General features: G+C 67.1%; 53 protein-coding genes, 1 tRNA gene and 1 pseudogene (1 of these 55 only partly in view). 42 read left to right on the top strand and 13 right to left on the bottom strand.

The window, feature by feature from the left end:
* The 10 genes in view from ASC95_RS25795 to ASC95_RS25750 are tightly spaced (at most 51 nt apart) and all read left to right on the top strand, a layout consistent with a single transcriptional unit that may run on beyond the window.
* On the top strand, positions 1-746 hold the 3' portion of the coding sequence (locus ASC95_RS25795) for a LacI family DNA-binding transcriptional regulator (protein ID WP_057300770.1). The gene continues 259 nt to the left of window position 1, outside the view; only the last 746 of its 1,005 coding nucleotides appear in the window; its start codon lies off the left edge, out of view; the stop codon is at positions 744-746.
* Positions 747-787: 41 nt separating this feature from the next.
* Positions 788-3,721 carry a TonB-dependent receptor gene (locus ASC95_RS25790; protein WP_057300570.1) on the top strand — a complete coding sequence of 978 codons (2,934 nt, stop codon included), beginning with the start codon at positions 788-790 and terminating at the stop codon, positions 3,719-3,721.
* Positions 3,722-3,772: 51 nt separating this feature from the next.
* A complete protein-coding gene (locus ASC95_RS25785; protein WP_200960206.1) occupies positions 3,773-5,194 on the top strand; it encodes a glucoamylase family protein in 1,422 nt (473 codons plus the stop codon).
* Position 5,195: 1 nt separating this feature from the next.
* Positions 5,196-6,467, top strand: coding sequence for a sugar ABC transporter substrate-binding protein (locus ASC95_RS25780; protein ID WP_057300569.1), 1,272 nt, complete (start codon positions 5,196-5,198; stop codon positions 6,465-6,467).
* Complete coding sequence (locus tag ASC95_RS25775) at positions 6,464-7,360, top strand: carbohydrate ABC transporter permease (RefSeq protein WP_057300568.1); 897 nt, start codon at positions 6,464-6,466, stop codon at positions 7,358-7,360. Before ASC95_RS25780 ends, ASC95_RS25775 begins: the two co-directional genes overlap by 4 nt.
* Positions 7,357-8,169, top strand: a complete 813-nt coding sequence (locus ASC95_RS25770) for a carbohydrate ABC transporter permease (protein WP_057300567.1) — start codon at positions 7,357-7,359, stop codon at positions 8,167-8,169. Before ASC95_RS25775 ends, ASC95_RS25770 begins: the two co-directional genes overlap by 4 nt.
* Positions 8,169-11,123: a hypothetical protein gene (locus ASC95_RS25765; RefSeq protein WP_057300566.1), complete on the top strand. Its 2,955-nt coding sequence runs from the start codon at positions 8,169-8,171 to the stop codon at positions 11,121-11,123. Before ASC95_RS25770 ends, ASC95_RS25765 begins: the two co-directional genes overlap by 1 nt.
* Positions 11,120-11,842, top strand: coding sequence for a dienelactone hydrolase family protein (locus tag ASC95_RS25760; RefSeq protein WP_082568125.1), 723 nt, complete (start codon positions 11,120-11,122; stop codon positions 11,840-11,842). The genes ASC95_RS25765 and ASC95_RS25760 overlap by 4 nt, the downstream gene beginning before the upstream one ends.
* Positions 11,839-15,120, top strand: a complete 3,282-nt coding sequence (locus ASC95_RS25755) for a GH36-type glycosyl hydrolase domain-containing protein (protein ID WP_057300565.1) — start codon at positions 11,839-11,841, stop codon at positions 15,118-15,120. Before ASC95_RS25760 ends, ASC95_RS25755 begins: the two co-directional genes overlap by 4 nt.
* 9 nt (positions 15,121-15,129) lie before the next feature.
* Positions 15,130-15,351, top strand: coding sequence for a hypothetical protein (locus ASC95_RS25750; RefSeq protein ID WP_057300564.1), 222 nt, complete (start codon positions 15,130-15,132; stop codon positions 15,349-15,351).
* Here ASC95_RS25750 and dtd read toward each other — a convergent pair.
* Positions 15,348-15,788 carry a D-aminoacyl-tRNA deacylase gene (dtd, locus tag ASC95_RS25745; protein ID WP_057300563.1) on the bottom strand — a complete coding sequence of 147 codons (441 nt, stop codon included), beginning with the start codon at positions 15,786-15,788 and terminating at the stop codon, positions 15,348-15,350. The genes ASC95_RS25750 and dtd overlap by 4 nt on opposite strands.
* Positions 15,785-16,678, bottom strand: a complete 894-nt coding sequence (locus ASC95_RS25740; RefSeq protein ID WP_057300562.1) for a cation diffusion facilitator family transporter — start codon at positions 16,676-16,678, stop codon at positions 15,785-15,787. Before ASC95_RS25740 ends, dtd begins: the two co-directional genes overlap by 4 nt.
* A gap of 100 nt (positions 16,679-16,778) precedes the next feature.
* Between ASC95_RS25740 and ASC95_RS25735 the strand changes: the two genes are divergently transcribed.
* From ASC95_RS25735 to tatC, 14 genes are all read left to right on the top strand, one after another.
* Complete coding sequence (locus ASC95_RS25735; RefSeq protein ID WP_057300561.1) at positions 16,779-17,543, top strand: hypothetical protein; 765 nt, start codon at positions 16,779-16,781, stop codon at positions 17,541-17,543.
* Between the two features lie 94 nt (positions 17,544-17,637).
* Positions 17,638-18,543, top strand: a complete 906-nt coding sequence (argB, locus tag ASC95_RS25730) for an acetylglutamate kinase (protein ID WP_057300560.1) — start codon at positions 17,638-17,640, stop codon at positions 18,541-18,543.
* A 56-nt stretch (positions 18,544-18,599) separates the two neighbouring features.
* Positions 18,600-19,283: a pyrimidine 5'-nucleotidase gene (locus tag ASC95_RS25725; protein WP_057300559.1), complete on the top strand. Its 684-nt coding sequence runs from the start codon at positions 18,600-18,602 to the stop codon at positions 19,281-19,283.
* Between the two features lie 80 nt (positions 19,284-19,363).
* Positions 19,364-20,050 (top strand): response regulator transcription factor, encoded by a 687-nt coding sequence (locus ASC95_RS25720; RefSeq protein WP_057300558.1) that lies wholly within the window; start codon positions 19,364-19,366, stop codon positions 20,048-20,050.
* A gap of 10 nt (positions 20,051-20,060) precedes the next feature.
* The gene (slmA, locus tag ASC95_RS25715; protein WP_082568155.1) at positions 20,061-20,690 is read left to right on the top strand and encodes a nucleoid occlusion factor SlmA; all 630 of its coding nucleotides are present in this window, start codon (positions 20,061-20,063) and stop codon (positions 20,688-20,690) included.
* A gap of 23 nt (positions 20,691-20,713) precedes the next feature.
* Entirely contained in the window at positions 20,714-21,580 is an 867-nt protein-coding gene (locus ASC95_RS25710) for an ATP-binding protein (protein WP_057300556.1), read from the top strand.
* 82 nt (positions 21,581-21,662) lie between these two features.
* Entirely contained in the window at positions 21,663-22,088 is a 426-nt protein-coding gene (locus ASC95_RS25705) for an NUDIX domain-containing protein (RefSeq protein ID WP_057300555.1), read from the top strand.
* Positions 22,089-22,092: 4 nt separating this feature from the next.
* Positions 22,093-22,491, top strand: coding sequence for a phosphoribosyl-AMP cyclohydrolase (gene hisI, locus ASC95_RS25700; protein WP_057300554.1), 399 nt, complete (start codon positions 22,093-22,095; stop codon positions 22,489-22,491).
* Positions 22,484-22,831 (top strand): phosphoribosyl-ATP diphosphatase, encoded by a 348-nt coding sequence (locus ASC95_RS25695; RefSeq protein WP_057300553.1) that lies wholly within the window; start codon positions 22,484-22,486, stop codon positions 22,829-22,831. Before hisI ends, ASC95_RS25695 begins: the two co-directional genes overlap by 8 nt.
* On the top strand, positions 22,828-23,196 hold the full coding sequence (locus ASC95_RS25690; protein WP_200960205.1) for a hypothetical protein: 369 nt from the start codon (positions 22,828-22,830) through the stop codon (positions 23,194-23,196). Before ASC95_RS25695 ends, ASC95_RS25690 begins: the two co-directional genes overlap by 4 nt.
* A gap of 12 nt (positions 23,197-23,208) precedes the next feature.
* Complete coding sequence (locus ASC95_RS25685) at positions 23,209-23,556, top strand: histidine triad nucleotide-binding protein (RefSeq protein ID WP_057300552.1); 348 nt, start codon at positions 23,209-23,211, stop codon at positions 23,554-23,556.
* Between the two features lie 122 nt (positions 23,557-23,678).
* A complete protein-coding gene (tatA, locus tag ASC95_RS25680; protein ID WP_057300551.1) occupies positions 23,679-23,918 on the top strand; it encodes a Sec-independent protein translocase subunit TatA in 240 nt (79 codons plus the stop codon).
* Positions 23,919-23,933: 15 nt separating this feature from the next.
* Positions 23,934-24,413: a Sec-independent protein translocase protein TatB gene (gene tatB / locus ASC95_RS25675; protein WP_057300550.1), complete on the top strand. Its 480-nt coding sequence runs from the start codon at positions 23,934-23,936 to the stop codon at positions 24,411-24,413.
* A complete protein-coding gene (gene tatC / locus ASC95_RS25670; protein WP_057300549.1) occupies positions 24,410-25,216 on the top strand; it encodes a twin-arginine translocase subunit TatC in 807 nt (268 codons plus the stop codon). Before tatB ends, tatC begins: the two co-directional genes overlap by 4 nt.
* Here the strand turns inward: tatC and ASC95_RS25665 are convergent.
* Positions 25,204-26,379 (bottom strand): S1C family serine protease, encoded by a 1,176-nt coding sequence (locus ASC95_RS25665; protein ID WP_057300548.1) that lies wholly within the window; start codon positions 26,377-26,379, stop codon positions 25,204-25,206. The two genes, tatC and ASC95_RS25665, sit on opposite strands and share 13 nt — an antisense overlap.
* Positions 26,380-26,400: 21 nt before the next feature.
* On the opposite strand from ASC95_RS25665, the gene ASC95_RS25660 reads away from it, so the two are divergent.
* Positions 26,401-27,147 carry a Nif3-like dinuclear metal center hexameric protein gene (locus ASC95_RS25660; RefSeq protein WP_057300547.1) on the top strand — a complete coding sequence of 249 codons (747 nt, stop codon included), beginning with the start codon at positions 26,401-26,403 and terminating at the stop codon, positions 27,145-27,147.
* Here ASC95_RS25660 and ASC95_RS25655 read toward each other — a convergent pair.
* Positions 27,144-28,052, bottom strand: a complete 909-nt coding sequence (locus ASC95_RS25655; RefSeq protein WP_057300546.1) for a M14 family metallocarboxypeptidase — start codon at positions 28,050-28,052, stop codon at positions 27,144-27,146. The genes ASC95_RS25660 and ASC95_RS25655 overlap by 4 nt on opposite strands.
* Positions 28,049-29,851, bottom strand: a complete 1,803-nt coding sequence (locus ASC95_RS25650; RefSeq protein ID WP_162250854.1) for a DUF885 family protein — start codon at positions 29,849-29,851, stop codon at positions 28,049-28,051. Before ASC95_RS25650 ends, ASC95_RS25655 begins: the two co-directional genes overlap by 4 nt.
* Before the next feature lie 72 nt (positions 29,852-29,923).
* Here ASC95_RS25650 and pdxA point away from each other — a divergent pair, with 72 nt between their 5' ends.
* On the top strand, positions 29,924-30,946 hold the full coding sequence (pdxA, locus tag ASC95_RS25645) for a 4-hydroxythreonine-4-phosphate dehydrogenase PdxA (protein ID WP_057300545.1): 1,023 nt from the start codon (positions 29,924-29,926) through the stop codon (positions 30,944-30,946).
* On the opposite strand, the gene ASC95_RS25640 is transcribed toward pdxA, so the two are convergent.
* Positions 30,927-33,347 carry a DUF1631 family protein gene (locus ASC95_RS25640; RefSeq protein WP_057300544.1) on the bottom strand — a complete coding sequence of 807 codons (2,421 nt, stop codon included), beginning with the start codon at positions 33,345-33,347 and terminating at the stop codon, positions 30,927-30,929. The genes pdxA and ASC95_RS25640 overlap by 20 nt on opposite strands.
* A gap of 131 nt (positions 33,348-33,478) precedes the next feature.
* A complete protein-coding gene (mscL, locus tag ASC95_RS25635) occupies positions 33,479-33,901 on the bottom strand; it encodes a large conductance mechanosensitive channel protein MscL (protein WP_056192848.1) in 423 nt (140 codons plus the stop codon).
* 176 nt (positions 33,902-34,077) lie between these two features.
* On the opposite strand from mscL, the gene petA reads away from it, so the two are divergent.
* The 6 genes from petA (at position 34,078) to ASC95_RS25605 (ending at position 38,380) form a co-directional block, all read left to right on the top strand.
* Positions 34,078-34,674 carry a ubiquinol-cytochrome c reductase iron-sulfur subunit gene (petA, locus tag ASC95_RS25630; RefSeq protein ID WP_057300543.1) on the top strand — a complete coding sequence of 199 codons (597 nt, stop codon included), beginning with the start codon at positions 34,078-34,080 and terminating at the stop codon, positions 34,672-34,674.
* A gap of 9 nt (positions 34,675-34,683) precedes the next feature.
* Positions 34,684-36,090: a cytochrome bc complex cytochrome b subunit gene (locus ASC95_RS25625; RefSeq protein WP_057300542.1), complete on the top strand. Its 1,407-nt coding sequence runs from the start codon at positions 34,684-34,686 to the stop codon at positions 36,088-36,090.
* 20 nt (positions 36,091-36,110) lie between these two features.
* Positions 36,111-36,881 (top strand): cytochrome c1, encoded by a 771-nt coding sequence (locus ASC95_RS25620; protein WP_057300541.1) that lies wholly within the window; start codon positions 36,111-36,113, stop codon positions 36,879-36,881.
* A gap of 142 nt (positions 36,882-37,023) precedes the next feature.
* The gene (locus ASC95_RS25615) at positions 37,024-37,641 is read left to right on the top strand and encodes a glutathione S-transferase N-terminal domain-containing protein (protein WP_056192820.1); all 618 of its coding nucleotides are present in this window, start codon (positions 37,024-37,026) and stop codon (positions 37,639-37,641) included.
* A gap of 128 nt (positions 37,642-37,769) precedes the next feature.
* Positions 37,770-38,279: a ClpXP protease specificity-enhancing factor gene (locus ASC95_RS25610; protein ID WP_057300540.1), complete on the top strand. Its 510-nt coding sequence runs from the start codon at positions 37,770-37,772 to the stop codon at positions 38,277-38,279.
* 25 nt (positions 38,280-38,304) lie between these two features.
* Positions 38,305-38,380, top strand: a tRNA-Thr gene (locus ASC95_RS25605).
* 713 nt (positions 38,381-39,093) lie between these two features.
* On the opposite strand, the gene ASC95_RS25600 is transcribed toward ASC95_RS25605, so the two are convergent.
* Positions 39,094-39,432 carry a hypothetical protein gene (locus ASC95_RS25600; protein WP_157256508.1) on the bottom strand — a complete coding sequence of 113 codons (339 nt, stop codon included), beginning with the start codon at positions 39,430-39,432 and terminating at the stop codon, positions 39,094-39,096.
* Between the two features lie 169 nt (positions 39,433-39,601).
* Here ASC95_RS25600 and secA point away from each other — a divergent pair, with 169 nt between their 5' ends.
* The 6 genes from secA (at position 39,602) to ASC95_RS25570 (ending at position 47,942) form a co-directional block, all read left to right on the top strand.
* Complete coding sequence (gene secA, locus ASC95_RS25595) at positions 39,602-42,346, top strand: preprotein translocase subunit SecA (protein WP_057300539.1); 2,745 nt, start codon at positions 39,602-39,604, stop codon at positions 42,344-42,346.
* 228 nt (positions 42,347-42,574) lie between these two features.
* A complete protein-coding gene (locus ASC95_RS25590) occupies positions 42,575-43,090 on the top strand; it encodes a PEP-CTERM sorting domain-containing protein (protein WP_057300538.1) in 516 nt (171 codons plus the stop codon).
* Positions 43,091-43,122: 32 nt separating this feature from the next.
* Entirely contained in the window at positions 43,123-43,791 is a 669-nt protein-coding gene (locus ASC95_RS25585; RefSeq protein WP_057300537.1) for a PEP-CTERM sorting domain-containing protein, read from the top strand.
* Positions 43,792-43,889: 98 nt separating this feature from the next.
* Entirely contained in the window at positions 43,890-45,119 is a 1,230-nt protein-coding gene (gene argJ / locus ASC95_RS25580; RefSeq protein WP_057300536.1) for a bifunctional glutamate N-acetyltransferase/amino-acid acetyltransferase ArgJ, read from the top strand.
* A gap of 104 nt (positions 45,120-45,223) precedes the next feature.
* On the top strand, positions 45,224-47,353 hold the full coding sequence (locus ASC95_RS25575; protein WP_057300535.1) for a prolyl oligopeptidase family protein: 2,130 nt from the start codon (positions 45,224-45,226) through the stop codon (positions 47,351-47,353).
* A 148-nt stretch (positions 47,354-47,501) separates the two neighbouring features.
* Entirely contained in the window at positions 47,502-47,942 is a 441-nt protein-coding gene (locus ASC95_RS25570) for a GNAT family N-acetyltransferase (RefSeq protein WP_057300534.1), read from the top strand.
* Here ASC95_RS25570 and ASC95_RS25565 read toward each other — a convergent pair.
* The 3 genes from ASC95_RS25565 to ASC95_RS25555 are packed head-to-tail and all read right to left on the bottom strand — an operon-like array spanning position 47,939 to position 50,313.
* Positions 47,939-49,156, bottom strand: coding sequence for a hypothetical protein (locus ASC95_RS25565; protein WP_057300533.1), 1,218 nt, complete (start codon positions 49,154-49,156; stop codon positions 47,939-47,941). The genes ASC95_RS25570 and ASC95_RS25565 overlap by 4 nt on opposite strands.
* A 58-nt stretch (positions 49,157-49,214) precedes the next feature.
* Positions 49,215-49,874: an alpha/beta hydrolase gene (locus ASC95_RS25560; protein ID WP_057300532.1), complete on the bottom strand. Its 660-nt coding sequence runs from the start codon at positions 49,872-49,874 to the stop codon at positions 49,215-49,217.
* The gene (locus ASC95_RS25555; RefSeq protein ID WP_162250853.1) at positions 49,867-50,313 is read right to left on the bottom strand and encodes a GNAT family N-acetyltransferase; all 447 of its coding nucleotides are present in this window, start codon (positions 50,311-50,313) and stop codon (positions 49,867-49,869) included. The genes ASC95_RS25560 and ASC95_RS25555 overlap by 8 nt, the downstream gene beginning before the upstream one ends.
* A gap of 52 nt (positions 50,314-50,365) precedes the next feature.
* On the opposite strand from ASC95_RS25555, the gene ASC95_RS25550 reads away from it, so the two are divergent.
* The 4 genes from ASC95_RS25550 to ASC95_RS25535 all read left to right on the top strand — a co-directional run bounded on the left by ASC95_RS25550 (position 50,366) and on the right by ASC95_RS25535 (position 55,601).
* Complete coding sequence (locus ASC95_RS25550) at positions 50,366-51,037, top strand: histidine phosphatase family protein (protein ID WP_057300530.1); 672 nt, start codon at positions 50,366-50,368, stop codon at positions 51,035-51,037.
* A gap of 121 nt (positions 51,038-51,158) precedes the next feature.
* Positions 51,159-51,923 carry an ABC transporter ATP-binding protein gene (locus ASC95_RS25545; protein ID WP_057300529.1) on the top strand — a complete coding sequence of 255 codons (765 nt, stop codon included), beginning with the start codon at positions 51,159-51,161 and terminating at the stop codon, positions 51,921-51,923.
* Positions 51,920-54,328: a type II CAAX endopeptidase family protein gene (locus ASC95_RS25540; RefSeq protein ID WP_082568123.1), complete on the top strand. Its 2,409-nt coding sequence runs from the start codon at positions 51,920-51,922 to the stop codon at positions 54,326-54,328. The genes ASC95_RS25545 and ASC95_RS25540 overlap by 4 nt, the downstream gene beginning before the upstream one ends.
* A gap of 34 nt (positions 54,329-54,362) precedes the next feature.
* Entirely contained in the window at positions 54,363-55,601 is a 1,239-nt protein-coding gene (locus ASC95_RS25535) for an SAM-dependent methyltransferase (protein ID WP_057300527.1), read from the top strand.
* Between the two features lie 41 nt (positions 55,602-55,642).
* On the opposite strand, the gene ASC95_RS25530 is transcribed toward ASC95_RS25535, so the two are convergent.
* On the bottom strand, positions 55,643-55,873 hold the full coding sequence (locus ASC95_RS25530) for a DUF6429 family protein (protein WP_057300526.1): 231 nt from the start codon (positions 55,871-55,873) through the stop codon (positions 55,643-55,645).
* Positions 55,874-55,884: 11 nt separating this feature from the next.
* Positions 55,885-56,049, bottom strand: a pseudogene (locus ASC95_RS30195) (tyrosine-type recombinase/integrase); the annotation flags it as partial.
* Positions 56,050-56,145: the final 96 nt, after the last annotated feature.

Raw genomic sequence — 56,145 nt, 5'->3', positions numbered from 1 at the left:
CCGCCCGGGCACGCGGCCTGCACCTGCTGCTGTCGAGCTCCCACGACGATGCCAACGAGGCCGCGGCCGCGCTGCGCGCGATGAACGGCCGCGTCGACGGCCTCATCGTCATGTCGCCGCACGCCGACGACGATTTCCTGTCGCAGAACCTGCCACCGGCCCTGCCGGCCGTGCTGCTGAACTCCGGCGTGCGCGGCGCGCGCCAGCGGGTCTTCGCTGTCGACAACTTCGGTGGTGCGCGCGCGATGACCGAGCACCTGGTGCGCAGCGGCCGGCGACGCATCGCCTTTCTCGGTGGCCCACAGGCCAACTTCGAGGCGCGCGAGCGCGAGCGCGGCTACCGCGCCGGCTTGGCCACGGGTGCCGAGGCATGGCTGCTGGAGGGCGACTTCTCCGAAGCGGGCGGCCAGCGCGCCGCGGCCGCGTTGCTGGCCCTGCCTGCGGGCCAGCGGCCCGATGCCGTCTTCGCCGCCAACGACATCATGGCCATCGGCCTACTGGGTGCGCTGCAGGCCGGCGGTGTGCGCCTGCCCGAAGACATCGCGCTTGCCGGCTTCGACGACATCCCCATCGCCCGCTACGTCAGCCCGGCGCTGACGACCATGCACGTGCCCATTGCCGCGCTGGGCGGCCAGGCGCTCGACGCGCTGGCCGACACCCTCGAGCGCAACGCCACTGACGCCGGCGCCACCGTGATGCCGGTGCAGCTCGTCGTGCGGCAGTCGTGCGGCAGCGCCCAGACCTGATCCCGTCCAGACCACAGTACACAACCAGGAGACAAGGACCTATGAGCAAGCCATCCACACGCACGCCCTGGCGCCGCCAGGCGCTGGCCACGGCCGTCTGTTTCGCGCTGGCCGGCGCGGCCTCGGCACAGTCGTCCAATGCCACCGTACGCGGCACCATCAGCGCTGCGGGCACCACCGCGCCCGCCGGCACCGATGTCATCGCCGTCAACAAGAGCACCGGCGGCATTTATCGCGCCAAGACCCTGCCGGATGGCAGCTACGTGCTGCTGGGCCTGAACCCGGGCACCTACGAGATCCGCGTCGGCGGTGCCAGCAGCGGCAGCGAGGTGACGCTGTCGGTCGGCCAGAACGCGACGCTGGACCTCGGCAGCACCGACGCCAAGCTCGGCACCGTCGTCATCCAGGGCAGCGCGCAGCGCCAGGGCGTCATCGACTCGCAGGTTGGCACCACGGTATCCAACCGGATGATCGAGGCCATCCCGCAGGCCACCCGCAACTTCCTGTCCGCCGCCGACTTCGCGCCCGGTGTGCGCTTCGACACCGATGCCAGCGGCAACACGCGGCTGCGCGGGGGTTCCCAAAACATTGACGCTGTAAACGTTTTCATCGACGGCGTCGGCCACAAGAACAACATCCTGCGCGGCGGCCTGACCGGCCAGGACACCAGCCAGGGCAACCCCTTCCCGCAGACGGCCATCGCCGAGTACCGCGTGCTGACGCAGAACTACAAGGCCGAGTTCGACCAGGTCTCCAGCGTCGCCATCGCCGCCGTCACCAAGTCCGGCGGCAACGAGACCCATGGCAGCGTCTACTTCAACCGTACCGGTAGCAACTGGACGGCCTTGAGCCCGATCCAGGAGCAGGACAAGGCCAATCACATCGATCCCCCCTCGTACAAGCAGATCGAAGGCGGCTTCAGCATCGGCGGTGCGATCAAGCCCGACGCACTGCACTACTTCGTCGCCTACGACGGCAAGTCCATCGACAAGCCGCGCCAGCTGACCGCGTCCAACCTGGACAAGTACCCGACCAATCCCGGCATCGTGCCGTCCATCGCCGCGCAGCAGGGCTCGTTCAAGGGCCAGTTCAAGGAGCATCTGCTGTTCAGCAAGCTCTCGGCCGAGATCGACGACCGCCAGCGCCTTGACCTGTCGATGACGCTGCGCAAGGAGACCAGCTACTCGGTCGACGGTGACCGCTTCGCACCCAGCACGGCCATCAACAACAACAACAACGAGTACCGCGTCGACCTCGCCCACGAGTACTCCGGCGATAGCTGGCTCAACGAGGCGCGCGTGGGCTGGGAAAGCTCGAAATGGAACCCGCAGTCGGACTCCACCGACCCGCTGGTACGCTACAAGTACTCGCCCACCAACGAGATCAAGAACGTCCAGGACGTCTTCTTCACCGGCGGCTCGCCCAACGCGCAGGACCGGCGCCAGAGTGGTGTCTACCTGAAGGATGACCTCAGCTACACGGGCCTCACGGGCCACGTCATCAAGGGCGGCGTCCAGTTCAAGGCAATGAAGTACGACCTCAGCGGCACCGCCTTCCGCGTGGCGGCCATCGACACCGTGCTGAACACGACGACCGGCCAGCCCTACTTCAACGGCCTCGCCTGCACGGGCACCAACGTCAGTAGCAGCGGCCTGTCCAGCGACCAGTGCAACATCCGCCTGCCCATCCCGACCGCCTCGGCGAGCTTCAAGAACAACCAGTACGGCATCTACCTGCAGGACGACTGGAAGCTCAGCAAGCAGCTCGAACTGAACATTGGTGCGCGCTGGGACTACGAAGACAACATGCTGAACAACAGCTACGTGACGCCGGCCGACCGCATCGCCACGCTGAACGCGCTGGACGGACGCACCGTCGCCGGCATCACCGCGCCGGCCGGCCAGACCTATGTGCAGACGCTGGCCAAGGGCGGCATCAACATCGCCGACTACATCTCCACCGGCAGCTCGCGCAAGCCCTACAAGAGCGCGCTGGCGCCGCGCGTCGGTGCGTCGTTTGACGTGCTTGGCGACAAGGCCACCGTGGTCTACGGCGGCTGGGGCCGCAGCTACGACCGCCGCATGGCCAACAACGCGCTGGACGAACTGCAGAAGAACGCCGCGCCCAACGGCGAGATCTGGATGATTAAGAACAACTTCAAGATGCCGTTTGCCGACCAGATGAGCCTGGGTGTGCGCCAGGCGCTGGGCACCTGGAACATGGACGTTGCGGTGTCGAACATCCACGCCAAGAACCAGTTCTTCTGGTTCAACGGCAACCGCGACCCCAACGGCGGCTTCGGCAACGCCAACAACGTCGACCCGTTCTGGGGTGGCGCGCCGCGCAACTCCGGCACCATCGTGCTGGGCGACTTCGTCGGCGAGAACAAGGCCACCAGCATCTTCCTTTCGTTGGAAAAGCCCTACACGCCGGCCAGCGGCTGGAGCATGACCGTGGCCTACACGCACACCAACGCGCAGACCACCAACAACGAATGGTCGGATGAAATCTTCGACTGGACCTATGGCAAGGCCGTGCACGGCTTCCACCCGGCCAAGGATGCGGAGAAGAACCGCCTCGTCGTCGGCGGGCTGATGGACCGCCTGCCCTGGGGCATGCAGCTGTCCGGCAAGCTGACCGTCGGCGATGGCCAGCCGCGACGCGTGGTGGACTGCCACACCGGCTTTGACGGTCCCACCGGCTGCAGGGCCGTCGCGCGCGGCTCCGACACCTTCAAGCAGCTCGACATGGCCCTGTCGAAGAACTTCAAGGTGTACGGCGGTGAATTGCAGGTCCGTGCCGACGTGCTGAACCTGTTCAACACCGCCAATTGGGGCTATTACGACGACTGGGTCGGCGGCCCCAGCACGCCCCCGCAGAACGCACTCGGCGGCGACAACGGCCACTTCGACACCAAGACTGGCGTGCGCGGCTCGATGCGGCAGTTCAAGCTGGGCGTGAACTACACGTTCTGATCAGAAGTTCGGGAGTCGGCTGCCCGGCCGGCTCCCACAATCACCCCCACCATGAGTTTGCTGACCCGACGCGCCGTCCTGGCCCACGGCGCCGGCCTTGCCCTGGCCGCCAACCTGCCCAGCTGGGCAGAGGCGCCCGCGCCAGCCGCCGACGCCTTCCTCGCGGACCTTGAGCGCCGCACCTTCGACTTCTTCTGGGAGACGACAGACGAGAAAACGGGCCTGGCGCCCGACCGCTGGCCCACCCCTTCATTCGCCAGCATCGCCGCCGTCGGCTTCGCGCTGAGCGCCTATCCCGTCGGCGTGGCGCGCGGCTACATCACGCGAGCGCAGGCCGCCCAGCGTACGTTGACGACGCTGCGCTTCTTCGCCGGCCTGCCCCAAGGCCCGGGCAAGACCGGCGTGGCGGGCCACAAGGGCTTTTTCTATCACTTCCTCGACATGAAGGAGGGCCTGCGCTTCGACCGCTGCGAGCTCTCCACCGTCGACACGGCTCTGCTGCTGATGGGCGCCCTGCATGCCCAGAGCTTCTTTGACGGCGAACATGCCGACGAGGCCGCCATCCGCAAACTGGCGGACGAGCTCTATGGCCGCGTCGACTGGACCTGGGCCCAGGTGCGCCCGCCGTCCATCAGCCACGGCTGGTCGCCGGAGAAGGGCTTCATCCGCAGCGACTGGAAGGGCTACAACGAGGCGATGCTGGTCTATCTGCTGGCACTCGGTTCGCCGACCCATCCGGTCAAGCCCGAGGCTTGGGACGCCTGGACCAGCACCTACGACCAGCAGAGTTGGGGCGAGAGCTATGGTCAGACCTTGTTGCGCTTCCCGCCACTGTTCGGCCACCAGTTCACCCACTGCTGGGTGGACTTCCGCGGCATCCGTGACGCCTACATGCGTGACAAGGGCCTGGACTATTTCGAGAACTCGCGCCGCGCGACCTATGTGCAACAGGCCTATGCCCAGGCCAACCCGTTGGGCTGGCAGGGCTACAGCACCGAGGTCTGGGGCGTCAGCGCCAGCGACGGCCCGGCCGACATCTCGCTTCAATACACCACCACCGTTGGCAAGACCGTGAAGCGCCGCTTCATCAGCTATGCCGGCCGCGGCATGGGCCTGCATGACGACGGCACGCTGGCGCCTTACGCGGCCGGCAGCTCCATCGCCTTCGCGCCCGAGATCGTCATCCCGGCGCTGATGGCCATCAAGGCGCGCCATCCCCACACCTTCGGCCGCTACGGCTTCTGGGATGCCTTCAACCCCAGCTTCAACTTCCCCGACGTGCGCCTCACGCATGGCCGCATCGAGCCGGGCAAGGGCTGGGTGGACACCGACATGCTCGGCATCGACCAGGGCCCGCTGCTGGCGATGATGGGCAACCATCGAGGCGAGCTGGTGTGGCAGGCGATGCGCAAGAACGCGCATCTGGTCCGGGGCCTGAAGCGCGCGGGCTTCACCGGGGGTTGGCTCGGCTGACATGCGCCGCCGCGACCTGCTCACCGCTACGGCCGCCGCCGCCCTGACCGGCTGCGCACGCGACAGCGGCATGACCACGCTGCGCTTCTGGGCCATGGGCCGCGAGAGCGAGGTCGTGGCCGAGCTGATGCCCCGCTTCGAGCGCGAGCACCCCGGCGTGCGCGTCAAGGTCGAGCAGTTGCCGTGGACGGCTGCGCACGAGAAGCTGCTGACCGCCTTCGCAGGCGACGCCACGCCCGACCTCGCCCAGGTCGGCAACACATGGCTACCCGAGATGCAGGCCTTGGGCGCGCTGGCGCCGCTGGAGCCGTGGCTGGCGCGCACGCCGACGCTGGCCGCAGGCGACTATTTCGACGGCATCTGGGCCACCAACGCGCCCGCCGGCCAGCGCGTGGGCCTGCCCTGGTATGTCGACACACGGCTGTTGTTCGTGCGCCAGGATCTGCTGGCCAAGGCCGGCATCCCGTCCATGCCCGTCAGCTGGGACGACTGGCGCGCGGCACTGGCTCAGCTGCGCCAGCACGGCATGGACAAGCCCATCCTGCTGCCCACCAACGAATCCGCGCCGCTGCTGGCCCTGGCCCTGCAGCAGCCGGGCGAGGTGCTGCGCGACGGCGGCCGCTACGGCAACTTTTCGTCGCCGGGCTTTCGCACCGCCCTGGGCTTCTACCTGGAGCGCTTCCAGCGTGGCGAGGCGCCGGGTGTCAGCGAGGTGCAGATCGGCAACCTCTGGCAGGAATTCGGCCGCGGCAACTTCGCCTTCTACATGTCGGGGCCCTGGGACATCGGCGAGTTCAAGCGCCGCCTGCCGGCCGAACTGGCCAATGCCTGGATCACCGCCGAGCTGCCTGGCCCGGACGGCCCCGGCGTTTCCATCGCCGGTGGTGCCAGCCTCGCCATGTTCAAGCGCTCGCGCCACAAACCCGAAGTCTGGGCGCTGATCAGCTACCTGAGCCGGCCCGACGTGCAGCTCGAGTTCTACCGCCTGACGGGCGACCTGCCGGCCCGGCGCAGCGCGTGGGCGCTGCCTTTGAATGGCGCCACGCTGGCCGAGGATCGCCACGCTGCCGCCTTCCGCCGCCAGCTTGAGCGTGTGCGCGCGGCGCCGGCCGTGCCGGAATGGGAGCGCATCGAGAAGGAGATGCAGCTCGCGGCCACGCGCGCCGTGCACGGCGTGACCGACCTCGACACCACCGTGCGTGCGTTGGACGCGCTCGTCGACGGTATCCTCGAGAAGCGTCGCTGGATGCTGGACCGAAAGACCGCCGCATGAAGCACAGTGGTCGCGAGTCCCTCGCCGCCTGGGCCTTCGCTGCCCCGGCGCTGATCGTCATCGCGCTGTTCTTCGGCGTGCCCGTCTTCGCCGGCCTGGCCCTGAGCCTGACCGACTTCGACATCTATGCCCTGGCCGACCTGCGCAACCTGCGCTGGCAGGGTTGGGACAACTATGTCCACGTGCTGAGCCTGCCGCTGTTCTGGAAGGCGCTGGGCAACACGCTCTACTTCGTCGTGCTTGGCGTGCCGCTGTCCATCGGCGTGTCGCTGGCCGCGGCCGTGCTGCTGCAGAGCAAGCTGGTGCGCTTCAAGCCGCTGCTGCGCACCGCACTGTTCGCCCCCGTGGTGACCACGCTGGTCGCCGTCGCCGTCATCTGGCGCTATCTTTTTCACGTCAAGTACGGCCTGGTGAATTACACGCTGCAGTCGCTGGGCCTGGACCCGGTGGACTGGCTGGGCGACCCGCACTGGTCCATGCCCACCATCATCCTGTTCGCCGCCTGGAAGAACTTCGGCGGCAACATGATCATCTTCATCGCTGCCCTGCAGGCCGTGCCGCATGACTTGTACGAAGCCGCGCGGCTGGACGGCGCGCGTAGCTGGGCGCAGTTCCGCCACATCACGCTGGCCAGCATTGCGCCGACGCTGCTGATGGTCACCATCCTGACGACGGCCGGCTATTTCCAGCTGTTTGCCGAGCCCTATGTGATGACCCAGGGCGGGCCGCTGCAAAGCACCGTCAGCGTGCTCTACCTGATGTACGAGGAAGGCTTCAAGTGGTGGAACCTGGGCCTGGCCTCGGCGGTGGCCTTCGTGCTCTTCGTCATCATCGTGGTGGTTAGCAAGGGCCTGATTGCCTTGCAGCGGCGGCTGACGGGGGAGGGCGCATGAAGCCCCAGGCCCTGCTCATCAATGGCTTGCTGTGGGCCTTTGCTGCACTGGCGGCCTTCCCGCTGGTGTGGATGGTCTGCGTGTCGCTGATGCCGGCCGGCAGCGCCTCCAGCCTGCCGCCGCCGCTGGTCCCGCACGACCCGACGCTGGTGCACTACCGCCAGTTGCTCGGCGACGGTGGCTTGAAGCGAGCCTTCGTCAACAGCCTGGGGCTGGCCGTGGTGAGCACGTTGATGTCGGTGAGCTTCAACACGCTGGCCGGCTACTCGTTTGCCAAGCTGCGCTTTCGCCATCGCGATCGGGTGTTCGGGCTGCTGATCGCGGCGCTTGTCATCCCGGGGCAGGTGGCGATGCTGCCGCTGTTCCTGATGCTCAAGGGCATGGGCCTGGTGAACACATGGATCGGCGTGTTGATTCCGAGCATGGCGGGGATCTTTGGCATCTTCCTTGTGCGGCAGTACGCGCGAGGGGTGCCGGATGAATTGCTGGAGGCGGCTCGGTTGGATGGGGCAGGGGAGTGGCGCATCTTCTGGAACATCGTGCTGCCGACGTTGAAGCCGGTGTTGGTGACGCTGGCGGTGTTTGCCTTTTTAGGAAGTTGGAACGACTTCATGTGGCCGTTGATCGTGTTGACCGACGGCGAGATGCACACGCTGCCAGTCGCATTGGCTGCGTTGTCGCGGGAGCATGTGAACGACAGCGAGCTGATGATGGCCGGGGCGGTCATCACGGTGCTGCCGGTGCTGGCGCTGTTTGTGGCGCTGCAGAGGTACTACATGCAGGGGTTGTTGATGGGAAGCGTGAAGTGATGAAGGCGCTTGTCCTCGCACTGATGCTGTCGGCACAGCTGACCGCTGCCGCCGTCCTCGACGACATGAAGAACGCCGCACCGTGGAAGGTCACCGCCTCGGACCAGGTCAAAGCAAGCTTGCGCCGGGACGCCCGTGACGACAGCCTCTGCCTCGACTACGACTTTGCCGGCGTGTCGGGCTATGCCGTACTGCGTCGCGAGCTGCCGCTCGACTGGCCGGCCGACTTTGCGCTGACCACCCAGCTCAAGGGCAAGGGCGCCGGCAATGACGTGCAGATCAAGTTCGTCAACGCCAGCGGCGACAACGTCTGGTGGATCAATCGCCCCGCGCTGGCCCTGCCCGACACGCTGACCGAGATGCGCTTCAAGCGCCGCCATGTCGCCTTCGCTTGGGGGCCCGCCGAAGACCGGGTGCTCAGGCGAAGCCAGTTCATCGAGTTCGTCGTCGTCGCCGGCCAGCAGGGCGGCGGGGCAGGGGCCTTGTGCGTCGGTGCAGTTGGCATGGAGCCGCGCGAGCCCGCGCCCAAAGCCTGGCCGGAGCCGCGCCGCAGGCTGGGTGCCAGTGAGATGACGCTGGACTTCCAGACCTTGCGCGAGTTCAACGGCCTGTGGTTTGCCAGCGGCACGGCCACGCGCGTCGAAGTCTCCGACGACAACCGGCGCTGGAAGACGCTGTCCACCCAACCCGGCCGCGCGCTGTTTCTCGGCGAGCAGGAATGGCGCTGGATCCGGCTGCGCTACGAGGGCAAGAAGCCGCCCGAGATGGAGTTGCGGGATGCAGCCCGCTGGCCCGACCGCAATGCCGCCGTCGCCGAAATAGCCAGATCGCTGCCGCGTGGCGACCTGCCCCGCGCCTTCCTCGGCGAACAGAACTACTGGACCGTCGCCGGCGTGGATGGCGGCGCTCAGCGTTCGGGCCTGGTCAGCGAAGACGGTGCCATCGAGCTGACCCGCGGTGGCCCGAGCATCGAGCCCGTCATCAGGCTCGCGGACGGCCGTCTCGTCACCTGGGCCCAGGTGCGCACCGAGCACAGCCTCATCGAACACGCCTTGCCGGTCGTGCAATGGCGGCATGCAGACGTCGAGCTGCGCGTTGAAGCCGGCGCCGACGGGCCGCCCAAGGCGCCGCAGCTGCTGGCCCGCTACACGCTGCGCAACCCGACCAGCAAGCCACAGCGCTACTCGCTGCTGCTGGCATTGCGCCCCTGGCAGGTCAACCCGCCGCAGCAGTTCCTGTCGACCCAGGGCGGCATCAGTCCGCTGCCCACGCTGGCTTGGGCTGATGGCAAGCTCACCGCGGCCGGGCTGACCATCCAGCCGCGCGAGGCGCCTGCCGAAGTGCGTGCCGCATCATGGAGTGCCGGCCCCGGCCTCGCCACGCTGCTGCAGGCGCCGCCGCTCACGCAATTGGCAGATGCCGAACAACTGCCCTCGGCGCTGATGCGCTTTGACATCGAACTCGCACCCGGCGAGGCGCGCAGCCTTGGTTGGGTGACGGGCGGCGATGCCGGCGCCCTCGACACGCGCCTCGCCGTGGCCGCCGCCCACTGGCGCGACCGCCTGGGTGCTCTGGAGCTCGTGTTGCCGCCCCAGGCCCAGCCTGTTGCCGACACCATGCGCAGCGCGTTGGCGCAAATCCTGGTGTCTCGCGACGGCCCGGCGCTGCGGCCGGGAACGCGCTCCTATGCGCGCTCCTGGGTGCGCGACGGCGCCATGATGGTGGCCGGCCTGGTGCGCATGGGCGAAGCCCAGGCCGCGCGCGAGTTTGTCGACTGGTACGGCGGCTACATCTTCGAATCCGGCAAGGTGCCTTGTTGCGTTGACCGGCGCGGCGCCGACCCCGTCGTCGAGAACGACAGCCACGGCCAGTACCTGTTCGCCGTGGCCGAGCTGTGGCGTCACACCCAGGACCGCGCGCTGCTGGAGCGCCACCGGCCCAAGGTACAGCGCGTCGTCGCGTGGATGGAGGCGCGGCGCCAGAGTGAGCGCAAACCCGGTGCAGACGCGCGCTTCAAAGGGCTGATGCCGCCGTCCATCAGCCACGAGGGCTATGCCGACAAGCCGGCCTATTCCTATTGGGACGACTTCTGGGCCCTGCGCGGCTACAAGGACGCGGTGCAGATCGCCCAGGCTCTCGGCGACACCGCACAGGCCGTGCGCTGGGCGGTGTCGCGTGATGAGTTCGAAGCCGACCTGAATGCATCCATCGCCGCGACGGCCAAGCACTACAAACTGGACCATATCGCCGGTGCCGCCGATCGGGGCGACTTCGACGCGACGTCGACGACCATGGCCCTCAACCCGGCCCAGGCTGACAAGCTGCCACCCGAGTTGCTGCGCGGCACGTTTGACCGCTACGTTGCCGAGGCCGAAGCCCGCATCAGCGGCCGCAAACCATGGGCGGACTACACGCCTTACGAGCTGCGCAATGTCAGTGCCCTGGTGCGCCTGGGTTGGGTGGATGAAGCGCACCGGCTGCTGGCCTGGTTCTTCACGTACCAGCGCCCGATGGGATGGAACCAGTGGGCCGAGGTGGTGCGGCCCGATGCGCGCGAGGCCCGTTTCCTCGGTGATATGCCGCATGCCTGGATCTCGTCTGACTATCTACGCGCCGCGCTGGACCTGCTGGCCTTTGAGCGTGAATCCACCGGCAGCCTCGTGCTCGGCGCGGGTTTGTCGCCGGCCTGGCGCCAGGCCGGCGATATCGGCGTGGCCGGCCTGTCCACCGCCTGGGGCCGCCTCGACTACCGCCTGCTCAGGCGCGCCGATGGCGGCTGGACACTGCACATCGACCGCCGCCCCGAACGCCTGCCCGGCGAGCTGCGCCTGGCCTGGGCTGGCGACGCACCGCTGCCGCGCGCTAACGTCGAGTCCCAGGGGCTGAGCTGGCAGGGCCGCGAGCTGCCCCTGCCTGCCAACGCCGTGACCATCCAGCTGGAGCCCACGCCATGACGATTTCCCGCCGCCAACTTCTGCTGACGGCGCCTGCGCTGCTCAGTGCCTGCGCGGCCCTGCCGCCCCCACCGCCGCCAGGACTTGCGGCCGGCGAGCAGCGCGCCTGGGAGCTTGAAGGCGAGCGCATGTGGGTATCGCTGCCTCGCGAGTACACACAGCGCAGCGAGCGCTGGCCGCTGCTGATCTTCCTGCACGGCTCCGGCGAGCGCGGCACCGACCTGGAGAAGGTCAAGATCCACGGCCCGCCGTCGTGGGCTGCGCGCGGTGTCAACCAGCAGCTCATCATCGTCAGCCCGCAGCTCGAAGATGGTGCGCGCTGGGACCCCGAGCGACTACACAAGCTGCTGGTGGGACTGAAGGCACGCCTGAATGTCGACCCGCAACGCTGCCTCGGTACGGGCTTGAGCCTCGGTGGCTACGGCGTGTGGCATTGGGCCACGGCCCATCCGCGCGACCTCGCCGCCATCGCGCCGGTGTGCGGCTTCGGTGACCCGACCAAGGTGGCCGCCATGCGCAACGTGCCGGTGCGCGCCTATCACGGCGACAAGGACCAGGCCGTGCCGCTGGCGCCGCACATCGCCTGCGTCGAAGCGCTGCGCGCGGCGGGCGGCACGGCGTCGCTGACCATCTACCCGGGTGTCGGCCACGACTCCTGGACGCCCGCCTATCGAGACCCCGATCTGCTGCCCTGGCTGTTGGCGCAGAAGCAAACATGACTGTTCACTCTGTTAGCAACCCCGCCGGCCTCGAGGTCGAGCTGCTGTCCCACGGCGCGCTGCGCCGCCTGATGTTCGGGCCGGCGCTGATGCTCAACCTTTTCCCCGGCAACGAGCTGGAAGGCGGGCCGGCCAATATCTGGTTGCGCCGGCGCGATGCGGGCGGCGATTGGCGCGTCGCGCCGCTGCTCGGCCCGCGCTCGCCGCTCAGCGTTCACGCCGACGAAGACGCCTTCGAGATGCGCGGGGAATGGGACGGCCTGGCCCTGCGACTGCAGCTGCGTTTGGCCGCCAGCGAACCCGTGCTGTTCTGGCATCTGCAAGCCGCCAACGTGCGCGACACGCCATGCGAAATCGCGCCCGTGCTGGTCCAGGACGTCGGCCTGGCCGACTATGGCGCCGCGCGCACCAACGAGTTCTATGTCAGCCACTACATCGACCTGCAGCCACTGCGGCACCCTGGCCACGGCGCGCTGCTGGCCGCGCGCCAGAACCAGGCGCAGGCTGGCAAGCACCCCTGGCTGCTGGCCGGTTCGTTGCGCCGCGCCGAGAGCTTTGCGACCGACGCCAGCCAGGTCTGGGGCCACGCCGCGCGTGAGGGCGGTTTGCCCCCCGGCCTGCTGAACGGGCTGCCGGGTCAGCGCCTGCAGCACGAGCACGCCATGGTCGCCTTGCAGGACGGGGCCCTGCCGCTCGCGCCCGGTGAGCGCACGGCGACGGGATTTTTCCTGGCGTTGCAGGCCCACCATCCCGAGGCCAGCAGCGACGCCGATCTGGCCTGCCTGCCCACGCTGCTGGCCTTGCCCGAGGCCCAGCCGTCCAACATGCTGGACGCGCCAGGCCTCGCACCAGCGACCAGCCTGTTCGCCAGCGCGCCGATGCTGGCCAGCCGAGACTTCAGCGACGAGGACCTGGCCACCTACGTCCCCGGCGAGCGCCGCCATGAGGAATGGCAGGGCGGCCAGCGCTTGAGTTTCTTCACCGGCGAGGCCACCCACGTCGTGCTGCGCGCCAAGGAACTGCGGGTGCAGCGCCCGCACGGCCACATCCTGCGCAGCGGAGACCATCTCGTGCCCGACGAAGGCGCGTTGACTTCCACCTGCTGGATGGGCGGTGTCTTCCATTCCATGCTGACCCAGGGCCACGTCAGCATCAACCGCCTGCTGTCCACGCAGCGCAGCCTGCTCGGCCTGTTTTGCACGGCCGGCCTGCGGCTGTTCGTGCAGCCGCAGGTGAGCGACTGGCTGCTGCTCGGCCTGCCGTCGGCCTTCGAAATCCAGCCGCAGCTTTGCCGCTGGCTCTATGCCTTTGACGCCGGCGTCATCGAGGTCGTTGCCTCGGCCGGCGCCGCGCCGGATGCGATGGCACTGAGCGTGCGGGTGCTCAGGGGCCGCGCGTTGCGCCTGCGCGCCAGCTTCAATCTGGCCGTGGGCGGTGATGATGGTGCCGCGCCCGTCAAGCCTGTGTGGGAGCACAGTGGCAGCCGGCTGCGCATCACGCCGCCCGAAAGCAGCGAGCTGGCGGAGCGCTTTCCCGGCGGCGGCCTGGTCATCGAAGCACCGGGCATATCCATAGTCGGCGACGACGGCCGGCTGTTTGATGACGGCGTCAGCCGCGGCGAGCCACTGGTCTGCCTCGATTTCTCGCCGGCCCAGGCCTTTTCACTGACGTTGCGCGGCGAATTGATCGCGACAGCGCCGCCACCGGTCCAGCCACTGACGCTGCCGCATTGGCAGCACCCGGTTCTGGCTCAGCTGAGCGACATCCTGCCCTGGTATGTCCACAACGCCCTGGTGCACTACCTGTCGCCGCGTGGCCTGGAGCAGTACTCCGGCGGTGGCTGGGGCACGCGCGACGTCTGCCAAGGGCCGCTGGAAATGCTTTTGGCCCTGGGCCAGACCGCACCGGTGCGCGATCTGCTGCTGCGTGTCTTCAGCAACCAGAACCCGGATGGCGATTGGCCGCAGTGGTTCATGTTCTTCGAGCGCGAGGCCAAGATCCGTGCCGGCGACTCGCATGGTGACATCGTCTTCTGGCCGCTGCTGGGCCTGGCGCAATACCTGATCGCCAGCGGCGACGCCGGCCTGCTTGACGAGGTGCTGCCCTTCCACCGCGGCGAGCCGGCCTCGCTGGTGGCGCATGTCGAGCAGGCGCTGGCGCTGATCCGCCAGCGCGTCGTGCCCGGCACGGGGCTGGCCGCCTACTGGCATGGCGACTGGAACGACTCGCTGCAGCCGGCTGACCCGGCACTGCGCGAGCGCCTTTGCAGCGCCTGGACGGTCACGCTGCACCACCAGATGCTGCATACGCTGGCGACGGCCTTCACGCAGATCGGCCGAGCGCATGACGCCGCTGCGCTGACCGCCGAGGCCATGGGCGTGCGCGCCGAGTTCCAGCGCCTGCTGGTGCAGGACGATGTCGTCGCCGGCTACGCCCTCTTTCCCGAGCAGGGCGAGCGTGAGCTGTGGATCCACCCGCGCGACACCCGCACCGGCCTGCGCTACAGCCTGCTGCCGATGATGCATGCCGTCATCGACGAGCTCTTCACCCCTGAGCAGGCCGCCATCCAGGCCGCGCTGATCGAGCAGCATCTGAAGGGCCCCGATGGTGCCCGCCTGTTCGACGCGCCGCTGCCCTATCGCGGCGGCCCGTCGCAGCTGTTCCAGCGCGCCGAGACCAGCACCTTCTTCGGCCGCGAGATCGGCATCATGTACATGCATGCCCATCTGCGCTATGCGCAGATGCTGGCCCAGCTCGGTCATGCCGAGGCTTTCCTGGAAGCGCTGACGCTGGCGCATCCCATCGCGCTGACGGACCGCGTGCCCAGCGCGAGCCGGCGCCAGGCCAATTGCTATTACTCCAGCTCCGATGCCGCCTTCCCCGACCGCTACGTTGCCCAGGCCGAGTACGGCCGTGCGCTGGCCGGCGAAGTGGCGCTGGACGGCGGCTGGCGCATCTATTCCAGCGGCCCGGGCATCGCGCTGGGCTTGGTCATCAACTCGCTGCTCGGGCTGAGGCTGGAGCAGGGCGCTCTGGTCATCGACCCGGTCATGCCGGCGGTGCTCGATGGGCTCAATGTGCAGCTGACGCTGGCGGACCTGCGCTTTGAGCTGACCTATCGCGTCAGCTCGCGTGGGCATGGCGTGGAGCGGGTGCGGGACGAGGCGGGCGCCGAGCTGCCGGCCACACGGCGCGCGCACGCCTACCGCATGGGTGCGCTGGCGCTGGCGCGGCCTGTGCCGGGCAGCCTGTCGCGGCTGACGATAGAGATTGGCTAGGAGACCCTCGTGGCGAAGATCCTCGCGAAATTCTGGCTCTTGCGCTTCCTGCAGGTGTTCGTGCTGGCATGCGTCGTGCTGGGCGGAATCGAAGCCCTGCAGCATGGCGGAGAGGGCGCGTCGTATCGGTCCGTGCTGACCTGGGCGGCGCTCTCAGCGTTGATGACGGCGACAGTCTCGGCCTGGTGGGCCTACAAGCGCCAGTGCAAGCTCGTCTTCAAGGGCCCCTAAACCATCCGTATCGGGATGGTGACGGGTCCATCGTTGATGAGGTGGACCTGCATATCGGCACCGAACTCGCCATTGGCAACGACCGGGTGCTGGCGGCGCGCAAATGCCAGCGTGTGCTCATAAAGCCGCCGTCCGGCTTCTGCCGGCGCAGCACCTGTGAAGCTGGGCCGGTTGCCGGCGCTCGTGTCAGCCGCCAGCGTGAACTGGCTGACGATGAGCAGGCCGCCCGCCACGTCCTGCAGGCTGCGGTTCATCTTGCCGGCGTCGTCGCTGAAGACGCGCAGCTTCAGCACCTTGGCAATCAGCTTCTCGGCCGTCGCCTCGCTGTCCGTCGGCTCGGCGCAAACCAGCATCAGAAAACCGTGACCGATCTGGCCGACGACGGCACCACCCACTTCGACGCGTGCCTCGCGCACCCTTTGCAATACCGCGATCAAATCAGATCCTCCTCATCCATCGTGTGCGCTTCGACGTCCATGGGCAGCAGCTGAATGGTGCAGCGCAGGCCCGGCACGGCGCTCATCAGCGCTTGCTCCACGTCCCCGCGCAGCGCCGCAGCCCGCCCGAGTGTCCAGCTGGCTGGCATGTGCATATGCAAATCGATGAAGCGGCGCCGGCCGGCCACGCGGCTGGCGATGTGGTCGAAGCGGATGGCGTGCGGAGGGATAAAGCGCTCCAGGACCGCGTGAACCTGGTTCATGGATTCGGCGTCCAGGGCCTGGTCCATCAGTCCGCCGGTGGATTCGCGCATCAGGTGCACGCCTTCACGCAGGATGTTCAGCGCCACGACGATGGCCAGCAGCGGGTCCAGCCATTGCCAGCCGGTGGCCATGACGCCCAGCAGGCCCGCCACCACGCCGGCCGAGGTCCAGACATCGGTGATCAGGTGGCGCGCGTCGCCTTCCAGCGCCACCGAGCGCACCTCGCGGGCTTTGCGCAGCATGGCCCAGGCCATGAGGCCGTTCAGTGCCGAGCTGACGACCGCCAGCGCCACGCCGATGCCAATGGCGTCCAGCGCCTGGGGGTGTTGCCAGCGGTCTGCCGCGCCCCACAGGATGCCCAGGCCGGCCGCGATGATGAGGATGCCTTCGAAGCCACTGGAGAAGTATTCGGCCTTGTGGTGGCCGTAGGGGTGGCCCTCGTCGGGGGGCAGGGCCGCAAGGGTCACCATGGCCAGGGCGAACACGGCGCCGGCCAGGTTGACGAGGGACTCCAGCGCGTCGGCCGCCAGGCTGACCGAGCCGGTCCACCACCAGGCCGCCGTCTTCAGCGCAATGGTCACGAGGGCGACCGCCACGGAGAGCTGGAGGTAGGCGCGGGCTTGCATGGGCGGGCATTGTGGCCGTCCGACGTCGAGTGAGGATTCACGGGGCCCGTGTCTGCGCCTTGGGCTAACCTTCGCGCCCATCCAAATACGGAGTCAATCCATGCGAACTTTCTGGCGAGCTGGCAGTCTGGCGGCCCTGTTCATCCTGTCGGCTGGCGCCGCATGCGCATCCGAGATCACCAAGCTGGGCGTCATGTCCGTGCTTGGGCGCGAAGTCCAGATCGTCATTCACGCGCCGACGACGGGCACCCGTGTGGATCGCAATGCCAAGGACACGCTCAAGGTCGGCAACGACTTCGAGAACTTCGTGCTGCGCATGACGGTGGACGATGCGCGCCGCGAGGGCTTGGGCGAGACCTTGGTGCTGGCCCGGCCGGCGAATGGCAGCATGCCCTGGCAGCGCGATGGTCAGGCAGTGCTGGTCACGCAGCCCCTGCTCGACGCCGCGAGGGCAGCCAAGCTGTCGCACCTGGTACTGATCCAGCCTGCACGCGGTGAGGCCAAGCTGCAGATGGAAAGGACGGTGGTCGGGAACGGCCAACTGGAAGGGCTGGGCTTCTATGTCGACACCACGATAGACGTCGAGCTGACAGAGTCGCACAGGCACTCCGCCGGATTCGTCGCCCCCTTCGCCTACTTCGACATTTACTTGGTCGAGGTCGCGACGCTGGACTTGCAGGCCGAACACCGGGCGCGCGTCGCCGTTGCCCTTGCCAACCCAGACCTTGCGGGTGGCGATGTCTGGGCCTCGCTGTCGACGCAGAGCAAGATCGAGACCTTACAAAAGATGATCCGAGACGAGGTCGGAAAGGCCGTGCGCGACTGGAGCAAGGCGGCCGGCCCCGCCGCCAAGGTGGCACGCTGAGTAAGAAGTAGTCATCACACATGGTCAAGCCCATCCGCGGCCGTCGCCACAACCGCTCCCTAGAATCGTTCGAACGCTTTTCGGAGTCCGCCGCATGACCACCCCCCACACCACCGACGTCTCCCACATCGCCCCGCGCGAGAAGGCCGAGATCCTGTCCCAGGCCTTGCCTTACATCCGCAAGTTCCATGGCAAGACCATCGTCATCAAATACGGCGGCAATGCGATGACCGACCCGGCCTTGCAGCAGGACTTCGCCGAGGACGTCGTGCTGCTCAAGCTCGTCGGCCTGAATCCCATCGTCGTGCATGGCGGAGGGCCGCAGATCGAGGGAGCGCTGTCGCGCCTGGGCAAGAAGGGCGAGTTCGTGCAAGGCATGCGCGTCACCGACGAGGAGACGATGGAAGTCGTCGAGTGGGTGCTGGCCGGCCAGGTGCAGCAGGACATCGTCGGCCTCATCAATGCCGCCGGCGGCAAGGCCGTCGGCCTGACGGGCCGCGACGGCGGCATGATCCGCGCGAAGAAGCTCAAGATGATGGACAAGGACGACCCGGCCAAGGAGCATGACGTCGGCCAGGTCGGCGACATCGTCGCCATTGACCCCAGCGTCGTGAAGGCGCTGCAGGACGACCAGTTCATCCCCGTCGTCAGCCCGATCGGCTTTGGCGAGCACAACGAGAGCTACAACATCAATGCCGACGTTGTCGCGGCCAAGCTGGCCACGGTGCTGCAGGCCGAGAAGCTGCTGATGCTGACCAACATCCGCGGCGTGCTGGACAAGAACGGCGAGCTGCTGACCGAGCTGACGCCGCGCCGAATCGACGAGCTGGTGGAGGACGGCACCATCAGCGGCGGCATGATCCCCAAGATCGCCGGCGCCATCGACGCGGCCAAGAGCGGCGTCAACGCCGTGCACATCATCGACGGCCGGGTGCCGCACGCCATGCTGCTGGAAATCCTGACCGATCAGGCCTACGGCACGATGATTTCCTCTCGATGAGAGGAAATGCTCGTGCCGCGTCTGAGCCGAAGGCGAGGACTTGCGATGATCGGCGCGTGACGAATTCTCGCGACCGAGTCTGGCTGTTCGACCTCGACGACACCCTGCACAACGCCTCGCACCGGGCGTTCAGCGAGCTGAATGCGTCGATGGCGGCCTATATGGTCACCTATCTTGGCCTGACGGAAGAGCAGGCCGCCGCGCTGCGCAACCGCTACTGGCAGCGCTATGGCGCAACGCTGACGGGGCTGCAGCGCCACCACGGCGTGAAGCCGGCGCATTTCCTCAGCGAGACCCATCGCCTGCCCGGGCTGGAGGCGCATCTGCATGGCCACGGCCATGACCTGGCCGCGCTGCGCCGCCTGCCGGGGCGCAAGCTGCTGATGACCAATGCGCCGCGCGCCTACGCCGAGCGCGTGCTGTCTGCCATCGGCCTGACCGACGTCTTCGAGCGCCTGATCTGCGTCGAGGACATGCAGATCTTCGGCCACTCGCGCCCCAAGCCGGACACGCGCATGTTCCGCATCGTGCTGGCGAGACTGAAGCTCAAGCCCGAGCGCTGCATCCTCGTGGAAGACACACTGATCCACCAGAAGTCGGCGCGCAGCCTGGGGCTGCGCACCGTCTGGATGCAGCGCTGGCTGCGCAAGGCCGCCGATGGCCGTCGCCTGCAGCACCGCCCGGCCTATGTCGACCGGCGGGTGCGCTCGCTGGCGGCGCTGTTACGTTCCCCCCTGTAATGAAGGAAGACGCGCATGGATGAGTGGGAATCTTCGTCGGACAATGCGGCTTCCGCGCTTTGAAGAGTCCCACAGAGTCCATGACCCCGTTCTCGGTCCTGATCGTCGAAGACCAAGCCCGCTTCCGCGAGGCCTTCACGCATGCCCTGGGCAGCGTGCCCGACATCGAGCTGCTGGGCATCGCGCCCGACCTGCCCCAGGGCCGGCGCATGTTCGACCAGTTGCAGCCCGATGTCCTGCTCGTCGACCTGGATCTGCCCGGCGGCAGCGGCATCGAGCTGATCCGCCATGCGGCCCAGACGCGGCCGCAGTGCGAGGTCATGGTGATCTCCGTCTTCGGCGACGAGCAGCATGTGGTGGCCAGCATCGAGGCTGGCGCCACCGGCTATCTGCTCAAGGACAGCCTGGCGCTGGACCTGCCGGGCCAGCTGCGCTCGCTGCGTGCCGGAGGCAGCCCGATCAGCCCGGTCATCGCCCGCCGCCTGCTGGTACGCCTGGCTCCCGGTAGCCAGAGCTCCTCCGGCCCCTCACCGGAAGCGATGGCCGCGACGATGGCCGACGAGGAGGTGGTTGCGCTGTCCGAGCAGGAGTCGCGCGTGCTGCATCTGGCGGCCAAAGGCTTCACGTTTGATGAGATCGCTCAGTTCATGCAGGTGTCGCCGCACACCGTCATGACCTATGTGAAGCGGGTTTACCGCAAGCTGCACGTCCGCTCGAAAGTCGAAGCGATCTACGAAGCTCGCCGCCTGGGCTGGCTCCGGGATTAGCATGCCCGGCATGGACGCTGACCAGCCTGCCGCCGACAACGCCAACCCGAGTCCCAGGAAGCGCCCCAAGCCCGGCGAGCGCCGCACGCAGATCCTGCAGGTGCTGGCCGGCATGCTGGAGCAGCCGGGTGCCGACCGCATCACGACGGCGGCACTGGCGGCCAAGCTCGACGTCAGCGAGGCGGCCCTGTACCGCCACTTCGCCAGCAAGGCGCAGATGTTCGAAGCGCTGATCGAATTCATCGAGAGCAGCGTCTTCGGCCTGGTCAACCAGATCGCCGACTCGCCGCATCCCCTGCCGCCGCCGGGCAAGGCCGCGCGCATCGCCAGCGTCATCCTGCAGTTCGGCGAAAAGAACCCCGGCATGGCGCGGGTGATGGTGGGCGATGCCCTGGTCTATGAGAACGAGCGCCTGGTGGCCCGCATGAACCAGTTTTTCGACCGCATCGAATCCTCGCTGCGCCAGGTGCTGCGCACCGCGGCCGAAGCGCAGGGCTCCCTGACGCCGACCGTTCAGGCCAATGCCCAGGCCTCGGTCTGGGTCAGCTTCATCATTGGCCGGCTGCAGCGCTATGCGCGCTCGGGCTTCAAGCGTCTGCCGACGGAACAGCTCGAAGCCTCGCTCAAGGCGATCGCCTGAGTCTGCCCGCCTAAACTGCGGCGATGTCTGCCGCTCTGGATTCCTTCCTCACCCGCGCCGAGGGCCTGCTGACCCGGCTCGAAGCCGTTCTGCCCCACGCCGCCACGCCGCCCGACTGGGCCGCTTCCACCGCCTTCCGCGCCCGCCGCCGCCATGGCGCCCTGGTGCTGGAGCCGGTGCGTGCCGTCAGCCGCATCCGGCTGTCAGACCTGCAGGAAGTCGAGCCGCAGAAGGAGCGCCTGCTGCGCAACACCGCCCAGTTCGTGGCTGGCAAGCCGGCCAACAACGTGTTGCTGACGGGCGCCAAGGGCACGGGCAAGAGTTCGCTGATCAAGGCCGTGCTCAACGAGTTCTCCGCTCAGGGCCTGCGCCTCATCGAGGTCGACAAGGCCGACCTCGTCGACCTGCCGGACCTGGTCGAGCAGGTCGCGGCCCGACCGGAGCGCTTCGTGGTTTTCTGCGACGACTTGAGCTTCGACGAAGGCGAGGCCAGCTACAAGGCCCTGAAGAGCGTGCTCGACGGCTCCGTCGCCGCCGCCACCGACAACGTGCTGATCTACGCCACCAGCAACCGCCGCCACCTGCTGCCCGAGAAGATGGTCGACAACCTTGCTGGCACCCACGGCGAGCACGGCGAGATCCATCCCGGCGAGGCCGTGGAGGAAAAGATTTCGCTGTCGGAGCGCTTCGGCCTGTGGATCAGCTTCTATCCCTTCAGCCAGAACGAATACCTGGCCATCGTGGCGCAGTGGCTGCGTCATTTCGGGCTGGATGACACCGCCATCGAAGGGGCACGCCAGCCGGCGCTGATCTGGGCGCTGGAGCGCGGTTCCCGCTCGGGCCGCGTGGCCTACCAGTTCGCACGCGACCTGGCAGGGCGGGCGGAATGACGGCCGAGCGCTGGGCCGCTCCCGAGCCGGCCGTCATCCTCTTGGGGGATCGGCCGACGTACTCGGCGGACGAGGGGCGTACATGACCGAACGCGAAATCACCGAAGTCGCCGTCGGCGTTCTTGTGGCACCCGACGGCCAGTTCCTGCTGACGTCGCGTCCCGAAGGCAAGGTCTACGCCGGCTACTGGGAGTTCCCGGGCGGCAAGGTCGAGCCGGGCGAAAGCATCGAGCAGGCCCTGGCGCGCGAACTGCGCGAGGAGATCGGCATCGAAATCGGCGCCGCACATCCCTGGAAAACGGAAATCTTCGATTACCCGCACGCGCTGGTGCGCTTGAACTTCTGCAAGGTCTTTGAGTGGACCGGCGAGTTCCAGATGCTGGAGAACCAGCAGATGGCCTGGGCGAGCCTGCCGGTGCAGGTCAAGCCTGTGCTGCCCGGCACCATCCCGGTCCTGAACTGGTTCGCGGCAGAACGCAACCACGTCGGCCCGACTCACCTAGACTGAAGTGATGAACTGGCTGGATGAAGTGAAGTGGGACGACAAGGGCCTGGTGCCCGTCATCGCCCAGGAGCGGGGCACCGGCGACGTGCTGATGTTCGCGTGGATGAACCGCGAGGCGCTGGCGCTGACCGCCGAGCGTGGGCAGGCTGTCTACTGGAGCCGCTCGCGCAGCAAGCTGTGGCACAAGGGCGAGGAGAGCGGGCACTTCCAGCAGGTGCACGCCATCCGCATGGATTGCGACAACGACGTCGTGCTGCTGACCATCACCCAGCTCGGCCATGAGCCCGATGAACCTGGAATAGCCTGCCACACCGGCCGCCACAGCTGCTTTTTCCAGAAGCTGGAGAACGGTGTCTGGAGCGCCACGGAGCCGGTGCTGAAGGACCCCGCAAAAATCTATGAGTGACGACATCCTTTCCCGCGTCGGCGCGGTCATTGAATCGCGAAAACCTGGAAATGGCGCCGACCCTGGCACCAGCTACGTCGCCAAGCTCTTCGACAAGGGGCTGGACGCCATCTTGAAGAAGGTCGGCGAGGAGGCCACCGAGACCGTCATGGCCGCCAAGGATGGTGACCCGCAGAAGGTGGTCTACGAGGTGGCTGACCTGTGGTTTCACAGCATGGTCGCGCTGGCTCATTTCGGATTGAAGCCCGAGGATGTGCTGAGGGAACTTGCGCGTCGCGAGGGCTTGTCCGGCCTGGAAGAATTTGCGTCCCGCAACAAGCCGACGAAGGAAGCTCCATGAACAACGATCCGAGCCCGGTGGTGCTGGATGTCGCGGCGCCCGTCGAGAAGCTGGCCAGCCTCAAGCAGCTGACGATGGTGATCTATGTCCTCTATGCGCTGAGTGCCTTCACCGGCTTCACCGGCATCGTGGCCATCATCATCAACTACATCAAGCGCGAGGACGCCGCGGGCACCCTTTACGCCAGCCATTTCACCTGGCAGATCCGTACCTTTTGGTGGAGCCTGGTATGGGGCATCCTGGGCTTTGCCACCTTGCTGCTGGGCGTGGGCTTCGTGATCCTCGCCGTTGACGGCATCTGGTTCCTCTATCGCCTCATCAAGGGCTTTTTGAACTGGAACGACGGCAAGCCCATGCCGGTCTGAAGCGAGCAAAAGATGACTCACGACCCCAATTGCCTGTTCTGCAAGATCGTCGCCGGCCAGATTCCGAGCAAGAAGGTCTATGAGGACGAAGACATCCTCGCCTTCCATGACATTCACCCTTGGGCACCGGTCCATGTGCTCATCATCCCCAAGCGCCATATCGCCTCCATGTCAGACGTGACCGAGGCCGAGGCCGTGCTGCTAGGCAAGATGACGGCCCTGGGCCCGCGTTTGATGAAGGAACTCGGTGTCACCAACGGCTTCCGCCACGTCATCAACACGGGTCCAGACGGCGGTCAGGAGGTGTTGCACTTGCATCTGCATGTGATGGGCGGACCTCGGCCGTGGTTGAAAGGCTGAGTTGTGACCAAACCTAAGGGCTGAGCACGATCGCACCAGAAGGTGCATGGTCTCGAAATGACCCCTGAACCTAGGGGCATCCCTCACCTAGAATTTGAGCCAGTCCTCAACGGAGAAACATCATGGGTTCATTCAGCATCTGGCACTGGTTGATCGTGCTTCTGATCTTCGTGCTCGTCTTTGGCACCAAGAAGCTCACCAACATCGGCAAGGACCTGGGCGGCGCGGTCAAGGGCTTCAAGGACGGCATCAAGGAAGGCACCGCGTCGGAAACAACGCCCACCACGCCGCCCCAGCAAGTCACCGCCACCAAGGTCAACGACCCGAACACGGTTGACGTCGAAGCCAAGACCAAGTCGTGATGTCGAGCCTGACGAGTGCTTGACTTCGGCTTCGACAAGATCGCGCTGATCGGCGCGGTGGCCCTGATCGTCATCGGCCCCGAGAAACTGCCGCGCGTGGCCCGCACGGTGGGCACCTTGCTGGGCAAGGCACAGCGCTATGTGGCGGACGTGAAGGCCGAGGTCAACCGTTCCATCGAGCTGGAGGAGCTTCAGAAGATGAAGACCCAGTTCCAGACGGCGGTCCAGGACGTCGAGCAGAGCGTGCGCCAGGAGGTGGACACCGCGACGCAGGCGATGAACCAGACCTGGCAGGACGTGACCAGCGATTCGTCCTACGAAGCCGGCACGACGATCGCGCAACCGCCGCCCGAGTACCGCCACCCTAAAAAGAACTGGCGCCTCAAGCGCGGGTCGACGCCGATGTGGTTCAAGCAGAAGGCCGGCGTGAAGCGTCATACCCAATCCGGCGCCGCCCGCGTGGCTCGTTTCCGGCCACCCGGCATCAGGCCATGAGCTCCTTCCAGAACCCCGACCACGACGAACTGGCCGGTACCGAACAGCCCTTCGTCACCCACCTGATGGAGCTGCGCGACCGGCTGCTGCGCGCCGTCATCGCCATCGCCGTCTGCTTCGGCGTGTTGTGCCTCTACCCCGGCCCGAGCCAGCTCTACGACTGGCTGGCCGCGCCGCTGGTGGCCAACCTGCCCGAAGGCACCAAGATGATCGCGACCAACGTCATCGCGCCCTTCTTCGTGCCGATCAAGATCACGATGCTGGCCGGCTTCATGCTGGCCCTGCCCATCGTGCTCTACCAGGCCTGGGCCTTCGTCGCCCCGGGCCTGTACTCGCACGAGAAGCGCCTGGTGATGCCGCTGGTGGTGTCGAGCACGCTGTTGTTCTTCGGCGGCGTGGCCTTCTGCTACTTCTTCGTCTTCAGGAAGGTCTTCGCCTTCATCCAGAGCTTCGCACCCAAGAGCATCACGGCGGCGCCTGACATCGAGGCCTATCTCGGCTTCGTGATGAACATGTTCATCGCCTTCGGTGCGGCCTTCGAGGTGCCCATCGTCGTTGTCGTGCTGGTGCGCATGGGCATCGTGTCGGTGGAGAAGCTGCGCGAATGGCGTGGCTACTTCATCGTCGTCGCCTTCATCATTGCGGCCGTCATCACGCCGCCCGACATCGTTTCACAGCTCGCACTGGCGATCCCGATGTGCCTGCTCTACGAGGTGGGGCTGTTTGCGTCCACCTACTTCGTGCGTCACACCAAGGCGCCCGACGAGGCTGAGCAGACCACCACCCCCGATCAGTCGTCCTGATCGCGCTGCGGCCTGGGCCGCTGCCCCACGGCGAGCTGGAAGTGCATGGCCTTGCCGGCGCGCTGCACGCCCACCTCGACCTGACTGCGCGGCTTGAGGGCTGCCACGCTGGCCAGCAGCTCGGCCGGTGTCGCGACGGCATGCTCGCCGATGCGGGTCAGCACGTCACCGGGCTTGATGCCGGCCTTGGCTGCTGGCGCGTCGTTGACGACGCCGCCGATCAGAACGCCACGGATTGGCGTTTTTGCGTCGCCCAGCTTCAGCGCCTCGGCCAGCTCAGGCGTTAGCTCGCGCGTCTGCACGCCGATCCAGCCGCGTGCGACGACACCGTCCTGCAGCAGCGAGGCCGCCACTTGGCGTGCCACGTCGACCGGGATGGCGAAGCCGATGCCCAGAGACCCGCCGCTGCGCGAGAAGATGGCCGTGTTGATGCCCACCAGCCGCCCGTCCGCGTCCACCAGCGCGCCGCCCGAATTGCCGGGGTTGATGGCCGCGTCGGTCTGTATGAAGTTCTCGAAGGTGTTGATGCCCAGCTGATTGCGGCCCAATGCCGACACGATGCCTGACGTGACCGTCTGGCCGACGTTGAAGGGGTTGCCGATGGCCAGCACGACGTCGCCGACGGCCAGGCTGGCCGCGTCGCCCATGGCGATGACGGGCAGGTCGGGCAGGCTGATCTTCAGCACGGCGACATCGGTCTCGGGGTCGGTGCCGATGAGCTTGGCCTGGGCCTGGCGGCCGTCGCTGAGCATGACCTCGATGTCGGAGGCGCCTTCGACGACATGGTTGTTGGTCAGCAGCACACCGTCGGCCGAGATGATGACGCCCGAGCCCAGGCCGAGCTGGGGATTGCCGCGCGGCTGGCGCAACCCGAACGGGAAGCCGAACAGCTGTTCATGCGCCCGCCCCGCACGCGACGGGGCCTTGCTGGCCGTGATGCTGACGACCGCCGGTGCGGCGATGCGGGCCGCCTGCGAGAAGCCCGCCCGCACGACCGAAGCGGCCGGCGAGGGGGGCAGGGCGATCTGGCGAGCCGTCTGGGCGATGGTCGCGTCCGGCAGACGCGCCTGCCTGAGCCATTGCGGCTTTAGCGTCGAGACGACGAAGAGGGCGGCCAGGGCGACCGTGACCGCCTGCGCGAAAATCAGCCAGAGCCGTTTCAACACCTACATCCCCATCAAGCCATGACCGATCGCGCCGCGCTGGAACTCCGCCTGAACCAGCTGCTGGAGCCAGCGCGCTTCAAGGATTATGGGCCGAACGGTCTGCAGGTCGAGGGGCGCGCCGAGGTGGGTCATCTCGTTTGCGGCGTCACGGCCAGCCTGGCGCTGATCGACGCGGCCGTCGCTGCCGGGGCGGATGCCATCCTCGTCCACCACGGCCTGTTCTGGCGTGGCCAGGATGGCCGCGTGACGGGCTGGATGAAGCAGCGCCTGGCGCGGTTGATCCAGCATGACATCAACCTCTTTGCCTATCACCTGCCGCTGGACGCTCACCCGACATTGGGCAACAACGCGCAGCTCGGCGCGCAATTCGGCTGGACTGCGGACAGTCGCTTCGGCGAGCAGGATCTCGGTTTCAGCGCGGCCATCGAGCCCACCGATCTCGCTGCGCTGACGGCGAAGCTTCGCGATGCGCTGGGCCGCAACGTGACCGCCGTGCCGGGCGATGGCCGCGCGCTGCGCCGCGTCGCCTGGTGCACCGGCGGCGCCCAGGGCTATTTCGAGTCGGCCATCGCGGCGAGCGCCGACGTCTTCATCACCGGCGAGATCTCCGAGCCGCAGGCCCACTATGCCCGCGAGACCGGCGTTGCCTTCATCGCGGCCGGCCACCACGCCACCGAGCGCTACGGTGTGCAGGGTGTCGGCGCCCAGGTGGCCCAGGACCTGGGCCTGTCCTGGCAGTTCATCGACGTGGACAACCCGGCCTAGGCGGCAGCCAGGGCGTAGGTGATTGCCGCGCGCACCGCAGCCACCTGGGCGTCGATGCACTGCTCAGGCGTGGCCCGGGCGCTGTCGGGATAGACCTCGGTCGTCGTCGTGAAGCGGGCCCCGGTGATGGCGGCGCACAGGGCGCGGCTGCGCACGGCGAAGCTGATGACGCCGGGCGACTGCAGCGGGCAGCCGATGATCTGGCCGTTGGCGTCGGGCTCGGCGATGTGAGTGACCGCTGCCACCGCAGCGATGACTGCGCGCTGGAACTCGGGCTGGGGTTGTTCGGCGTCATCGACGAGATAGAAGCCGTCGGGAATCAGGCCCGGCTCGAACACCTCACCATCACGTGCCGCCAGGGCGGGACGGAATTCGGACTCGTCGGTGTCGGTCGTCTCGTGCAGGTCGATGTGCATCAGCACACGGCCCCGCAGCGGCGCCAGCAGGGCCACCAGTGCCGCCGACTCCGGCACCGCGCTGCCGTCGCGGAAGTTGCGGTTGGGGTCCTGCGCATCGAAGTTCCAGCGCTGCACCCGCTCGTAGGCCCAGGGGCTGACGCAGGGTGCCACCAGCAGGTTGGCGCGGCCGGCCATTTCCAGCCCGTGTTGCCGAACGAAGGCCAGCGCGCCGTGCACGCCGCTGGTCTCATAGCCATGCACGCCGCCGGTCACGACCAGGACGGGCAGGTCGTCACGCCAGCCGCGGCTGCGGATGGCCAGCAGCGGGAAGAGCTCGCCGCCAGAGACCACGGCGCCGTACTCGCTGACGTCGAAGTCCCGACGCAGGGGCTCGATGGCGGTAAGCACATCGGCTGCGTAGCTGCGCTGCTTGACGAGGCGCTCGCGCCAGGCGCTGACCTCGGCCGGGCCCCAGGGCTGGCCGGGGCTGCCAATGGGGTAGCTCATGGCCTGGCCCTTTCGCTCAAGATCCACGCATTGATGCGCTGCTCCAGCAGCGGCAGCGGCATGGCCCCCTGGTCGATGACGGCCATGTGGAAGCGGCGCTGGTCGAACCTGGCGCCGAGGGCGGCTTCGGAGCGGGCGCGCAGCTCCTTGATCTTCAGTTCGCCCATCATGTAGCTCAGCGCCTGGCCGGGCTGGGACAGGTAGCGGTCGACCTCGGCCGTCATGAAGGTGGCGTCGTGGCCGGTCTGCTCGATCATGTAGGCGATGGCCTTGTCGCGGTTCCAGCCCAGCGCGTGCAGGCCGGTGTCAGTGACCAGGCGGGCGGCGCGGAACATCTGCGCCTGCAGGTGGCCGAAGCGCGTGTAGGGGTCGCGGAACAGGCCGATCTGCGGCCCCAGCGTCTCGGCATACAGCGCCCAGCCTTCGCTGAAGACCGAGTACTGCGATTGGCGGCGGAAGTTGGGCAGCTCGCCCAGCTCGACCTGGCGGGAAATCTGCAGGTGGTGGCCGGGCACGGTCTCGTGGGCCACCAGGGTCTCCATCGCCCACTTGGGCCGGCGCTTGAAGGCGATCGCGTTGGCGTTGAACCAGCCGGGCGTCGTGCCGTCCAGCGACGGGCCGTTGTAGTTGTCGGCCGCGCCTTCGCCGGTGTAGGGCGGCATGCCGCGGATGCCATAGGGCGAGCGCGGCAACTGGGTGAAGAGCTTGGGCAGCTCGGGGTCGATGCGCTTGGCGATGGCGCGGTAGCCGTCCAGCAGTTCGTCGGCGCTCTGGTTGAAGAACTTGGGGTCGCTGTAGAGGAATTTCTTGAAGGCGGCGAGGTCGCCGTCGAAGCCCGCCTCGGCCTTGACCTTTTCCATCTCGGCACGGATGCGCGCGGCCTCGCGCAGGCCGGTGGTGTGGATGTCGCCGGCCGCCAGCGGCAGCGTCACATGGCGCAGGATCAGCGCCTCGTAGACCTTGTCGCCGCCGGGGTAGGTCGACAGCGAGCCGCTGTCGGGCGCCTTGGGGCTGAGCTCGTCCTTCATGACGGCGAGCAGCTTGCGCTGGGCCGGGTAGAAGAGCTCGCGCATGGCCGCCTGGCCCTGGGTCTGGTAGTTGGCCTTGACGCCGGCGTCCACTGTCATGCGAGCGAAGGGCTCGTAGGCAGGGCTCTTGGTGACGTCCTCGGTCAGCTGGCCCTCGACCTGGGCGATGGCACGGGCCAGCACCGGCTTGGACGTGACCCAGCCCAGCGCCAGGCCGTGGCGCAGGATGGCGATCTCCTGGTCGACCCGCGCCGGATAGGCGGCCAGGCGCGCCAGCCACTGCTTGACCTGGGTCTCGTTGTTGACCGGCACATTGCGCGCAAACCCGGCCAGGGCCGACTGGGCGCCGTACAGCGTGCCCAGCGTCAGCGTGCGATAGCCGGCGAAGCCCTGCATCGCAACCTCCTGCTGGTAGCGGTTGATGAAGAGGACGAGGGACACGCGGTCGGTGTCCTTCAGCGGGCCGACGTCGACCGCCTGGGCGCGGGCCAGCATGTCGCGGGCAAAGGCGTCGCGGGCCGCGAGGGCGGTCGCGGAGCGGTCACTCAGCTTGTCGTTGAAGCGCAGGTCACCGCGCAGTGTGGCCCACTCGGGCGCGGTGCGGGCCTCGGCCTCCCACGCTTCGTCGAACAGCGCTTGCAGCGCCAGATGGGCCTTGGTGGCGGCATCGGCGGCAGCCGTCGTGGCTGCGGGTTTGGGCACCGGTTGGGTGGCGGCGGGGGCGGTCAGGTGCAGACCGGCGATCAAGGCGGCAACGAGGGTCTTGCGCAAAAAAATCTCCACGGCGTGATGAGCCGGCCGGCAGTCTGCCAGCGCGCAGCCAGGGTGATGAAAGAATGCGGCATGACCCCGGAAAACTCCCTAGGCCAGCCCCTGGTCGTCAGCATGGGCGATGCCTGTGGCATCGGCCCCGAGATCATCGCGAAGTTGTGGCGGCACGAGATGCCACTGGATGCGCTGGTGGTCGGCGACGTTGCCGTCATGAGGCGCGCAGTCGCTGCGGTCGGCGGTGGCCTGGCGGTCGCCGAATTGCATGGAGCCGATGAGTTAGGCCGCGTACCGCCGCGCTGCCTGCCGGTCTGGCAGCCCGTGGGGCTGCCGGCGGGCCTGGTCGATGCCCCCTTGGGCCAGGTCGCTGCCCGTGCCGGTGCGGCCGCCGCCCTGTGCATCGAGGCTGCCGTTGGCTTGATCCAGGCGGGCCACGCGCGCGCCCTCGTCACGGCGCCCATCCACAAGGAGGCCCTGCATGCGGCCGGTTCGCCCTATCCGGGCCATACCGAGATGCTGCAGGCCCTGGCTGGCGGCGTGCCGGTGCGCATGATGCTGGCCAACGAGGAGCTGCGCACGGTGCTCGTCACGATCCACTGCTCGCTGCGTGAGGCGATCGCGCGCGTGACCCGCGAGGCGGTGGCGGAGACGCTGCGTATCACCCAGGCGGCGCTGCAGCGCATGGGGATTGCCGCGCCGCGCATTGCCGTGGCCGGGCTGAACCCGCATGCCGGCGAAGGCGGCTTGTTCGGTGATGAAGAGATCCTGCATATCGCGCCCGCCATTGCCGACGCACGTGCGGCCGGCATGGATGCCAGCGGCCCCTATGCGCCCGACACCATCTTCATGCGGGCCCGGCGGGGCGAGTTCGACGTCGTCGTCGCCATGGTGCATGACCATGGCCTGATCCCGGTGAAGTACCTGGGCGTGGAGCAGGGCGTCAACGTGACGCTGGGCCTGCCCTTTGTGCGCACCAGCCCCGACCACGGCACGGCCTTCGACATTGCAGGCAAGGGTCTGGCCGATCCGGCCAGCATGAGTGCGGCACTCGCAATGGCCCGCCGGCTGACGAAGGATCTCAGCGCGCCGCCGGTGTAAGCGCCGCCAGTTGCGCCCGCGCACGAGCCGTTGCACGCTCAAGCAACTGACCGTGTTCATAGGCACGCATGCGGTCGGCCTCGCAGAGCTTTCTCAGCATGCGGGCTGTCATCGTCACCGTCTCCTGGTGGCGGTTGCCGTGCGTGAAGATGAAGAAGCTGCGGCCGGCGCTGACATGGGCCAGGCGCACCTTCTGCCATTCGTTGCCGGTGTGCATCTGATAGGCGAAGCCGAGCTGCATGTTGTCCACCAGCAGGGCGCCGCTGCTGGCATCGGGCGCGCTCTCGACGGCGGGCAGGCCATCGATGGAAATGTCCACGGCCTGCAGCGGCTCAGCCGCGGCCGCGGCGTCGTTGCCTGACAGGTCCAGGTCCAGTTCGCCGTTCCAGTCAACGCTGGCTTCCTCGACAAGGCCCAGGCTCTTGGCCTCGGCCGGCGTCAGGCGCTGGCTGGCGTCGAGATCGCCAGGCGCGGTCTCGCCGGCCATGGGCTTGGCGAGATCGGCCTCGGCCGGCGGCGCGACGCCGAAGATCTGGTCGAGCTGCTTGATCAGCAGGTTGGTGTCCAGGGCGCTGGGCGCCTGACCCTTCAGCGACTCGGCATGGGCCGGCAGCAGCACGCCGAAGAAGTCCTTGCGCGGGCCGTCCGGCCAACGGATCAGATCCATGCCCTCGTTGAGGGTGCGCATCAGATTGGGCAGCTCGCGCAGGAAGTCGGAGCGTGCCGCCGTGCCGCCCTTGGGCTGCACGCTCATGACGAGGGTGCGGCCGAGGGTGCGCAGGCGCAGGGCCCGCTCCGGCGCGCCTTCGCGCGAAGCCAGCACGATGGCCTGGGACCAGACCTGGGCCAGGAAGGTGCGCAGGAAGTCCTGCATCGGCACCTTGGCCAGTTGCTGCTGCAGTTGCAAGGCGTAGCGCTGCTGCAGGCGCAGGTCAGTTTCGCGGCGCTCGACGACGGCAGCGGCGTCGCCGGCGGCTTTCAGCGTGCTGCGGGTCTGCTCGGTGATGAAGGTTTCGAGTGCGTCCAGCTTGGCCGTGTAGACGTCCATGCGGTCGAAGTCGCCCTGGGCGACGTCCTGCACGAGGTCGCGCACATGCGCCAGGAAGGAGCGCCCGGGGTCGTCGCTGAAGTCGTCAAAGGCGCAGGCGAGGGACGCCATGCGGTTGACGAACACCCGCACCGGATGGCGGCGCGAGGAGAAGAAGGTCTCGTCGCCCAAGGCCACGCGCAGCACAGGCAGTTGCAGGCGGGCCAGCAGGCGCGCCATCTGCGGCGGCACCTTGGGGTCGGACAGGATCTGGTCGAACAGGCCGGCGACGACGTCGATGACCATGTGATCCAGCCGGCCCGTGGCCATCTGGCGCAGTTCGTCGCGATGTTGGTTGATCAGGTTGGGCGGCAGCGGCATCTGCCCCCAGGCACTGGGCTCACCACTGAGGGTGTCCAGACCCATGCGCCCGGAGTTGCCGTGGCTGTCATAGGCCGGCTCATAGGCTCCGGGGGCCTGCGCCAGGCGGCGCAGCAGGTCCATCATCTGGGGGTCGACCCGGCCAAAGCCGCCGCTGCCTCCACCGCCGCCGCGGCTGCCAAAGCCGCCGCCGGGTCCACCGAAGCCGCTGTTGCGGCCGCCGCCGGGGCCTCCCTGGCCGCTCAGGCCGCCATGCCCCGAGCCACCGTAGCCGCCGCGCGTGGACATGCCGCCATGGCCCGAATCGAGATCACCTGGCTGGGTGCCTGCGCCAAGGCCGCCGAGACGCGAGGCGGCGCCATCTGGCGATGCGCGCACGCGCAAGTCCTGGGGTCGCAGCCCGCGCGAGCGCAGCAGCTCGGCGATATCGGCATAGCAGGCGCGCATCTCCTGGGCCAGCGCGCGGGTCAATTCGTCGGTCAGCGTCTGGCGGGTGACGGGGTCGTCGGTGATGGCCTGAATGGCATCAAGCAGGCCCTGGCCGATGAGTTCGGGCCGCAAGGGGTTGCGTTCGCCGACCTGGATGCCGGCGACATAGGATTCCACCTCGCGCAGTTCCCACTCGCAGTGGTGGCCAATGGCCAGGCCGATGCGGTCTGCGGCCACCAGGTTGTTGACCTGGTCGTCGTCCATCAGCGAGAGCTCGTCCCAGGCCTTTTTGGCTGTGGGCGCCGCTTGCGGTTTGGTATCGGATTGTTCGGCCGACACCTGTTTGCGCAAACTCTGCACAAAACGCTGCGAGAACACGCCTTGTTGCTGGCGGAACACGAATTGAGCCGCGAGCAGCATGTCGCGCTTCTTGATCTGCCCTGAGGACAACGCCGACAGCCCGAGACCTTCCGCGCAGCGCTCGGCCGCCTGCTCACCCGCCAGACGGATGCGGGTCAGCGAGGCTTCGAGGTGCGGGTTCAGGCGTATCTCTGGCGCGTTCATCAACTAGTGGCACGAGCTGCGTCGAAAGTATCGCGCCTGCAACAGGTGCGGGTTTTCAACCAGTTGCCAAATTCCTCGCACAAAAAAGCCCGGTAACCATTGCTTACCGGGCGGCGAGGCGGCGCGAGAGCTTAGCGCTTCAGCGAATCGCGAATCTCCCGCAGCAGTTGAATGTCTTCCGGCGTGGCCGGCGGCTCGGCCGGCGCGGCCGCGGCTTCGGGTTCGCGCTTGAGGCGGTTGATCTGCTGAATCATCAGGAAGATGACGAAGGCCAGGATGATGAAGTTCAGCGAAACGGTCAGGAAGCTGCCATAGGCCAGCACGGCGCCGGTTTTTTTGGCTTCGGCCAGCGTCGTGGCCGTCTGGCCGGCCAGCGGGATGAAGTAATTGCTGAAATCCAGGCCGCCGAAGATCTTGCTGACGACCGGCATGATGACGTCTCCGACCAGGGAGTCGACGATCTTGCCGAAGGCGCCGCCGATGATCACGCCGACCGCCAGGTCGACGACATTGCCTTTGACGGCGAACTCCTTGAACTCGGAGAAGAAACTCATTCGGTGCTCCAGGTTGGCGCCGTTCGAATGACGGCTGCGTGCGATGTTGGGCGCAAGTCTAGGGGGCGGCAAGGGGGGAAACCTGCAATCGCGTGCCGCCGCCTCGCCCGGCGTGCCAACAAGCGTCCGCTAGAATCCTTGGCTGCCCCGATCAGAAGTCTCTTTAGAGGACCCTCATGAGTGACCAGCAAGTGGACCAAGGCAAGCGGACCTGGTTGATTGCAACCGGTTGTGCCGGCGCCGTTGGTGGCGTTGCGACCGCCGTGCCTTTCGTCAGCACTTTTGCGCCGAGCGAGCGCGCCAAGGCCGCCGGTGCCCCCGTCGAGGTCGACATCTCCGGCATCAAGCCCGGCGAAAAGCTCACCGTCGAATGGCGTGGCAAGCCGGTCTGGATCGTGCGGCGCACGCCAGAGCAGATCGAGGCCCTGAAGAAGAACGACAGCCAGCTGGCCGACCCGAATTCGGACCGCAAGGCCTTCCCCATCCCCGACTACGCCAAGAACGAGAACCGCTCGATCAAGCCGGAGTACCTCGTCGTCGTCGGCATCTGCTCGCACCTGGGCTGCTCGCCGAGCGACAAGTTCGCGCCGGGCGCGCAACCGTCGCTGCCGGACGACTGGAACGGCGGCTTCCTTTGCCCCTGCCACGGCTCCACCTTCGACATGGCGGGTCGCGTCTTCAAGAACAAGCCCGCGCCCGACAACCTCGAGGTGCCGCCGTACATGTACCTGTCCGACACGCGTCTGATGATCGGCGAAGACAAGAAGGCATAAGGACAAGTCATGGCTGAATTCAAGGAAGCACCCGCAGGCGCCTCGGCAGGCGTGAAGACCATGACCTGGCTGGAGAACCGGTTCCCAACCGCGTTCGATGCCTACAAGGTCCACATGTCGGAGTACTACGCGCCGAAGAACTTCAACTGGTGGTACATCTTCGGCTCGCTGGCGCTGCTGGTGCTGGTGATCCAGATCGTCACCGGGATCTTCCTGGTGATGCACTACAAGCCCGATGCCGGCCTGGCCTTCGCGTCTGTCGAGTACATCATGCGCGACGTGCCCTGGGGCTGGCTGATCCGCTACATGCACAGCACCGGCGCCTCGGCCTTCTTCGTCGTGGTCTACCTGCACATGTTCCGTGGCCTCATCTACGGCAGCTACCGCAAGCCGCGCGAGCTGGTCTGGATCTTCGGCTGCGCGATCTTCCTGTGCCTGATGGCCGAAGCCTTCATGGGCTATCTGCTGCCCTGGGGCCAGATGTCCTACTGGGGCGCCCAGGTCATCGTGAACCTGTTCGCCGCCGTGCCCTTCGTCGGCCCGGACCTGGCGCTGATGATCCGCGGCGACTACGTCGTTGGCGATGCAACCCTGAACCGCTTCTTCAGCTTCCACGTCATCGCCGTGCCGCTGGTGCTGCTGGGCCTGGTGGTGGCCCACCTGCTGGCCCTGCATGACGTCGGCTCCAACAACCCCGACGGCGTCGAGATCAAGAAGCACAAGGACCCCAAGACCGGCATCCCGCTGGACGGCATCGCCTTCCACCCGTTCTACACGGTGCACGACATCTACGGCGTCTGCATCTTCCTGATGGTCTTCACGTCCATCCTGTTCTTCGCACCGGAACTCGGCGGCTACTTCCTCGAGTACAACAACTTCATCCCGGCCGACCCGCTGAAGACGCCGGCGCACATCGCCCCGGTTTGGTACTTCACGCCGTTCTACTCGATGCTGCGCGCCACGACCGACACGATGGTCAACGTGCTGTGCGGCGTCGTCGGCATCGCGGCCGTCGTGAGCTTCCTGAAGGGCAAGTTCGGCGGTGCCGCCAAGGTGGCCCTGCTGGTGGCTGCAGCCGTGCTGATCTTCCTGCTCAAGGTCTTCGACGCTAAGTTCTGGGGCGTCGTCGTCATGGGCGGCGCGGTCATCATCCTGTTCTTCCTGCCCTGGCTGGACCACAGCCCGGTCAAGTCGATCCGTTACCGCCCCGACTGGCACAAATACGTCTATGCCGTCTTCGTCGTCTTCTTTCTGTGGCTGGGCTACCTCGGCATCCAGCCGCCGAGCGACGTGGGCACCCTGGTCGCCCAGGTGGGTACCTTGTTCTACTTCGGCTTCTTCCTGCTGATGCCCTGGTGGAGCCGCCTCGGCACGCCCAAGGCTGTGCCGGACCGTGTGACCTTCCACGCCCACTGAGCCGCGGAGCAACAACACCAATGAAAAAGCTGATCGCTCTCCTGCTGGCCACCCTGGGCTTCGTGGGTGCCGCCCAGGCCAACACCGGCGGCATCGAGTGGGACAAGTTCCCCAAGGAAAAGATGTCGGACATGGCGGCGCTGCAAAGCGGCGCCAAGCTGTTCGTCAACTACTGCCTGAACTGCCATTCGGCCGCCTACATGCGCTACAACCGCATGCGCGACATCGGCCTGTCCGAAGCCGACATCAAGAACAACCTGCTGTTCGCGGCCGAAAAGGTCGGTGAGACCATGAAGGTCAGCATCGACCCGAAAGACGCCAAGGCCTGGTTCGGCGCCAACCCGCCCGACCTGAGCGTCATCGCCCGCTCGCGCGCCGACGGCGCCAAGGGTTCGGGTGCCGACTACCTCTACACCTACATGCGGAGCTTCTACCGCGACGACACCAAGGCGACCGGTTGGAACAACATGGCCTTCCCCAGCGTCGCGATGCCGCATGTGCTGTGGGAACTGCAGGGCCAGCGCGCCGCGAAGTTCGAGGAAGTCGCCGACCCGCACGACCACGACAAGAAGACCCACGTCTTCGCCGGCTACCAACAACTGACGCCCGGCACTTTGTCCGAACGCCAGTACGACGAAGCCGTGGCCGACCTGGTTGCCTATTTGCAGTGGATGGGCGAGCCCGCGCAGGGCCAGCGCTTTCAGCTCGGCGTGATCGTGCTGATCTTCCTGTCCATCCTGACCGTGTTTGCCTGGCGCCTGAACGCCTCGTACTGGAAGGACGTGAAGTAAGCCCGTCCATCCCGGCACCGCTCTCGGGTGGTGCCGAAACACGCAGTGGGGCGCGCTTGTAGCCACCCACTGCGTTTGCTTTTTCAGCGCGGCCCCAGCCGTCGCGCGTTTTTGATTGACTGACCCCTCGGGAGCCCAAGCCATGATGGTCCTTTACTCCGGTACCACCGACCCCTACTCGCACCGCTGCCGCTTCGTGCTGTTCGAGAAAGGCATGGACTTCGAAATCCGTGACGTTGACCTGTTCGCGAAGCCCGAAGACATCGCATTGATGAACCCGTACAACGAGGTGCCCATCCTCGTCGAGCGCGACCTCATCCTGTATGAATCGCACATCATCAACGAGTACATCGATGAGCGCTTCCCGCACCCGCAACTGATGCCCGGCGACCCGGTGGCCCGCGCCCGCGTGCGCCTGTTCCTGCTGAACTTCGAGAAGGAGCTGTTCGCCCACGTGAACATCCTCGAAGGCCGCGGCACGACGACCAAGGCGACCGACAAGCAGCTCGAGAAGGCCCGCTCGCAGATCCGCGACCGCCTGACCCAGCTCGCGCCGATCTTCCTGAAGAACAAGTACATGCTGGGCGACGACTTCTCGATGCTCGACGTGGCCATCGCGCCGCTGCTGTGGCGCCTGGACTACTACGGCATCGACATGTCCAAGAACGCGCTGCCGCTGCTGAAGTACGCCGAGCGCATCTTCAGCCGCCCGGCCTACATCGAGGCGCTGACGCCCTCTGAAAAGGTCATGCGTCGTTGAAAGCCCACCCTCGAAGCGCTGCACGCGTCCCTCTCAAAGGGGCGCCGTCAGTGGCCCGGCAAAGCCGGTTCCACGGCGGCCGCTGGGTCTACTGACCGTATTGCGCCCTGATCGGGTGACTGTCGTACATGGATAAAACGCAAGGGATCGAAGGGGGCGCGGGCAATGGCACGTCCACCCGTCCGTACCTGATCCGCGCGCTGCATGACTGGTGCACGGACAACGGCTTCACGCCTTATATCGCGGTGCACGTCGATCGTTCGGTGCAGGTGCCGATGGAGTACGTGTCCAACAACGAGATCGTGCTGAACATCGGTTTCGATGCCACCAGCGGACTGGATCTTGGCAACGACTTCATCCAGTTCAAGGCGCGCTTCGGCGGCGTCGCGCGCGAAATCGTCGTGCCGGTGGACCATGTCGTCGCGATCTACGCCCGCGAGAACGGCCAGGGCATGGCCTTTCCGGCGCCCGAGGCGCTGGCCGAAGGTGCGCCCCTGCCCAGCCCGGCACCGCAGGAGCCGCGCCGCAGCGGCCTGCGTCTGGCCAGCGAAGCCAGCGACGACGAGGGCGATGACACGCCACCGCCGCCCGACGCGCCCAGCGGTAGCCCGCGGCCTTCGCTCAAACGGGTGAAATGAGCGCCTAGAATCTCATCCTCAATTCGCCGGCTTAGCTCAGTTGGTAGAGCAACCGCCTTGTAAGCGGTAGGTCATCAGTTCGAATCCGATAGCCGGCACCAATCAAAAACCCACTGTCTCGCGACAGTGGGTTTTTTTCTTTGTGCGCCCAGCATGGGCGCACTCTTGCGGGTGCAAGTCCCGCCGTGAGTTGATCGCGACGAACGAAGTGAAGCGCAACTGCATGAGGGTGACCGAGTGTGGGAAGGAAGCGTGGAGCGAAGCTGCGAGCCGATGAACAAGAACCGGATAGAAGGCACTGCCAAGCAGGGCGAGCGGGCATGGAACCGCGAAGCTCTCGTGATCAAGGCGAAGCGGTGTAAATCCGGCGGCTGTGCAGTGAAGGAGTGCGTTCTTACCTGGGGAGATCTCGCCTTGCGCCTGAAAGGGCGACGGCGCTGCCGGAGCGAGAAGTCAGCAGAGGTCGTAGTAGCCGGGTAGCAGGGCCGCAGAGGCCGAAGCGAGAGGCGAAGGACCGAACGGGGGTGAGCACCAAACGACCAGGGGATGTCGAGGGCAATGCGTCAGATGCCGGGGTGACCCGGGCGGGATGGCGTCGGATGTGGTGAAGCCACATGTGATCCATTCAGCGACGAAGCCTGAGGCCCGCCCTTGGCGAGAAGGGTGCAGGGTTGTGTGGTCGAGCGTGGGCACTGGTGGCTTGCGTCAGACCGCGTTAACGCCTCAAGCTTCCGAACCGCCCGGTGCGGACCCGCATGCCGGGTGGTGTGGGAGGGGCTCAGCCGACAATGGCTGACCCCTATCCCGATTGCGCCTATTTCTGGATCAGCTTCACGCGGATATGTCCGGGCAGCCCGGCCTGGGCCAGCAGGGCCTCCAGCCGGGGCAGAAGATGACGCAGCTTGGCGGCCACCGCCGCGTTCGCGGCCAGCAGGCTCCAGCCTTCTTCGTCCAGCGGCCCGGGTTGCAGGCTGGCCAGCAGATTGCCCGGCAACGCGGGCCCGATGATGCGCAGCCGCCGCCGTGATGCCTCCAGGCGTGCGTTGAGCTGGCTCAGGCCCTCGTGGGCACGCAGCGCGTCGGCCACCGGGGTTGGCGATGGGACGCTGACGCGCACGCTCTTGGGAGCAAGGTAGCGGGGCGGGGTGGCCATGGCCGCAGTGTAGTGAGGCGGCGGTCCCGGCCAAAAGCCCACTGCTAAACTGCGCCGTTTTGCGCGGCCGGGCAAGTCCGTCTTGCAATGCCTCGCCGTGCCCTCAGATTCGCGCCTCCCACCGGTCGGCCAGCCCGCCGGTGCCGCGCAGCTCCTCATTCCTCGCAGCATGTTGCCCAAGCTTCTCACCTCGATTTTCGGTAGCCGCAATGAGCGTTTGCTCAAGCAGTACCGCCGCACCGTGCAGCAGATCAACGCGCTGGAGCCGAAGTACGAGGGCTTGAGCGACGACGAATTGCGCGCCCAGACGGCCGAATTCAAGCAGCGCATCGCTGCCGGTGAGACCGTCGACGACATCCTGCCCGAAGCTTTCGCCGTCTGCCGCGAAGGCAGCAAGCGCTCGCTGAAGATGCGCCACTTCGACGTGCAGCTGATCGGCGGCATGGTGCTCAACGACGGCAAGATCGCCGAAATGCGCACCGGCGAAGGCAAGACGCTGATGGCGACGCTGCCCGTCTACCTGAACGCGCTGACGGGCAAGGGTGTCCACGTCGTCACGGTGAACGACTATCTGGCGCGCCGTGACGCCGAGTGGATGGGCAAGCTTTACACCTTCCTCGGGCTGTCGGTCGGCATCAACCTGCCGCAAATGCCGCGCGAGCAGAAGCAGACGGCCTATGCGGCCGACGTCACCTACGGCACCAACAACGAGTACGGCTTCGACTACCTGCGCGACAACATGGTCTACGAGACGGCCGACCGCGTGCAGCGCGGCCTGTCCTATGCCATCGTCGACGAGGTGGACTCCATCCTCATTGACGAGGCACGCACGCCGCTGATCATCTCGGGCCAGGCTGACGACCACACCGACGTCTACAAGCGCATCAACGCGGTGGTGCCCAAGCTGAAGAAGCAGATCGGCGAACTCGACCCGCGCACCGGCGAAGGTGTCATCGAACCGGGCGACTTCACGGTCGACGAGAAGTCGCACCAGATCCACCTGACCGAGGACGGTCACGAGGTTGCAGAAGCACTGCTGACCGAGGCCGGCCTGATCCCGGAGGGCGCAAGCCTGTACGACGCGGCCAACATCACGCTGATGCATCACCTCAATGCTGCACTGCGGGCCCACCACGTCTATCACCGCGACCAGCATTACGTCGTGCAAAACGGCGAGGTCACCATCGTCGACGAGTTCACCGGCCGCCTGATGAGCGGGCGCCGCTGGAGCGACGGCCTGCACCAGGCCGTCGAGGCCAAGGAAGGCGTGGAGATCCAGGCCGAGAACCAGACGCTGGCCTCGATCACTTTCCAGAACTACTTCCGCATGTACGGCAAGCTGTCGGGCATGACCGGCACGGCCGACACCGAGGCCTATGAGTTCCAGGAGATCTACGGCCTCGAGACCGTCGTCATCCCGCCGAACCGCCCGACCATACGCAAGGACGAGCTGGATCTGGTCTACAAGACCGACAAGGAAAAGTACGCTGCCGTCATCGAGGACATCCGCGCCTGCCACACGCGCGGCCAGCCGGTGCTCGTCGGCACGACGTCCATCGAGAACTCGGAGCTGATCTCCAAGCTGCTGGACCAGGCCAAGCTGCCCCACAACGTGCTGAACGCCAAGCAGCACGAGAAGGAAGCGCAGATCGTTGCCCAGGCCGGTCGCCCGGGCGTGATCACCATCGCCACCAACATGGCCGGCCGCGGCACCGACATCGTGCTGGGCGGCAACGTCGAGAACCAGGTCAAGTTCCTCGAGGCTGACGACACCATTCCCGCCGACGAGAAGGCGCGCCGCATTCAGCAGCTCAAGGACGAGTGGCAGGGCCTGCACGACAAGGTGCGCGCCGAAGGTGGCCTGCGCATCATCGCCACCGAGCGCCACGAGAGCCGCCGCATCGACAACCAGTTGCGCGGCCGCGCCGGCCGCCAGGGCGACCCGGGCAGCTCCCGCTTCTACCTGTCGCTGGACGACCAGCTGATGCGCATCTTTGCCGGTGAGCGTGTGCGCGCCATCATGGACCGGCTCAAGATGCCCGAAGGCGAGGCCATCGAGGCCGGCATCGTCACCCGCAGCATCGAAGGCGCCCAGCGCAAGGTCGAGGCCCGCAACTTCGACATCCGCAAGCAGCTGCTCGAGTACGACGACGTGTCGAACGACCAGCGCAAGGTCATCTATCAGCAGCGCAACGACATTCTCGAAGCCGAGAGCCTCATCGCGCAGATCGCTTCGCTGCGCGAATCCACGCTGACCGACGTCGTGCGCACCTTCGTGCCGGCCGAGAGCGTCGAAGAGCAGTGGGACCTGCCCGGCCTGGAGCAGGTGCTGCAAAGCGAATGGCAGATCAATCTGTCGCTGACGGAGCTCGTCAAGCAAAGCGACTCCATCACGGACAAAGACCTGCTCGCCGCGGTCACCAAGGCGGGCGACGAACTCTTCCAGGACAAGCTTGACCGCGTCGGCATCGACCAGTTCAACCCCTTCATGCGCATGGTGCTGCTGCAGAGCATCGACCAGCGCTGGCGCGAGCATCTGGCGGCGCTGGACTATCTGCGCCAGGGCATCCACCTGCGCGGCTACGCCCAGAAGAACCCGAAGCAGGAATACAAGCGCGAGGCCTTCGAGCTGTTCTCGCAGTTGCTGGACCTGGTGAAGATGGAAGTCACCCGCACGCTGATGAATGTGCGCATCCAGAGCCAGGAAGAGGCCAACCAGGCCGCCGAGGCCATGGAACGCCGGGCCGAAGCGGTGTCCAACGTGACCTACCAACATCCCAACGAGGACGGCTCCATCAGCCAGGAGGTCGACCCGGCCACGCTGCTGGCTGAATACGGCCACGTGGGCCGCAACGATCCCTGCCCCTGCGGCAGCGGCAAGAAGTTCAAGCTTTGCCACGGCAAGCTGGCCTGATTTCTCCAGGCTGAAATCCCCCACGGGCCGGCACTGCCGGCCCGTTTGCATTGGGCAGCCGACCCCGCGCAGCCCACCCATGTGGGGGGAAAACCGTGCGTTTGAGCACAACCAGACCCCTGCGCCACGCGCATGAGGGGTGCTCGGACAGCGCTCACCCCCCTAGAGTGCAGTCCATGCCCCGGCAAAACCACGGGTAGACCCGAATAGAGAACCAGAAAGCGCATCATGAAATCGTTGTCTACAGCCCTCGCCGCCCTGAGCTTGGCCTTTGCCGCCGGTGCCGCCGCCGCCGCGCCGGTGTCGTTCACCTTTGGTAATGACAACATCATGTCCAACGGCGAGGACGCCGCTGCTTTCGACGACATCTTCAACTTCACGCTGGCCGGCCAGACCTTGCTGGGGGTTTCCATCAGCACCCTCTCGCCCGAGCTCAGCGCCAGCGTGAACATCACGTCGGCCTTCCTGAAGCAGGGCGGCACGACCTTCGCCCTGGCTGAAACCCATGCCGTGAATTGGGAAGCCGACGAGACCGGCACGGAAACCTGGGGCCTGAACCCGCTGTGGCTGTCGGCCGGCAACTGGGAATTGCACGTCGTCGGTGAAGGCTACGGCGTCAAGGCGCCCGAAGGTTACGAAGCCACGGTGAGCGGCCGCGGCGTCGAGCTGCCCGAACCCACCGCGCTGGCCCTCGTTGCCGTCGCCCTGGCCGGTCTGAGCCTGTCGCGCCGCCGCGTCGGCTGAGCCGCCCCAACGAACTCCACGAGCAGCCCAACATGTTCAAACCTCTCGCCTTTGCCGCAGTCCTGCTGTCCAGTGCCTCGGCCTTTGCCGACGTGAGCATCCAGTTCCAGAGTCGTGACGCCGGTGACCCCGCGCTCAGCACGTCGGCGACGACCAGCTACATCACCGGCGCGCTGAACTACACGGACGCGGCTACCGGCAGCTTCCTGGCCTACTGCATCGAACCTGAGCAGTCATTCGCCATCAAGAGCAAGGGTTTCAAGACCTACACGATCGGCAGCTTCAGCGCCGCCCAGGGCTCGATGCTGCAAGCGCTTTACTCCAGCAGCTTCAGCTCGGTGCACGACGGTGTGCAGCAAGCGGGCTTCCAGCTCGCCGTGTGGGAGATCGTGCGCGAAAACAGCGGCACGCTGAGCTTGGCCCAGAACAACGGTAACTTCTATCTGAAGACTGCCGGCCTGACAGGCACGCAGCTGAGCACCGCCACCGACGCGCAAACCTTCGCCAGCAGCTACCTGGCCGCCGCCCAGAATTACAACGGCGTGGCCCTGTACAGCCTGACCAAGCTCACCAACGCCACCTATCAGGATCTGGTTGTCGCCACGCCGACCGTCGCCGTGCCCGAACCTGAGACTTACGCTCTGTTCCTGGGTGGCCTCGGTGTCATCGGCCTGCTGGCCCGCCGCCGCCTGCCGCGTTGATCCGTCACCGCTCCTTGCAAAGGCTCCTTCGGGAGCCTTTTGCATTGGGGATTGCTTCATAGAATCCCCGCGCTTTCCCCAATCCCTGCGAGCGCGCCATGCCGGTCAATCTTTCCGCCCCCGATCCCGCCACCCTTTTGCCCGTGCCGGGTGTGCGCCTCGGCGTAACCATGGCCGGCGTTCGCAAGGCCAACCGGCGTGACCTCAGCGTCATCGCGCTGGAGGAGGGTGCCGCCGTCGCCGGTGTCTTCACCACCAATCGCTTCTGCGCCGCTCCCGTGCAGCTTTGCCGCGAGCACCTAACCGGCGGCTCGGCCATCCGTGCCCTGCTGATCAACACCGGCAATGCTAACGCCGGCACCGGCGCCGATGGCCTGGCCCGCGCGCGCCAGACCTGCCAAGCCCTGGCCAACCTGATCGGCTGCCAACCGGAGCAGATCCTGCCTTTCTCCACCGGCGTCATCATGGAGACCCTGCCGGTGGACCGCATCACGGCCGGCCTGCCTGCCGCCCTGGCCGCGCTGAAGGCCGACAACTGGGCTGAGGCCGCCGCCGGCATCATGACGACGGACACCCTGCCCAAGGCCGCCTCACGCCGCATCGAGATCGGCGGCGTGCCCGTCACTCTGACCGGCATCTCCAAAGGTGCCGGCATGATCCGGCCGAACATGGCGACCATGCTGGGCTTCGTCGCTACCGATGCCAACATCGCGCCGGCCCTGCTGCAGGCGCTGGTCAAGGAAGCGGCAGATGCCTCCTTCAACCGCATCACCATCGACGGCGACACGTCCACCAACGACTGTTTCATGCTGATCGCCTCGCGCCGCGCGGCGCATGCCGAGATCACGTCGCTGGACAGCGCCGAGGCCAAGACCTTGCGCGAGGCGCTGATCGCGCTGGCCCAGGAGCTCGCACAGGCCATCGTGCGCGACGGCGAGGGTGCGACCAAGTTCATTGCCATCACCGTCGAGGGCGGCCGCGACGAGGCCGAGTGCAAGCTGGCGGCTTATGCCATCGCTCATTCGCCGCTGGTCAAGACGGCGTTTTTTGCCAGCGACCCGAACCTCGGCCGCATCCTGGCCGCCGTCGGCTATGCCGGCATCGGCGACCTCGACCAGGGCCTGATCGACCTGGATCTGGATGAGGTTGCCGTGGTGCGCCAGGGCGGGCGCCTGATGACCTATCGCGAGGAAGACGGCCAGCGCGTCATGAAGCAGTCCGAGATCACGATTCGCGTCGGCCTGAATCGCGGCTCGGCCAGCGCCACGGTCTGGACCTGTGATCTCAGCCACGACTATGTGTCGATCAACGCTGACTATCGAAGCTGACCCTCCGGGTTATCGCTGTCAGGGCTTCATCGCATGACGATCGGCGCCGCCTGCGGGCGGCGCTGACAATCCGCGGCTTCACGGAACATCCCGGACACCGCTCGATGAAGCTCACCTTGTCTGCCCTCACCCTCGCAGCCGTTCTCGCCACAAGCGCCCAGGCTCAGGGCCTCAGCTATCCCGTCACCCGCAAGGCCGACCAGATCGACGCCTATCACGACACGGCGGTTGCCGACCCGTACCGCTGGCTGGAAGACGACAACAGTGCCGAGACCAAGGCCTGGGTGATCGCCCAGAACGAGGTCACCGACAAGTTCCTGGCCGCCATGCCGCAGCGCCTGCCGGCGCGCCGCATCTACACCGAGCTCTACAACTTCGAGCGCTTCGGCATCCCCTTCCACGAAGGCGACCGCTATTTCTGGACACGCAACGACGGCCTGCAGCAGCAGAACGTCCTCTACACGGCCAAGTCCCTGGCCGACACGCCCGTGGTCGCCCTCGACCCCAACCTGCTGTCCAAGGACGGCACCGTGGCGCTGAGCGGCGTCGTGCCCTCGCGCGACGGCAAGCTGTTGGCCTACGGCATCGCCGGTGCCGGCTCCGACTGGCAGACCTGGAAGGTGCGCGACCTCGCCACCGGCCAGGACCTCGCCGACACCATCGAATGGGTCAAGTTCAGCAGTGCCGCCTGGACGGCCGACGGCAAGGGCTTCTTCTACGCCCGCTATGACGCGCCCAAGGAAGGCGACAAGCTCAAGGGCGCCAACTACTTCCAGAAGCTCTATTACCACCGCCTCGGCACCGCCCAGAGCGAGGACCTGCTCGTCGCCGAGAACCGCGACGACAAGGAGTGGGGCTTTGGCACCGAGGTATCGGACGACGGCGAACTGCTGCTCATCAGCGTCTGGAAGAGCGCCGGCAGCAAGAACGGCCTGATGGTGCTGCCCCTGCCCAAGGGAGCGTTTGCCGGCGGCAAGCCCCAGCCGATCACGCTGGAATTCGACGCCCAGTACACCCCCATTGCTGCCGTTGGCGGCAAGCTGATCGTCAAGACCGACAAGGGCGCACCGCGCGGCAAGCTGGTCGCCATCGACCTGAAGAACCCGGCGCAGGCCAATTGGAAGACGCTGGTGGTCGAGGGCCCGGACGCAATGACCGCGGCCTCGGCCGTCGGTGGCCGCTTCCTGCTCAGCTATCTGCATGACGCCGCCACGCTGGTGCGCGTGCACGGCGCCGACGGCAAGCAGCTCAGCGAGGTCAAGCTGCCCGGCATCGGCACTGCCGGCGGCTTCGGCGGCCGCTGGAGCGACAAGGAAACCTTCTTCAGCTACACCAGCCTGACCACCCCGGCCGAGATCCATCGCTACGACGTCAAGACCGGCAAGGTCAGCCTGTTCAAGAAGCCCAAGACCGCCTTCAACCCGGACGAGTTCGAAACCCGCCGTGAGTTCGTCACCAGCAAGGACGGCACCCGCTTTCCCATCTTCATCGCAGCGAAGAAAGGCCTGAAGTTCGACGGCAACAACCCGACCCTGCTCTATGGCTATGGCGGCTTCGACATCTCCATCACGCCTGGCTACGGCGTGACGGCCGCGACCTGGATGAAGATGGGCGGCGTCTACGTCATCGCCTCCATCCGCGGCGGCGGCGAGTACGGCTCGGCCTGGCACGAGGCCGGCACCAAGCTGAAGAAGCAGAACGTCTTCGACGACTTCATCGCCGCCGGCGAATGGCTTGTGAAGAACAAGGTCGCCAGCCCGGCCACGCTGGCCATCAACGGCGGCAGCAACGGCGGCCTGCTCGTTGGTGCGGTCACCAACCAGCGCCCCGATCTGTTCGCGGTCGCCGTGCCGCAGGTTGGCGTGATGGACATGCTGCGCTATCAGAACTTCACCATCGGCTGGGCCTGGGCCACCGACTACGGCACCAGCGCCGACAGCCCGGAGATGTTCAACGCGCTGCGAGCCTACTCGCCGGTGCACACCATCAAGAGCGGCGCCAAGTACCCGGCCGTGCTGATCACGACCGGCGACCACGACGACCGTGTCGTGCCGGCGCACAGCTTCAAGTACGCCGCCACGCTGCAGGCCGCAGACACCGGCCCGGCGCCCAAGCTGATTCGCATCGAGACCAACGCCGGCCACGGCGCCGGCAAGCCGACCTCCAAGATCATCGAGGAGCGCAGCGACATCCTCGCCTTCATCGCCAACACGATGAAGTTGGACGTCAAATAATGAGACCCCTCGTCCGGCCTCGCGCCGCTGAACGCGGGCGAGTCCAGCCGGTCCCCCGAGGTGACGGCGATGCTTGCGGCGTCGAGCCGCAAGCACATCGCCAGCGCGGGCCGGCTCGGGAGCGGCCCAGCGCTCGGCCCGCAGGGCGATGAGCAGTGCTGTGGTGATCCGTGGCCTGTGCGTCGGCGACGTTGGCGCCCTGCTTGATCTCTATCAGCATCTGAACGCCGGCGATGCGCCGCCTTCGCAAGAGGCGGTACGCGCCGTGTTCGCGCACCCGGGGCTGCGCCATTTCGGGCTTTTTGACGGTGAGGCGCTCATCGCCAGCTGCAACCTCGCCGTCATCCCCAACCTGACGCGTGGCGGCAGCAGCTATGGCGTCATCGAGAACGTCGTCACCCATGCGGACCATCGCGGCCAGGGGCATGGCCAGGCCGTCGTCCAGCATGCGATTGATCAAGCCTGGACCGCAGGTGCCTACAAGGTCGTGTTGACGACCAGTCGCAAAGACCCCGCCGTGTGGGCTTTCTACGAGCGCTGTGGCTTTGACAGCGGCGACAAGCGCGCTTTCGTCATCCGCCGGTCCTAGAAGTTCACGGCCTTGGTCTTGAGGCCGCGCGCCACCAGCGTCGCGTTGATCAGCTGGGCCTGCTCCCTGCTCGGGAAGGGCCAGACCGTCGCGCGCCAGCCCTCGGGCGTCTGGATGACATCGGCCTGCAGCGCGTCGGGGTTGCCGTGCACGCCCACCAGGCCGGCCTTCATCTTCGCCAGCAGCGCCTCGGCCTCGGCCTTGCTGCCAGGCGGGCCTACCAGGGCGACGACGATCTTGTCCGATGACTGGGCCAGGCGAGCGAGGCGGGGGTCGACGGGCTCGGGCTTGCTGGCGGCCGGCGTGCTGGCCTTGTCGACCGGCTTCTCCGCCGCTTTTTCCTCGGGCGTTTCGGCCGGTTTCTCCGAGCGCAATATCGGTGGGCGCTTGATGCCGTCGGTGCGCTCCACGAGGCGGGGGCGGATGTCGGGTGGTGGCGCCTCGCTTGCCGCCTCGCTGGCGGCGGCCTCGGGCGTTAACGCTACAGATGCCGGCATCGATGCCGCTTCGGCCGCGGAGGCCGGCGCCGATGCGGCAACCACGGCGGGCGCTGATGCCGCCTCTGTTGGCGCAGCAACCGGCTCGGCCGCGCGGTGGGGCCACAGCACCCAGGCGCAGGCCGCGACCAGCACCGCCAGCACGGCCGCCACAATGCCCAGGCGGATCGGGTCCCACAGCCGGCGGCCGATGATTTCCGACGGGATGCCGCGGCCGGCCAGCACACGGGTGCGAGCGCTGCCCACATCGACGCCCGCCGTCATCACATAGAGCTCGAAAGGCCAGCCGCCATGGGCGCTGGCAAGGTTCTCGTCGATGACGATGACGCGCCAGGGCCGGCTGTCCGGCGTGGCTGGCGGCTCGGCAAAGCCATGGGCCAGCGCGAAGCGCTCGACCTGGGCCGGGCTCAGGCCGGGCAGGAATTTCTCGCTGAAGGCGCGCCACTGCGTGCGGGGGAGTCGGCTGAGCAGGCGCGGCAGATTCGCCAGACGCTGCTTCCAGGCTGCCCAACGTGACAGTGGGGGTGAGCCGTGCAGCGCATCGAAGGCGCTGACCACATCGGTCAATACGGGCTCGACCAGGCCGCCCGCCTCGGCGGAGGCGCGCACAAAGGGCAGGGCCACCACGCCCACGGTGTGCACATCGCCCACGGCGATGCGCCGCGCAAGCGGGTGGCGGTTGTGCCAGTCAACGATCTGTTCGGCCAGGCGCTCCATGACTGCTTGATCTTGCCCGACGCTACCGGCCATCAATGGCGGAAACAAGGTCGCGAATTCAGCCCAGTTGCTTCAGCAGCCAGGCGTTCAGGTCCGCGATCTCGTCCATGCAGACCGAGTGCGGCATCGGGTATTCATGCCATTCGACTTCATGGCCCAGGGCGCGCAAGGCGTCGCGGCTGGTGGTGCCGCGGGCCGGCACCACGACGGGATCCTGCGTGCCGTGGGCCATGAAGATGGGCAGGCCGGCGTTGGCAGGTGAGCGTTCGGCTGCCGTCGTGGCGGCCAGTGGCAGATAGCCCGACAGCCCGACGGCGCCGCCGAGGCGCTCGGGGTAACGCAGCGCAGTCATCAGCGCCATCGCGCAGCCCTGCGAAAAACCCATCACCACGATGCGCTCGGCCGCCACGCCGCGCGCGCGTTCGCCGTCGATCAGCTCGCTGATCTGGCACACCGACTCGCGCAGGCCGGGTTCGTCCTCGCGCTTGACGAGGTCGGCGCCCAGGATGTCGTACCAGGCCCGCATCCGGTAGCCGCCGTTGATGGTCACCGGCCGCTCGGGTGCATGCGGGAACACAAAGCGCACGGCGCCCAGGCTTTTCAGATCCAGCTCGCCGCAGATCGGCACGAAGTCGTGGCCGTCAGCGCCCAGGCCGTGCAGCACGATCAGCGTCGTGGCCGGATTCGGGCCGGTCTCGACGACATGGGTTTCAAGCATGGGAGTTCCAGTTCTCGATGCGCAGTTCAAAACGTTTGTCCCCGTGGGCGTCCAGGCCTTCGTCCGTCGGCGCCCAGCCGGCACGACGGTAGAAGGCCTCGGCGCGCGAGTCGGGCTGGGTGCCCAGGTCCAGGCGCTGGTGGCCTTGGGCGAACAGCCAGTTCACCATCACGTCGTGCAGCGCGCGGCCATGGCCCTGGCCGTGCAGGGGCGGGTCCACGAACATGGCCCAGATGTGGCCGTCGCGGGCGTCGCCGATGGAGAAGCCCGCAATGCGCCCCGGCGCCAGCTCGACGACCCAGCCGCGGCCGTGGTCCTCGATGTAGGCATGCAGCTCGGCGTCGGAGATGCGCCCCGGCGTCAGCTTGTTCTCGGTGACGGCATAGCGCACGCGCCAGATCTCGGCGGTGTCGTCGCGAGTCGCGATTCGAAGTGTCATGGCGTCATTGTCGCGACAGTCGGTGGCGCCGCCGACCTTCATGATCACGGCCATGGGAAGCCTCTACCTCGTCCGCCACGGCCAGGCCAGCTTCGGCGCCGCCGACTACGACCAGCTCAGCGCCAAGGGGCATGAGCAATGCCGCCACCTCGGCGCCTACTGGCGCGAGCGCGGCCAGCGTTTCGATGCCGTCTTCACTGGCACGCTGCGCCGGCACCGGCAGTCGCTGGCCGGCATCGTCGAGGGCTATGGCGAGGGCCTGCCCGCCATCGAGCTGCCGGGCTTGAACGAGTACGACAGCGAGGCCGTCGTGCGCGCTATTCACCCCGGCCCCATCGACGCCCCGACAACCCCCGAGGCCGTCAAGCAGCACTTCCGGCTGCTGCGCCGGGGGCTGCTGGCCTGGATGAGCGGTGAGACGGCACCGGTGGGCATGCCCCTGCATGCCGATTTCGCCAGCGGCGTGGCCGATGCACTGGCGCGCGTGCTGGCGCTGGGCGTGGGCAAGCAGGTGCTGATCGTCTCCAGCGGGGGGCCCATCGCGACGGCCGTCAACCAGGTGCTGGGCGCGCCGCCCGAGACCTTTGTCGAGTTGAACCTGCGCATCCGCAACTCGGCCGTCACCGAGTTCGCCTTCAACCCCAGGCGACACCACCTCGTCACCTTCAATACGCTGCCGCATCTGGACACGGCCGAGACGCGAGCGCACATCACGCACGCCTGAGTTCACCGGGTCCGGCGGAACTCAGCGCTGACAATGGCGCTCCGCCAGCGCTGCTCCAACAACAACCGCGGCGCGCGCACCACCAGCTTCTCGCTGGCCGGTAGCCCAGGGAGACCCGCGTTTGATCGACCTTCAGAACCTCAGCAAGAGCTATGGCGCCTTCGACGCCGTCCGTGACCTCACATTGACCGTGGAGCGCGGTGAGCTGTTCGGTTGCCTCGGGCCCAACGGCGCCGGCAAGACGACCACCATCCGCATGTTGATGGGCATCCTGGTGCCCAGCCGCGGCCAGGCGCTGATCCAGGGGCTGGACTGCCATGCGCAGCGCGCCGAGGTGCAGCGCCACGTGGGCTATCTGCCCGACACGCCGATCTTCTACGACTACCTGCGCGGTCGCGAGATCCTGCAGTTCGTGGCGGAGATGCATGGCTTCCCACGGCGCGAGGCGATGGCCCGCGCCGAGCAGATGCTGGACGAGTTCGGCCTGCGCGAGGACGCCCAGGAGTACGCCGTGAACTACTCGCTGGGCATGAAGAAGAAGCTCGGCCTGGCCTGCGCCCTGATTCACGAGCCTCAGGTGCTGATCCTGGACGAGCCGATCAACGGCCTGGACCCGCGTGCCTCGCGCGAGGTGCAGGAGCGGCTGCGGGTGCTGGCCGCCAAGGGCTGCACCATCTTTGTGTCCACTCACCTGCTGGACATGGCCGAGAGGCTGTGCTCGCGCATCGGCATCATCCACAAGGGCAGGCTGGCCGCGGTCGGCACGCCAGGCCAGATCAAGCAGCGGCTGGTCACGTCCGACCAGGACGCCTCGCTGGAGGACGCCTTCCTGCAGATCACGTCGCAGCAGGACGCCGAGCAGGGCGATGCCGGGGCGCGGCCATGAATGGGCTGAATGCGACCAGGCCGGCGCCTGGTGCGCTGCAGATGTTCTGGCTGCTGACCCGGCTGCGCCTGCGCCGGCTCTACAACCTGCTGGGCGTGGTGGGGAAGCTGTCCTTCGGGCGCAGCAAGAAAACCGCGCAGGGCCGCACCGGGACGGCCAAGAAGGCATTGACCGGCCCCATCCTGGGCCTGGTGATGGCGCTGTTCATGATGCTGACCTTCGGCAACATGGCCTTCCAGAGCCTGGTCAACCTGCATGACCGGGTGGACGGGGAGCAGCCGCGGCTAGAGGCCTCGGCGCCCCGCGCCGAGGCCGGCGACGAAACGACCGAGGCCGGCCAGAAGCACCGCGGGAAGGCCCTGGAGCGAGGGGCTTTCAGCCCACAGCTGCTGCAGGCCACCACGGGCCTGGCGACGCTGTTGCTGCTGGTGACGATCTTCAACGAAATCGGCGCACGGGAGCTGGCCAAGCCCGAGTGGGACATGGAGTGGCTGGTCACCCTGCCCATCGCAATGCCGACGCTGCTGTGGGCCCGGCTGGTGGAGCGCACCTTCACGAGCGCCTTCGGGCTGATCGCCTTCCTGCCGCTTTGCACGGTGCTGGCGTGGCTGTCAGGCACGCGGTGGTGGTTGGCGCCGCTGCTGGGCCTGGCCATGACCATTCCCCTGTGTGCGCTGTCCGCGCTCGGGCGTTCGCTGGTGGACACCGGCCTGCGGCTGAAGCTGGCGCCATCCAAGCTGCGCAACCTGCAGGCGCTGATGTCGGTGCTGGGGGTGGCGGGCATGTACCTGGCGCTGTCGCTGTCGTCGCAGGGGAGCGCTCAGTACGGACTGCAGGTCGTCACTGCGCTGCCCTCCTGGGCGCTCTGGGCGCCGCCGGGCCTGCTGGTGCAGGCGCTAAACGCGGCCGAGGGGTGGCAGGGCCTGCTGTTCATGCTGGCCGCAGTGGCCCAGATCCTGGTGCTGGCGGCTCTTGGCGTCGCCTGGATGCGCCACCAGTTGCGCCACGGCGTGCTGGCCGGTGGCGGACGTGAAACGGGCGGCCGCGCTGGCGCTGCACCGCCCGTGCGCGCGGCCGGTGCGGCTTGGCTGATCAAGTCCGCCGTGCACCGGCGCGAGCTGCTGCTGCTGGCCCGTGACCGCAACTTCCTCATTCAGACCCTGCTGCTGCCTGTCGTCATCCTGGGCGGCCAGTTCGTCATGAACAGCGGTTTCTCCGCCCTTGCCGGGATGTGGAACGGCCCTCCGGCCATGGTGGCGTCGGCGGCCTTCGGCGTGGCCAGCTACATGCTGATGATGTCGGCCTTCCAGACCCTCAACACCGAGGGCGCCGCCTTGTGGCTGCTGTATTCCTTCCCGCGCAGCATCGCCAGCGTGCTCAAGGAAAAGGCGCAGCTCTGGGCCGTGCTGGCGCTGATCTATCCGCTGATGATCCTGCTGCCTGGCCTGGTGTTGCGGGAACAAGCGCAGTGGCGTTTCCTCGGCCACGCCTTGCTCGCGCTGGCCGGCGTGCCCATCTACGCCGTCATCGCCGTGGCGCTGGCGGTGTTCGCCAGCGACCCGCTGGCCCAGGAGCAGCGCTCCCGCGTGCGCCCGCGATACCTCTATCTGTTCATGCTCCTGAGCAGCTTCTACGTCTATGGCATCTGGGCGGCGCAGTGGTGGCAGTCCGTCGAGATCGCGCTGCTCGCCGCCCTGCTGGCAATGGCGCTGTGGCAGAAGGCGTCGGACCAATTGCCCTTCCTGCTCGATCCCGTCGCGGCACCGCCCGCCCGGGCCTCGGCGGCCGATGGCCTCATTGCGGCCATGGTGTTCCTGATCGGCCAGATCGGCATCGCGGCGGTCTGGCTGGCCATCGGCCCGAAGGCGACCGGTGCCGCGCTGCTGGCTTCCTTTGTCGGATCCGGGGCCATCACCTACGGCCTGCTGCGCCTCGTCTACTGGCGTACCGGCACGCAGCGGTTGCCCCGCGTGCTCGGGCCGGAGGCGCGTGCACCGGCAACCTGGCGCATCGGTGCGGTCATGGGCGTTGCCGCGGCGGGCCTGGGGCTGGTCTATGTGGTGATGCTGCAGCATCTGGACCTGCTGCCCGCGCACGGCCCCAAGCTGCGCCTGTGGCTGCTGGCACTGTGTGTCGTCGCCGCGCCCGTGTTCGAGGAGTTCATCTTCCGCGGCCTCATCTTCGGCGGTCTGCGACGCTCGATGCGCCTGCTGCCCGCGGCGGCCGCCAGCGCGGCGGTGTTCGCCATCGTCCACCCACCCGCGTCCATCATCCCGGTGTTCTTCCTGGGTCTGTGTGCCGCCATGGCCTACGAGCGCAGCAGGAGCCTTGCGGCGCCGATGCTGACGCACGCGATCTACAACGCCGTGGTGGTCGGCTATCAATGGTTGGCGCCGGCTCAATAGCGGGCATGTAGGTGATCCGGGACAATCCGGCCTGATGTCTGCTCCGCTCTTCACTTCGCTGATCACCCCGCCACCCGCCGCCACTGCGCCGGCCCACGAGCGCTTCCTGCACCTCATCCGCCTGGCCCTGGCCGGTGGACAGTTCGGCAAGCTGCTGCTGTCGGGGCCGGTCGGTGACGACGAAGACGTCGAGCGGCTGACCGTGCGCCTGGTCGAACTGCGCGGCGAGCCGGCGCTGAGCTTCCTCTGGCGTCACCGCACCAAGGACGTCACCAAGAACCACGCCCCCGCGGCCGGCTTGGCCGAGATCGCCACCCTGCTGGGTGCGCGCTTTCGCAATGCCCATCTGCACACGACGACCGAAGAGGTGCAGTTCGCCGTCAGCCGCAAGGGGCGCGAAACCTTGCGCGTGACGCGCATCGATGGCGCCGAGGCGACCGCGCCCGCTGCGCACGACAAGGCCAAGCAGCGCCCGCTGGACATCGCCCACCCCGTGTGGTCGGCGCTGGGCCTGACCCATCTCGTCAAGGGCGAGCCGGCGCTGGTGCCCGCGATGGCACGCAAGTGGAAGCAGATCAACCGCTTCGTCGAGATCCTGTCCTCGGCCGTCGAGGAAGCCGGCTTGCAAGGGCCTGTGCGCGTGGCCGACTTCGGCTCGGGCAAGGGCTATCTGACCTTTGCCGTGCACGACTGGCTGCAGTCCCATGGCCTCGCGCCGCGCGTGACGGGCATCGAGCTGCGCGACGACATGGTCAAGCTGTGCGACGGCATCGTGCAGAACGAGGGCCTGGCCGGCCTGCGTTTCGACCAGGGCGATGTGAGAACGCAAGCCGTGCAGCCGCTGGACGTGATGATCGCCCTGCACGCCTGCGACATCGCCACCGACCACGCCCTGCACGTCGGCCTGCAATCGGGCGCCAGCGTCATCATGAGCTCGCCCTGCTGCCACAAGGAACTGCGTCCGCAGATGACGATGCCGGCGGTGCTGAGGCCCATGCTGCAGCACGGCATCCACCTCGGCCAGGAAGCCGAGATGGTGACCGACTCGCTGCGCGCGCTGCTGCTGGAAAGCCAGGGCTACCGCACCCAGGTGTTCGAGTTCATCGCGCTGGAGCACACCAGCAAGAACAAGATGATCCTGGCAGTGAAGGCGCAGGGCCTGGCCGCCGAGGCGTTGGCCGCGCGTCGGCCGGAACTGTTGGCGCAGATTGCCGAGATCAAGCGCTTTTACGGGCTGCGGGAGCAGCGGCTGGAGCAGTTGCTGGCGGGGTGATGAATCGGCCTGCGCCGCTCCGGCGGTGCGGCCTCAGCCTCTTAGCCCGCCTTGCCAAACAGCGACTGCAGCAGGGCCTCCGCCCTCTGCAGGCCTTCGTCGGTGAAAGCCACGGACTTCGCCTTGCCGACCGGGTCGCTGATCAGTCCCTTCTCATGCAGCCGGCCCATCGCATCCCAATCGAAGGACTTCCACGCCCGCTGGCCGTCGTGCAGGCCCAGCAGCAGCAAGGCCAGCACGGCGTCGTCGATTCGTTCGGTATCCAGGTTCATGAAACCTCCTGTCAAGCCATGGCCAGGGCATCGAGCGGCGAGCGCACGGCGCCGCCACCGAGCTTGAGCACGTGGGTGTAGATCATCGTGGTGGCCACGTCTGAGTGGCCGAGGAGTTCCTGCACTGTGCGGATGTCGCTGCCGGCTTGCAGGAGGTGGGTGGCGAAGCAATGACGGCTATGCCGATATCGGCATAGGCGGCACTATTCCGAGTCAAGGAATATGCCGAGACAGCCGTGTCGCTGTACTCGCGCAGCAAGCGACAGGGCGGG

The sequence above is a fragment of the Pelomonas sp. Root1217 genome, assembly GCF_001425705.1.
Classification (GTDB): domain Bacteria; phylum Pseudomonadota; class Gammaproteobacteria; order Burkholderiales; family Burkholderiaceae_C; genus Pelomonas.
Note: the sequence above shows the minus strand (reverse complement) of the source record. Positions and strands in the feature narration are given on the sequence as shown.

Coding starts and splice junctions, on each gene's coding strand:
- ASC95_RS25790 (WP_057300570.1), top strand. CDS start 788: ATGAGCAAGCCATCCACACGCACGCCCTGGCGCCGCCAGGCGCTGGCC.
- ASC95_RS25785 (WP_200960206.1), top strand. CDS start 3,773: ATGAGTTTGCTGACCCGACGCGCCGTCCTGGCCCACGGCGCCGGCCTT.
- ASC95_RS25780 (WP_057300569.1), top strand. CDS start 5,196: ATGCGCCGCCGCGACCTGCTCACCGCTACGGCCGCCGCCGCCCTGACC.
- ASC95_RS25775 (WP_057300568.1), top strand. CDS start 6,464: ATGAAGCACAGTGGTCGCGAGTCCCTCGCCGCCTGGGCCTTCGCTGCC.
- ASC95_RS25770 (WP_057300567.1), top strand. CDS start 7,357: ATGAAGCCCCAGGCCCTGCTCATCAATGGCTTGCTGTGGGCCTTTGCT.
- ASC95_RS25765 (WP_057300566.1), top strand. CDS start 8,169: ATGAAGGCGCTTGTCCTCGCACTGATGCTGTCGGCACAGCTGACCGCT.
- ASC95_RS25760 (WP_082568125.1), top strand. CDS start 11,120: ATGACGATTTCCCGCCGCCAACTTCTGCTGACGGCGCCTGCGCTGCTC.
- ASC95_RS25755 (WP_057300565.1), top strand. CDS start 11,839: ATGACTGTTCACTCTGTTAGCAACCCCGCCGGCCTCGAGGTCGAGCTG.
- ASC95_RS25740 (WP_057300562.1), bottom strand. CDS start 16,678: ATGCAAGCCCGCGCCTACCTCCAGCTCTCCGTGGCGGTCGCCCTCGTG.
- ASC95_RS25735 (WP_057300561.1), top strand. CDS start 16,779: ATGCGAACTTTCTGGCGAGCTGGCAGTCTGGCGGCCCTGTTCATCCTG.
- argB (WP_057300560.1), top strand. CDS start 17,638: ATGACCACCCCCCACACCACCGACGTCTCCCACATCGCCCCGCGCGAG.
- ASC95_RS25720 (WP_057300558.1), top strand. CDS start 19,364: ATGACCCCGTTCTCGGTCCTGATCGTCGAAGACCAAGCCCGCTTCCGC.
- slmA (WP_082568155.1), top strand. CDS start 20,061: ATGGACGCTGACCAGCCTGCCGCCGACAACGCCAACCCGAGTCCCAGG.
- ASC95_RS25710 (WP_057300556.1), top strand. CDS start 20,714: ATGTCTGCCGCTCTGGATTCCTTCCTCACCCGCGCCGAGGGCCTGCTG.
- ASC95_RS25705 (WP_057300555.1), top strand. CDS start 21,663: ATGACCGAACGCGAAATCACCGAAGTCGCCGTCGGCGTTCTTGTGGCA.
- hisI (WP_057300554.1), top strand. CDS start 22,093: ATGAACTGGCTGGATGAAGTGAAGTGGGACGACAAGGGCCTGGTGCCC.
- ASC95_RS25695 (WP_057300553.1), top strand. CDS start 22,484: ATGAGTGACGACATCCTTTCCCGCGTCGGCGCGGTCATTGAATCGCGA.
- ASC95_RS25690 (WP_200960205.1), top strand. CDS start 22,828: ATGAACAACGATCCGAGCCCGGTGGTGCTGGATGTCGCGGCGCCCGTC.
- ASC95_RS25685 (WP_057300552.1), top strand. CDS start 23,209: ATGACTCACGACCCCAATTGCCTGTTCTGCAAGATCGTCGCCGGCCAG.
- tatA (WP_057300551.1), top strand. CDS start 23,679: ATGGGTTCATTCAGCATCTGGCACTGGTTGATCGTGCTTCTGATCTTC.
- tatC (WP_057300549.1), top strand. CDS start 24,410: ATGAGCTCCTTCCAGAACCCCGACCACGACGAACTGGCCGGTACCGAA.
- ASC95_RS25660 (WP_057300547.1), top strand. CDS start 26,401: ATGACCGATCGCGCCGCGCTGGAACTCCGCCTGAACCAGCTGCTGGAG.
- ASC95_RS25655 (WP_057300546.1), bottom strand. CDS start 28,052: ATGAGCTACCCCATTGGCAGCCCCGGCCAGCCCTGGGGCCCGGCCGAG.
- pdxA (WP_057300545.1), top strand. CDS start 29,924: ATGACCCCGGAAAACTCCCTAGGCCAGCCCCTGGTCGTCAGCATGGGC.
- ASC95_RS25640 (WP_057300544.1), bottom strand. CDS start 33,347: ATGAACGCGCCAGAGATACGCCTGAACCCGCACCTCGAAGCCTCGCTG.
- mscL (WP_056192848.1), bottom strand. CDS start 33,901: ATGAGTTTCTTCTCCGAGTTCAAGGAGTTCGCCGTCAAAGGCAATGTC.
- petA (WP_057300543.1), top strand. CDS start 34,078: ATGAGTGACCAGCAAGTGGACCAAGGCAAGCGGACCTGGTTGATTGCA.
- ASC95_RS25625 (WP_057300542.1), top strand. CDS start 34,684: ATGGCTGAATTCAAGGAAGCACCCGCAGGCGCCTCGGCAGGCGTGAAG.
- ASC95_RS25620 (WP_057300541.1), top strand. CDS start 36,111: ATGAAAAAGCTGATCGCTCTCCTGCTGGCCACCCTGGGCTTCGTGGGT.
- ASC95_RS25615 (WP_056192820.1), top strand. CDS start 37,024: ATGATGGTCCTTTACTCCGGTACCACCGACCCCTACTCGCACCGCTGC.
- ASC95_RS25610 (WP_057300540.1), top strand. CDS start 37,770: ATGGATAAAACGCAAGGGATCGAAGGGGGCGCGGGCAATGGCACGTCC.
- ASC95_RS25600 (WP_157256508.1), bottom strand. CDS start 39,432: ATGGCCACCCCGCCCCGCTACCTTGCTCCCAAGAGCGTGCGCGTCAGC.
- secA (WP_057300539.1), top strand. CDS start 39,602: ATGTTGCCCAAGCTTCTCACCTCGATTTTCGGTAGCCGCAATGAGCGT.
- ASC95_RS25590 (WP_057300538.1), top strand. CDS start 42,575: ATGAAATCGTTGTCTACAGCCCTCGCCGCCCTGAGCTTGGCCTTTGCC.
- ASC95_RS25585 (WP_057300537.1), top strand. CDS start 43,123: ATGTTCAAACCTCTCGCCTTTGCCGCAGTCCTGCTGTCCAGTGCCTCG.
- argJ (WP_057300536.1), top strand. CDS start 43,890: ATGCCGGTCAATCTTTCCGCCCCCGATCCCGCCACCCTTTTGCCCGTG.
- ASC95_RS25575 (WP_057300535.1), top strand. CDS start 45,224: ATGAAGCTCACCTTGTCTGCCCTCACCCTCGCAGCCGTTCTCGCCACA.
- ASC95_RS25570 (WP_057300534.1), top strand. CDS start 47,502: ATGAGCAGTGCTGTGGTGATCCGTGGCCTGTGCGTCGGCGACGTTGGC.
- ASC95_RS25565 (WP_057300533.1), bottom strand. CDS start 49,156: ATGGAGCGCCTGGCCGAACAGATCGTTGACTGGCACAACCGCCACCCG.
- ASC95_RS25560 (WP_057300532.1), bottom strand. CDS start 49,874: ATGCTTGAAACCCATGTCGTCGAGACCGGCCCGAATCCGGCCACGACG.
- ASC95_RS25555 (WP_162250853.1), bottom strand. CDS start 50,313: ATGACACTTCGAATCGCGACTCGCGACGACACCGCCGAGATCTGGCGC.
- ASC95_RS25550 (WP_057300530.1), top strand. CDS start 50,366: ATGGGAAGCCTCTACCTCGTCCGCCACGGCCAGGCCAGCTTCGGCGCC.
- ASC95_RS25540 (WP_082568123.1), top strand. CDS start 51,920: ATGAATGGGCTGAATGCGACCAGGCCGGCGCCTGGTGCGCTGCAGATG.
- ASC95_RS25535 (WP_057300527.1), top strand. CDS start 54,363: ATGTCTGCTCCGCTCTTCACTTCGCTGATCACCCCGCCACCCGCCGCC.
- ASC95_RS25530 (WP_057300526.1), bottom strand. CDS start 55,873: ATGAACCTGGATACCGAACGAATCGACGACGCCGTGCTGGCCTTGCTG.